Raw genomic sequence first — 56,172 nt, forward strand, 5'->3', positions numbered from 1 at the left:
GTGTCGACGCTCTGGCCGGTCTTGTCGGTGGCCACGATCACGTCGCCGCCGTAGACGGGCAGGCCGCGGTAGCTGCGCTGGTAGCTCAGGTACTGCAGGCCGCGGGTGCCGGCGATGCTCCGTACCAGCTTGAACTCGTCATCGGCCGACTTGTACAGCGCCGCCGTGTCCCCGGCGAGGGCCTTGTCGGCGCTGGCGATGGCACTCTTGCTCTGCTGGGCGTTCGGCGGAGCGAACGCCGGCGGTGCGGGCTCCTGGGCCCGGACGGCCGCTGTGTCGGCCGCCGTGTTGGGCGCCGCCGAGGCGGCGGTGACCGCCGTCAGCGAGGTCGTGGTCATGGTGACCGCCGCGAGCACCGCGACGACCCCTGACCTCTTCCTGGGATTCACTCTTGGTGACTCCTCTGCATGGGGGGTGAAAGTCCGAAAGAACGGACCGGACCCCAAGCTGGCACCAAGAGCGCCTACGGAATACCCTCCAATTTTCTATAACTTAGAGATATAGATCGATCTCGGAAAAAGCCCCATTGAATGCGAAACCAGGCGTCAAGTATTGACGCCTGGTATGTATCAGCCGCTATGCCCGGCGATCACGGCAGAAAGCCGGGACCTCACCCGGGTCAGAGCGCGCCTCAGAAGGCGCGCGGGAGATGCCCGAGGCCGGGCCGGCGCAGCGGGAGCGAGTAGGTCTCACCGCGCATCAGGTAGTGCACGAGGTGGGACAGCCCCAGACGCCGGACGTTCCGCTGGAGATCCGTGAGCGAGGAGGTGAACGCCTCATAGTCGTCATAGTGAACGGTCAGCGCGGTGAACGGTTTGATCAGCCGGAGCCACTCGGCTCCCTGAACACCGTCCATCGTAACCAGCATGCCGAGGACGCGGGTGCCGCCGAGATGCACGATGCCCACGTCGATGTCCGGGAAGCGCCGTGGGATCTCCGACAGGCACGGGTGCATGATCGTGTCGCCGCTTATGTGGAGGCGCAGGTCCGTCCGTCCCCCGCCATCGGGCCCTCCGCTCCGACCCCTTCCGTCACCGCCGAGGTCACCACCCAAGTCACCGCTGACGTCACCGCTGAAGTCGAGGACACTGCCCATGACCGGCGGCAGGAGTCGCCGCGCGGGGCCCGGGGCGTGCCTGGCCGGTGTGGCGGTGATCTTCAGCTGCCGGTCTCCCCGGTGCACGCGGTGCTCCTGCCAGGTGTCCAGGCCGACGGCTCGGTGGAATCCCTGGCGCCGCAACCGCCGGGCCGCGTGGTGGGTGGTGACGATCGGCAGGTCCTTGTCCAGGCCGTCCCGGGCCACATCGTCCCAGTGATCACCGTGCATGTGAGACAGGACGACCAGGTCGATCGGGGGCAGTTCGTCGATGTCGATGGCCGGGTCGGTACGGCGACGCGTGCCGAGTCCCCAACCGAGGTGTGCCCGCTGACCGCGGTGGAGGAAGTTGGGGTCGGTCAGCAGGGTGAACCCGTGACAACGGATGATCATCGTGGCGTTTCCGATGAAGAACACGCTCGCGTCTGCTGAATCGGGCATCTCGTCCCCCCCTGCCTTCCGACAGAGCTACCCATATCGCTACAAATAACCTCGCTGCTCGTCGAATCACACGAGATCGCCGGCGAGCTCGAGCGAGAGACCGAGCTGTACGTAGAGCTCAAGCTGATCGAAGTAGTCGCGATACGTGATGACCAGTCCATCCTCCACCGCGCAGGCTCCGCACCCCCGGACGGCGATCCGGCGCCCGGTCCCGTCGAGAACCTCCCCCCGCGGCAGCAGGAAGGGACCGGTGTGCGTGCCGGTCATCGTCCATTCCGTGAACATGGGATCTTCGCACGTGACCTTGTGCCACACCGTGATGCCGAGGTCCGGGAATCCCTTGATCAGGTGCTCGAAGTACCAGGCGATCTCCCCGTGGCCCTCGGCCACCCCGATCGGGCTCACGAGGACGGCGTCCGAACTGAAGTGCCGTAAAGCCCGCTCCACATCGTGGTCGTTCAGCGCGCCCAACACCAGGTCCACGAGATCTCGAACATCGGGCATGTGATCCCCCCTCATGCCTCTATCCAAGCTATCGTGACCCGGCTCCGCCCCCCGTCGGCCGGTGACGGTCTCGAGTCCGCGGACTCGCCTTCGCGGACTCAGCCGAGCAGACGCCGCACCAGGAACCCGTCGACGGCGGACAGTGCGCGGACGATGTGCGGCATGAGGAAGGCCAGCGCCAGGCCGCTCACGGTGACGGCCACGCTCACCACGGGGTTCTCACCTCGCAGGTTGGCGGACCCGAGACCGATGGCATCGGGCGGGAGCAGCCAGACCCACAGCTGCGAGGTCGCCGCGGCGACCGCCGAGGTCCACCCCAGCAGGGCCACCACCGCGTTGACGATGCCGACCGGGAACATGACGAGGGTGTAGAGGCAGCTCTTCCACGCACGGCCACTCGCCGCGACACGGAGCATCTGCCGTACGGACTGCGGGCACACGGCGAGGTCGGCCCGGACCGTGGCGTCGAGGAGAGCACGCGCCCTGGCATGCTCGAACCGGCCGACGAGGGCGGCGCCGTTGAGCGTCAGGACGAGGAGTGCCAGACCTGCCCCGGCGAGGGGCGTCAGAGCCGCCGACAGCGTCAGCAACACGGTGAACCCGGAGAACAGGGCGATGGCGATGGGCAGATCGGCGAGAAGGTGCAGCGTCGCCTTCCACGTTCTGCCGCTCATCACCGTCCATTCGTCCCACTCATCGTCGACGACGTAATCGGCGGCTGCGGTGCTCAATTTCTCTCCTACTGGAGGATGTCTTCACTGGTCCCTCGGTTGGTCGCGGGCCTTGTTCAACGCCCGCAGGATGTCCTCCGGACTGCCGTTCTTCTCGACGTAGTCGGCCGCACCGGCGGCGAGCGCCGGTTCCCGGCTCGATCCGTCGATGCTCAACGCGACAACGTGATGGCCCGGCGACAGGCTCCTGATCAGGGCGATGCCGTCCTCACGTCTGGGCAGGAGCACGTCGACGATGACGACATCGACCCGATGAGCCGCCAGCACGGCGTGGGCCTCGCGCGTCGAGGCCACCGCGGCGACGACCTCGACGTCGGGGATCCCCGCGAGCAGCGTGGTCAGGGCCGCCCGCACCCGTGAATCGTCATCGACGAGCAGTATCGAAATCATCTGAGTGTCTCCCGTGTGCCGGCCCGGACGCGTGTGGCCCGCACCGACGGCTCCCCCGATCGGTCGACATGACGGTCGCCTTCCCCCCTTGGATGCTGGTTCGAGTGCTGAGGTTGTTTGGAGTTCTGGGCACGGCCGCGACGAGCGCGGTGTCCCCGGTAGCCGGCTGATGTCATGAACCACTCTCGTGCATCGGCGGCCCGTACGGATCGGCCCGACTGCCGTCAGCCCCTCGGCACTCCGGCCGCTCGGCTCCCGGCCGAATGACGTACGGCCGGAACGCGTACGCGAACCGTCGTGCCCGCCCCCGGACTGCTGACGATCTCCAGTCTTCCACCCACGGCCGCGGCCCGGTCACCCATGGTCCGCCGTCCCATCCGGCCTGGCGGCACCGCCTCCGGATCGAAGCCGCACCCGTTGTCAGTGATGCACACGACCAGGTCCGGGCCGTCTTCCCCGACCTGGATCCCGGCCTCGGCGGCGTTCGCGTGCTTCACCACGTTGTTCAGCGCCTCGATGGCGAGCCGGTAAAGGTGTTCCTCCGTCTCCGGCTCCAGTCGCGGCCGCCGGGGTGGGCCCGTCACCTCGATCGCGAGACCGGATCGGCCCTCGATCGCCGCCGCCTGCTTCCTCAGCGCGGCGACCAGTCCCTCCTCGGCCAGCGCACCGGGCCGCAGTTCGAAGATGAGCGCCCGCATCTCGGCGAGCGCGCCCTGGGTCAGCTCGCGCAGCCGCTCGACCTCACGCACCGCCGCGCCGTCCGGGTCGAGCCCGGCCGCGGTCAGGTGCCGCTGCGCCGCACGGGCGTGCAGTGTCATCGAGAACAGCGCCTGGCTCACCGAGTCGTGCAGTTCGCGGGCGAGACGCTGACGTTCGAGCAGCGTGGCGTTCTGCCGCGCCGTCCCGAACAGATCGGCGTTCTGTACGGCGACGGCCGCCTGATCGGCGAGCGCGGTGAGGAACACCTCGTCATCGTCGGCCGGCTCGGCTCCGGCGTGGAAACAGACGTGCAGCTCACCGAAGCAGCGCCCCTGGAACGTCAGCGGCACGACCGCGAGGTCGTCCCAGGGCGCGTCCGCCCAGAAAGGCCACATCGCGGCGAACCTCGGATCGGTCAGGTTCCGCCGCCGGAAATCACGCATCATCAACGTCGTACCGGGAGGTCGGCCGGGACCGGTGACGAGAGGGTGATCGCCGAAGGTCCGCCGCAGCGCGTCGGCGTAACCGGCCGGGAACGAGTCGTCCGCGTACGCCTCCGGGCCGAGGCCGTCGGCGCTTCCGGCGCCGGATCCGCGTAGGACGACGGAGGAACCCGCCGCACCCGGAAGCCCGCCGGCCGCCGTGTTCACCCCACGCAGAATGACCTCCAGCGGCTGGTCCACCGTCATCGCCGAGGCGAGCCGGGTGAACGCGCGAACACGCTGCTCAAGCCGTTCATGGGCGAAAACCCGCTCTGTGGCGTCGGTCGCGATGTCCACGAAGCCGACGACCTCGCCGTCACGGAACGTCGGAGCGAACACGAAATCCCAGTACGTCACGACGGACCGGTGGGTGAGCCTGAGCGCGGCCTGCCGTACCGTCTGCCCGGCGAAGACCGCGTCGAGCAGCGGCGCGAGTGACTCCTCCCCTTCGGGAATCAGCTCGTAGAGGTGCCGTCCCGGAGACGCGTAACCGTCGGGAACGCCCATGTAATGGGTGAGGAATCCGGTCCATGTCCGGTTGCAGCGGAGCAGCCGGGCCTCCGCGTCGAAGACGGCGATGCCCATCGGGACCCGGTCGAAGAAGATGTCGACGAGTTGCTCGTCCATCGAGCCCTCGATCGGGCGGGCCGGTTCGCTGTGCGGTGTCGCGGGAAGGCGGGCGCTGCGGACCGGGCGCGGCGCGGCGCTCACCTACGCGCTCCCCCAGCCCCGATCCCCCCGGCTTTCCCGGCGCCCGCTCCCCTGGCCGCGGTTTCCGTTCCCCCCGCCGTCACAAGGCCCTCCCTGACGGCCCACATGGCCGCCTGGGTTCGGCTGGCGAGACCGAGCTTGCCCAGGATGTTCGACACGTGGGTACGGGCGGTCCGCTCGGTCACGCCGAGGTGCGCGGCGATCTGCCGGTTGGTGCCGCCCCCGGCGACCAGGATGAGGACTTCCCGCTCCCGGGGCGTGAGCGACGCCACGGCCGAGGGCCGGGGTGAGCGCAGCGAGGCCGTGAGCGCCTTGGCCGCCGCGGGGTCGAGATGCACCTCACCGCGATGGGCGGCCCGGATGGCGTCGGCGACGTCCTCTGCGTCCGCGTCCTTGAGGAGATAACCTGCCGCGCCCGCCTCGAGCGCGGCCCGGATCTTGCTCTCCTCGAGGAAACTGGTCACGGCGACGACTTCCACATCCGGCCAGCGACGCTTGATCTCCGCGGTGGCCGTGATGCCGTCCATGTCGGGCATGAGCACATCCATGAGCACCACGTCCGGCAGCCCGTCCTGGTTCTCCATGACGGCCAGCTCATCGAGGGCGCGCCTGCCGTTGGAGGCCTGCCCGACCACCCGTATGCCCGGCTCGGTCTCCAGGTAGGCGGCGAGTCCCACTCGCACGATGGCGTGGTCGTCCACCAGGAAGACCGTTATCTCCGCCTCAGCCTGTTCCGGCATACACCGCTCCTCGAGGGTCTTACCGGATAAAGCGTGCCACACAGCCAGGATCCACGTCATCCACCCCGGTGTCCCCAATATGGAGCATCCGTACCAGTGCTCGTCGATGCTCAGCGGGGCACGACCTGCGCCCGCACACCCGGTAGATCGTCGAAAGCAGCGGACGCGTCCATCGTGATCACGATTCGTGCCGTGGCAGCGGCGGTCGCGGCGATCAGTAGATCGTACGCTCCCCGTGTCTTACCCAGGCGCCGGACGTGCGCCATCAGACGAGCGTGGACTCTGGCGACATCTGTCGTGTACTCCTCAACGGGAATGAGTGCGAGGACCTCGTCCACGAACGCCTGGCGCTGTGGACGACGAACCTCGTCCGCCATTTCTACGCCGACAAGCAGTTCCGCCACCGTTATGGCCGCGATCGCCACGTCATCGTCGTCTCCGATCACCTCGTCCAACGAGCCCCTGCCGCGTTCCGCGGCGATGAGCACCCCGGTGTCCAGGATCAGGCGTCGGGCCACGCATCCCTCATCTCATCGTCGGTCGCATCCCGCGCTGCCGCGACATCGGACTCGAAGTCGGCGTCCAACGACCCCGCGCTCCTGGCCAGGAAGGCCTTCACCATGCGGCCCGGTGCCGTGGGGGCGGGACCGATCACCGCGATCCGCCGTCCGCCACGGGTGACCACGATCGTCTCTCCTCGCTCGGCCTCATCGAGAACGACCGCGAAACTACGAGAGGCCTCGGTTGCAGTCATCACCTTCACAGCAATCAGATTATCTGATAAACCGAGCGTAGCGCGATACCGCGCTCCGCCATTGGTTGCGGCATCCAGGCCCTCCACGCGGTCGGGCTCCGCCTGGCCGCCCTCATCGCCGTCCGTCCCCTGCCGTTTCAATAGGCGGTGCTCATCGCGGCGCGGACCTCGTCGAGGGTGGTCTCGGCGATGGCGTTGGCCCGCTCGTTGCCGTCGCGCAGGACCTGGCGGACATAGCCGCGGTCTTCGGCGAGTTGCGTACGGCGGAGCCGTACCGGCGCCAGGTATTCGTTGACGGCCTCGGTGACCAGGCTTTTCAGGGCGGCGGCTCCCCGGCCGCCGATGTCCTGGGCGACCAGATGAGGATCACGGCCGAGACACAGTGCGGCCAGCAGGACCAGGCTGGAGACCTCGGGGCGGGTGGCGGGCTCGTAGGTGATGTGCCGGCCCGGGTCGGTCTTTGCGCCGCGGATCAGCCTGGCCGTCTCGTCCGCGCTCGCCGCCAAGGTGATGGCGTTGCCTCGGCTCTTGCTCATCTTGGCGCCGTCGGTGCCCAGCAGCAGCGGAGCGGCCGACAACAGGGCCTCGGGCACGGGGAACAGTGTGGCCCCGCCGTCGCCGTACCGCCTGTTGAAGCGGCGGGCGATGGTGCGGGTGACCTCCAGGTGCGGCAACTGATCCTGGCCGACCGGAACCAGGTTCGCCTTGCAGAAGAGGATGTCGGCCGCCTGGTGCACCGGGTAGGTGAACATCAGCCCGCTGACGGAGGACTGGCGGGATTGGGAGATCTCTTCCTTGACCGTGGGATTGCGGTTCAACTCCGCGACCGAGATCAGGCTGAGGAACGGCACGAGCAACTGGTTCAGCGCCGGGATCGCGCTGTGGGCGAAAATCGTCGATCGGTCCGGGTCGATGCCGATCGCCAGGTAGTCCAGCACCAGGTCCGCCACGTGCTCGGTGAGCCGGTCGGCGACGTCGCGATCGGTGAGGACCTGGTAGTCCGCGATGACCACCATGGTCTCCACCCCCAGTTCCTGCAGGCGCACCCGGTTGTGGAGAGTGCCGAAGTAGTGCCCGAGATGCAGCCGCCCGGTCGGACGGTCCCCGGTCAGCACCCGGAAGCGCCCGGGGTCCTTGCGGATCGATTCCTCCAGTACGGCACTGCGGCGCCGGGCGGCGGGCACTCCGAGTTCTTCCGCGGAAACCGAAACATCGGCTGCGGTGGTGGCATCGAGATGAGTGGTCATCCGGCTCTCCTGTTCGTCAAGTGGTCTGCCGTCTCAGATGGCGACCCCCTTGACCGGGGAGAACACGAAGGGCCGTCCATCCGAACGGCCCGATCATGTACGCGTGTGAGATGGCCGCTCCTAGAAGGAGCGCCACCAGTTCAGACACAGCGCACGATTCATGCGATCAGCATAACGTCATCGCGGCGAACTTGTCCCTCACGGGCGCCGCTGGCGGGGTAGGTGTACGCGGTCGTCGCTGCGAATGACCTGATAGCCCTCTTCCTCCAGGTAGCCGATGGCGGTCGTCATGTCCCGACGAATCGCCGCTTTCAGTTGCATCTCATGAAACCTGCTGCGCCCCGGTTCGATGGCCCGTTGCCAGCCGGGCTTGCCGGGCACGATGCCCTCAATGACGAGAAACTCGACGACGTCTTCCAGACACCAGCGGAACCGGCGGTGACCTGCGGGAAAGTGAAGCCGCTGAAGGCCGCGTTCGAGGAGATCGCCACCCCGCATCCGCAGCACCGGCGAATCGCCGTACACCTGGATGTGCGCCTCCGGATAGCCGTCGGCCTTGTCGCGCTCATAGTCGAAGTGGCACAGGCAAAATTTCCCGTCCGGGTCCCCATAGATCGCAATGAAGGAGGACAGGACGGTGAGATATTCGCCTTCAGGGTCGTAGCAGAACCGGAAGGACAGCTCCATCCACGCGCGTACCGGACTCCCCACGCCGACGCAGAGCGGGAAGGGCTCACCGGCGAGGCCGGTCCTGCTCAGACCTCTCCCGACGATGACTTCGTTGCGCCGCCTGGGTGAGGCCATCGCGGAAATCTTGACGTTGTCGCAGACGCTGGTGTTGAGGGTGCGCTGAACGTGCTCGCAGAACTTGCGGGCTTCCTGGTGGATCTTCCGAGCGTCAGTATTCGCGGACGAGGAGCCAGACCTTGCGGTGCCTGAGGGAGTCGAACCGGCGTTCTTTAGCCTGTCGTGCCAACTCGTCATAGGTGACCCCGAGTTCCTCGAGCATCCGCCGCGTCGCGGCTTCGTACTCCTCGGCCGTCAACTCGATGACCTCCACATCGGGCTGCTCGTGTGCCACCCGCTGGAGCAGTGCCATGACGACTTCCCTTCCGGTGCTCGACAAGCCGCCCGAATCCGTGTTTTACCGCCAAACTGACCTCGACCTACCAAGAACCAGTCTCACCCACGGTCCCCTAGAGATCACTCTAAGTGTTTCCCGCGGCAGGCCAACCCTATGCCAAAGTGTTGCGGATCGTTGGGTAACAACTCAATGAAGCTGGAGCCCCGCCCACGGGAGTCCTGCCGACCACGCATCGGCGAACTCAGCGGGGCACGGCCCGCTCCGTCGTCGCGTCGTACCGTCTGAACGCGGTGACCGCGAACCCCGTCACCAGCACGAGGACGGCGCAGACCAGGCCGCCGCCCGCCCAGGCGGGAACCAGCCCGAACGCGCTCGCGCTCGCCCCCGCCCGCAGATCGCCGAGGCGGGGTCCCCCCGCCACCACCACCATGAACGCTCCCTGCATGCGGCCGCGTAACTCGTCGGGGGCGTACGTCTGCAGGATCGTCTGACGCCACACGGCCGAGGCCAGGTCGGCAGCACCGCCCATCGCGAGCAGGACCACCATCAGCCACAGCGACTCGGCGAACGCCGCCGCCGACACCGTGACTCCCCAGAACGCGATCACGAGCGTCAGCGCCACGCCCTGTCTGCGGACCCGGCCGACCCAGCCGGAGAACAGGCCCGCCACGACCGACCCGATCGGGATGGCCGCGGAAAGCCAGCCGAAGGCGACCGCCGACCCGGCGAATCCCCCCGCCGCCATCTCCGATCCGGCGAATCTCTCCACAGCCATCTCGGGGAACAACGCCCGCGGCATCGCGAACGCCATGGCGATGATGTCCACCACGAACGACATCAGCACGATCGGCTTGGTGGCGATGTAACTGAGGCCCTCGAAGACCGACCGCAGGCCCGGCCGGGAGATCTCACCCAGCGGATCCAACCGCGGCAGCCGTACGGCGGCGTAGAACCCGGCGCTGAACAGGATCGCGTCGATCAGATACGCCGTGGCGTACCCGCCTTTCGCGAGCACGACCCCCGCCAGCAGCGGCCCGAGGACCGAGCCGATGCTGCTCACCAGGAAGTTCAGCGTGTTGGCCGCGGCCACCCGCTCGGGCGGGACGAGACGGGGAATGATCGCGCCACGGGTCGCCGAGGAGATCGCGAACCCGATCGACTGCACGGCTACGGCGAGGAGGATGAGGTAGCCGTTCCCCAGCCCGGACCAGGCATGGAACAGCAGGGCGAACGTGGCGATCCAGGCCACCGACGACCCGATGAGCAACAGTCGGCGGCGGTCGACCGCGTCGGCGACGGCACCGCCCCACAGCCCGAAGACGACCAGGGGGACGAGGCTGACCGGGCCGATGAAGCCCACCCAGAGCGACGAACCGGTGATCTCGAACATCTGGCCGCTGACCGCCACGGCGGTCAGCTGAAAGCCGATGAACGACACACCCTGCCCCAACAGCAGCCGTCGGTACGCCGGAACGCGCAGCGGCCGGGTGTCGAGAGCGAGTCGTTTCAGGCCTGATCGGACCCCGGCCATCCCACCTCCCCGTTTTCGGGCGGCAACATTACCCGCCCGAATCAGATGCCTTCGCCGGAGGTGTCCCCCGGGAGGATCATAAACGCTCTTGATCAGCTGACCGCCTGGGACGGCGCCGGAACCGTGGCCTCGACCGGGGCCCGCAGCCTGCGGACACCAGGGGAGAGCAGCGCGGCGAGCGAGGCGAGCACGACGATCAACGCGCAGCCGATCAGCGCGGGCCTCGGGCCGAACGCGATCGCGACCGGCCCGGCCACCAGCAGCCCGATCGGGCCGAACATCAGGGATCCGAGCGCGTCGTAGGAACTCACCCGCGACAGGGACTCGGCCGGGATCTCCCGCTGCATCGTGGTGCTCCACAGCACACCGAAGATGTCGAAGCAGACTCCCATCACGACCGCTCCGAGGACCACGGTCCACAGCGGCGCGGCCACACCGAGCAGCAGGTACGGCAGAGCGGTGGGCAGGGTGAGGAGCGTCGCGACCAGGATGGGGCGCCGGGGCCGCAGCCGGAGCGTGAAAACGACACCGACGATCATGCCGACGGCCTCCCCCGTCAGGACGGCCGCCCAGGCCGGCGCCCCGCCCAGGTGCTGCTTGGCGACCAGCGGGCCCAGCACGCCGTGCGCCGCCTCAACCGCCATCAGCAGGATCGAGAACTGCGCGACCACCACCCACAGCCACTGCCGGGAGACGAACTCGCGCCAGCCGTCGCGCAGGTCGGCCAGCACCGACCGCCCGGCGTCGCCGGAGCGTTCCGACGGAGTGAGACGCAGCATCGTGATCAGCAGGCCGGCCACGGCGAACATCACGCCACTGGCCGCCAGCGCCCAGCCTCCGCCGAGCAGTACGACAGCGATCCCGCTGAGGACGAGGCCGGCGACCCGGGAGATGTTGGCGCCGAGGCCCAACAGGGCGTTGGCGGTCTGCAACCGGCCGGCTGGGATGACGTCGGGGATGATGCCGGTGAGCGCGGGATACATGACGGCGCTGGCCACGCCGCTGACCGCGCTGGCCGACACCAGGGCCGGGAGCGGCGTCCACCCGGTGAGCATCATCCCGGCCAGGCAGAAGTACGCGATCGCGTTGAATGTCTCACCGGCCATCATCACGCGGTGACGCGGCATCCGGTCCGCGATCACACCACCGATGAGCATGAAGCCCACCATCGGCAGGGCCTGCGCCGCGAGGACCACCGACAGCGTCGTCGCCGATGCCCCCGGCAGTGCGAGGACGCCGAATGCGAGCGCCACCGGGGCGAAGGCGCTGCCCAGCACCGACACGGTCCGGGCCGAGAGCAGCAACGCGAAGCGCCGCTCCCGGAGTATGCCGAGATCACGACGGAGACTGGGCACGGCCGATCCTCGCTGAAGGCGGAAGGGAACGGTCCATGCTCTCCTCCGCCGGGGCACCCTGTCACCTGGTTAAGGCGCGGGCGTCCGCCGCCTGGTTTCGGACCGGCCTTCGCTGGGCAGCGGAAGATCGGCCGCCAGGTGTCTGTCCGTAGATGAGACGCTTGGCGGCAGGCCATGTGTTCGGTGTGCCGGGGTCCGGTATCGGGTGGTGGCGTGGACGCTTATAGTTCTCAACTGGAGTGCCTGACTTTCATCAGCGTGAGTGACACTCCGGGGTAGGTGAGGAGGGATGTCCTCTTTCTGCTCTGGGTCTGCTCTGGACCGGCTCCGCACCGGCTCGACGGCGGCACCGCGCCCTGGGGTCGCGTCCCGCGGAGGGTGGCAGGCGGTTCAAGTGGGTGGAGGTGACGACATTTCGCACTCGACTCCCATCGCCGTGTCATCCGATGGCGTCGACCCGTCTCGGGATTCCGATCTCGCCAAGCGCCTCGAGACCCGGCTGGCCCACACCGAGCGCCTGGGCAATCTCGGCTGGGCCCGCTGGGGCATCGGCGACGGCGACGCCGACTGGTCCGACCAGCTCTACGTGATCCACCGGATGGACCCGGCCGGCGGACCGCTCGACCTTGAGGGATACCGGGCGATCGTTCATCGTGACGACCTGCCGGTCTTCGACGACGCCATGACGGTCCTGGAGGAGGAGGACGGGCCGCACGAGTTCGAGTTCCGGATCCGTGTCGGCGACGCCTCACGCCTGATAGTCGCCAGGGCGGAGACGGTTCGGGACGCCGCCGGTGGCCTGGTCGAGGTCCACGCGGTCCTCCAGGACATCACGGACTGGCGGCGGACCGCCGACCAACTCGCCGTGGTCAGCCAACGGCTGGAGGAGGAGTCGCAGCTCACAGCCCGTCTCCAGGACATCATCCTGCCCGTGCAGGATGAGCCGTTCACCGTGCCCGGCCTGCGGGTCGCCACGCGCTACGATCCGGCCGAGACGGCTCCGCTCGGCGGCGACTGGTTCCAGGCGATCCGCATGGACGACGACGAGGCGCTGCTCGCCGTGGGCGACGTCGCCGGACACGGTCTCGCCGCCGCCTCAGCCATGGCCAAACTCCGTCACGCGATAACCGGACTGGCCTTCGCGCACCACGAACCGGACCAGATCCTGGTGGCGCTGAACCGGTTGCTGCGCCGGATGCGTCCCGACGTGCTGGCCACGGCCGTCGTCGCCCATTACCGGAGCACGGATCGGGTGCTGACCTGGTGCCACGCCGGGCACCCCCCGATGCTGCTGGTCCGGGGGGACGAGGTGGAGCGACTCCATCATCCCGGCGTGCTGCTCGGCGTCTTCGAGGACGTCGAGTACACCTGCGCGAGCATCCGGCTCGAGCCGGACGACCTCCTGTTGATGTTCACCGACGGCCTCATCGAACGTCCCGGCCGCGACCTCTTCGAGGGGCTGGACGCCCTGAGCGCCACCATCACCCAGATAGTGCGGGCGGCACCGCGTGACCGGTTGTCCACGATCATGGGCGGCCTGGTGCCCAGCAACACCAGCGACGACACCTGCATTCTGGTCGCCCGCGTAACACCGAACACCCTGGAAGTGTCTTGATGCCAGATCCTCACATCTCGACCGCCAAGACGAAGTTCGCCGCAGAACGCGACGGCGACATCGGAGTGCTGACGATCCAGGGCACTCTCGACTACACCACGCACAACCTGGTCGCCGAATTCTTCGACCGAGCGTTCGCCGAGTACGGCCCGAGCCTCGTCGTCGATCTGCTGGACATCGACTTCCTCGACTCCAGGGCGACCGGGCTGCTCATCGCCTGCTGGAAACGCGCGGTGGACGAGGGCGGCAGGTTGTCAGTGGTGGCGCTGGAGCGGGGAGCGACCCGAGTCCTGTGGATAGCGGGGCTGACGGCGCACATCCCGGTCTTCTCCACGAGGGGAGAGGCGCTGGCGAGCGCCCGGCCCCCCGACGACGTCTGAGGGACGGCACACGCGTACGGCACAGGCCGCGCATATGAGACCGCCAAGGTAGTGCCGAGTCCCTGCGGGTAACCCTCCCAGAAAGCTGTCCGGGTTGGGGGGAAGTCATGAAACGTGTCCTTTTCGGCGCGGCGACCCTGCTGGGCACCGGAGCGGCGGTGGCACGGTGGCTCGCTGCACGAGGCCGCGCGCCGGTCGCGACCAAGGACCCGAAGGAGTCACTGCGCTGGCTGGGGGTCACGATCAACCTCCCGCGTGAGGAGGTCATGCCGGACGGCGTGCCGCCGCGGCCGCTGTCCCGGCTCGACGTCGAGGTGCGGGCGGAGCAGGCCCCCGGGGATCGGGGCACCGAGCTCTACGCCCGGCCCCGCCGTGCCGTACCGACCGGCCCCATGGCCATCCTGGGCCGTCTGCGCGGGACGGATCCCCGGCAGGAGGTGCGCAAGGCGCTTCGCGACGCGAAGTCCATCCTCGAAACCGGAGAGGTGCTCCGCCCCGAGCCGGAACTCGCCGGCATCCAGAAGACGAAGACCGCGCTGACCGCGCCGAAGTCACGGGCGGAGAGCATCGCCCAGCCCGTACGGGCCGACCGGTCCGGAGAGCGTCGTCAGCCCGGCCTGCGCGACAGGGTCCTCACGCTGGCGGCCCGACGAGCACCGGGGGAGGGACGACTGTGAAGGCACTGTGCTGGCAGGGCGTCGACGAACTCACGGTCGAGCAGGTGCCCGACCCGCGGATCCTGAACGCCCAGGACGCGATCATCAAGGTCGTCGCGAGCACCACGTGCGGCTCCGACCTGCATCTGCTCGGTGGCTACGTCCCGATGATGAAGTCGGGAGACGTCATCGGACACGAGTTCCTCGGCGAGGTGGTCGAGGTCGGCTCGGAGGTGCGCCGGCGCAGGCCCGGGGAGCGCGTCGTGGTGTGCTCGATCATCGGATGCGGACGGTGCTGGCCATGCCGGCACGACATGTGGTCGCTGTGCGAGAACAGCAATCCCACGTCCGGCATCACCGATCTTCTCTGGGGCGGCTCGACCGCCGGGATTTACGGCTACTCCCATGCGATGGGCGGCTTCCGGGGCAGTCACGCCGAGTACATCCGGGTTCCCTTCGCGGACCACAACGCCTTCCCGGTGCCCGACGACGTCGAGGACATGGACGCGCTGTTCGCCTCCGACGCCGTGCCGACCGGCTGGATGGGCGCCGATCTCGGCGGTGTACGTCCCGGCGACGTGGTGGCGGTCTGGGGCTGCGGCGCGGTCGGTCAGATGGCCGCGCGTGCCGCCGTACTGCTCGGCGCCGAGCGGGTCATAGCGATCGACCGATACCCGGAGCGGCTGCGCATGGTGGAACGGCAGGCCGACTGCGAAGTGATCGACTACACGTCGACCGACGTCGACGCGGAGCTGCGTGAACGCACGGGCGGCCGGGGACCGGACGTCTGCATCGAGGCCGTCGGCCTGGAGGCGGACAGCGCCGGGCCGATGCGGGTCTACGACGAGGTCAAACAGCAGCTCCACCTGGAGCAGGACCGGCCCATCGCGGTACGGGAGGCCATCCACGCCTGCCGCAAGGGCGGGTCCGTCTTCGTGCTGGGGGTCTTCACCGGCTTCGTCGACAAGTTTCCGCTCGGCGCGCTGATGAACAAGGGGCTGACGCTGCGCGGGGCGCAGCAGCACGGGCAGCGGTACATCCCCATGCTGCTCGACCGGATCTCCAAGGGAGAGCTCAAACCCGCCCAGATGGCGACGCACACGATGACGCTGGACGACGGGCCCAGGGGCTACGACATGTTCAAGCACAAGAAGGACGGGTGCGTGCGGGTGGTGTTCCGGCCCTCCTGATCGCAGGAAGCCGGCTCTCAGCAGGCCGACTCTCAGAAGGGCCGGCCACCCCGCTCAGTCAGCGGGATGGCCGGTCCGGCCAACCACTCGACGGGACGGCTGGGGCGGCCAGCCGTTCCGCCTCTTCATGCAGTGCCTCGATCAGGAGGAACTCCAGCCGGAACTCCTCGTCCACGAGGCTCTCCAGGACGTCCATCCGGGCCTCCCTGTTCCAAGACGTCCGGTGCCGCGCAGCGGTTCACTCCCCAAAAGGGGGAAATTCGGGTAATTCGCCAACAAGTCACCGAGCACGGTGAGTGCGGTCACCAGAGCCGAACACTCACCGTTACATGCTGTGTCAGGAAAGATATCAAAGAGCAATAAGAGACAGCCAGGGCCGACGCCCTGGCTGAACCGGCTACGGACGCCCGGGCCACCCGGCGGCTGACCGTCTCACCTCGCTCCGAGATGCTCGATCGGCCGGCGACACCGGATGGGTCCGAGCGATCACCACCTGGAAGGGTGCTGTCCGCAGCGCCACACCCCGCGCTGACTAGGACATCTTTCCCTTGATGTCGTCGGTGGCCCTGCCGGCCTTGTCGCGGGTCTCCTGGGCCTTGTCCCCAACCCATTTGCCGGCGTCCGAGGCGGTGTCCCGCACACTCTCGCGCATGGTGTCGGTCCAGCGCTGGGCGTTGTTGCGATACATCATCACGCCGATCGCACCGATCGCCGCACCCGTGCACAGCGCGGCGACCGGCCAGCGCCGCCGGGTCTTCCTCGCCGCCGACACATCGATGCGCCTGGCCATCTCGGCGAGGAACGCGCTCACGATGGGGGCGATCTGTTCCTCCACCGACTGGGCGGCCTGGTCGAGTTTCGGCGCCGCCCACAGCCGGGCGTCCTCGATGCGGTTCACCGCCACGTCACGCGCGCTGCCCGCCATCGGGGGCATCCGGACGCCGGCCCTCCTGGCCTGGGTCTTCATCCGGCCCAGCCACGTCTGCGGAACCAACACCTCGACGCCGCGCCCTTTCTTCATTGTCAGGGACACGATCCACCTCCCCTATAGATGGGCCCCGAGTCGACCCCTTCCCGCATGGTCGTCGCTCAATCACGACCGGTGTTCGAAGGCATGCTGGATACCCTGTTAACCAGACAACTAACGCCAAGACATAAGGGGGCGGCCCTCGTGGCTGACAACCTCATCGCGAATCTCCGTACCAATCACGGCACGATCCGGGTCCAACTGTTCCCGAACAAAGCACCGAAAACCGTACGCAACTTCGTCGAGCTCGCCGAGGGCACCCGGGAGTGGACGCATCCGGAGACCGGGGCCAAGACCACGGACAAGCTGTACGACGGCACGATCTTCCACCGGGTCATCAACGGCTTCATGATCCAGGGCGGTGACCCGCTGGGGCAGGGCGTCGGCGGCCCGGGCTACGACTTCGACGACGAGATCCACCCCGAGAACCAGTTCAACCGGCCCTACCTGCTCGCCATGGCCAACGCCGGCAAGCGGTTCGGCAAGGGCACGAACGGATCGCAGTTCTTCATCACCGTGTCGCCGACGCCGCACCTCAACCAGGGGCACACGATCTTCGGCGAGGTGGTCGAGGGCACCGAGGTCGTCGACGCGATCGCCAAGGCCCCGACCGGCAGGAACGACCGCCCGGTCAACGACGTGGTGCTCGAAGCGGTCACGATCGAGCGCTCCTGATCACGCCTGACCAGCCCTGACCCCGGCCGCCCCGGCCACACTGCCCACACCGTCCACAGGTGGAAACGGCCGGGGTGGCCGGGGCACCGGCTGCTCGGGGAGCTTCAAAGTGCTGTCCGGACTTCTGAAACACGACCTATAGTCTGGCGGGCAGTGGACCCGCATCTTCTTCCGGAAGGACGCGATGACCGCCCCGCCGCCGAACCCGCCGCCGACACCACCGGGCATGCCCCCTCCCGGGGCGGATGCCGTGCCGACCTGTTATCGGCACCCCGACCGCGAGACCTACGTCCGCTGCCAGCGCTGCGAGCGCCCGATCTGCCCGGACTGCATGCGCGAGGCGGCGGTCGGTCACCAGTGCGTCGAGTGCGTCCGGGAGGGTAACCGCGACGTACGGCGGACGCGGGCGGTCTTCGGCGGCGCCGCCGTCGTCACGCCCCGGGTGACGTGGGCGCTACTGGCCGCCAACGTGCTGGCCTACGGCGCCGAGGTCCTGGCCCGGGATGAGATCCTCAGGAACTTCCAGATGTGGTCGCCCGGCGTCTACTTCTACGACGAGTGGTGGCGCCTGATCACGAGCGCGTTCCTGCACGCGCCGCCGCCGTCGTTCTGGCACATCCTGTTCAACATGTGGGCACTCTTCGTGATCGGCCCGGAGTTGGAGCGGCGGCTGGGCTCGGTGCGCTTCGGCGCGCTCTACCTACTGTCCGCCCTGGGCGGATCGGTCGCCGTCTACCTGTTCGGTATAGCGGCCGTCGGGGCCTCCGGCGCGATCTACGGCCTGTTCGGCGCGCTGTTCGTGGTGGCACGCAGGCTCGGCTACGACGCGCGCGGCGTGCTGTGGTTGATCGGCATCAACGTCGTGATCACCTTCATCGTGCCCGGCATCAGCTGGCAGGGCCACCTCGGCGGCCTGGTGGTCGGCACCCTGGTCGCCGCGACCTTCGCCTACGCGCCCACGCGGAATCGGACCGCTGTCCAGGTCGGATCGGCGACCGCCGTACTACTCGTCCTGATCCTGATCGTCGCCGCCCTGCCACCGTACGCGACCCTGGCCGTCACCGGCTGAAATCACTGCTGCCCACAGGCTGTGGATAAAGGCTGTGGAAAGATTTCCTCCGGTGACGGGCGGTGTCAGCGCCACTTGGTGGACAGCACCACGCCGACGATGATGAGGCCGAACCCGACGAGCAGGTTCCCGTTGCCCAGCGTCGCGATGCCCGGCAGATCGGGCACGATGTAGTAGACCGCGATCCACACGATGCCCACGATCCAGCAAGCGACCATGAGGGGGGCGAGCCAGCGGGGGCTCACCTTGACCGTCTGCGCCTTCTGCGGCGGGGTGTAGACGGCCTTCTTCCGAGTCTTCGACTTGGGCACGGGACTATCTCCTGCTCGGCACCCGCGCGGTTGTGCGGGCTCTGGTTGGGTCGGGCCCCTCGGGTCTTTTGCCTGCCGCGCTCCTCGCTTCGGCAAGATCCCCGGGGGTCACTCCTTAGCGTAGTCGCTCTTAGTGTGAAGTCCCGAGCAAGGATAGTCGGCGGGGTCGCGCGACGGCGATCCCTGATGCCCGGTTCGCGTAGGCTGATAGCCGTAATTCCTCCTGATCGTGGTGAGGCATGGCGGCGGTTCGGGTGCTCGTGGTGGACAATCACGACAGCTTCGTCCACACCATCGTGCAATATCTGCGCGAACTCGGCGCCGACTGTGACGTCCGGCCCCGCGATCACGTCACGCTCGACGACGCGGCGGGATTCGACGGCGTCCTCGTCTCCCCCGGCCCCGGCACCCCCGAGGCGTCAGGGGTGAGCCTCTCGCTCGTACGGCACTGCGCCGAGCGCGGCCTGCCCCTGCTCGGCGTCTGCCTGGGCCACCAGGCCATCGCGGTCGCCTACGGCGCCACGGTCGCCCGCGCGCCCGAACTCATGCACGGCCGGACCAGCCTGATCTCCCATGACGGCCGAGGCGTCTTCCGGTCGATCCCGTCACCGGTCACCATGACCCGATATCACTCGCTCGCGGTCGTCCCCGACACCGTGCCGGACCTGTTGGAGGTCAGCGCCGCCACACCGGACGGCGTCATCATGGGCCTACGGCATCGTTCGGCGCCCATAGAGGGGGTCCAGTTCCATCCCGAGTCGATCGTGTCCGAGCACGGCCATCGCCTCCTCGGCAACTGGCTCACCCAGATCGTGTAACGCCTCGCCCCTGTGCGACGACATCCGAATGAGGGTTTCCGCCATTGCCCCCGAGTGGCGGAAACCCTCTTCTCATGCGCCGTACGGCGAGAGCCGTGACCGGCGGTGAATCTCACCGCCGATCACGGCTCTCGGGAGACCGGTTCCGCCGCCGGTCCGCGGTCAGTTGCCGAACGGGTTCTCGTCGAGGTCGATGCCGCCGTCTCCGCCGTCACCCATGTCACCGGAGTCGTCGTTGCCGGGGTCGTCCGTCGGGAACTCGTCGCTCGGCTGCTGGGTCGGCTGCTGCTGCGGAGGCGGCCCGCTGGAGACGGTCAGGGTGATCGTGATACCCGGCTGGGTCTTGGTCCCCGGCGCCGGGCTCTGGTCGATCACGTTGCCCTTCGCCACCTGGTCGCTCGGCCGCTCCACGATCTTGGTCTTGAATCCGGCGCCTTCGAGCTGGCTCTTCGCGTCGTCGACGGTCAGACCGAGCACGCTCGGGACGTCCTGCATCGCCTTGGGCACATAGAGGCGGACCGCGGAGCCCTTCGGGACCTCCTTGCCGGCCTTGGGGCTGATGTCGTAGACCACACCCTCCGGCTTGCCGGGGGCGACCTTCGCCACGACGCTGAACTTCAGGCCCAGGGCTTCCAGCTCCGCCTGGGCCTCCTCCTTCGTCTTGCCGATGAGATCCGGCGGAACGGTCACGGTCTCCTCGCCCTTGGACAGGACGATGGTGACCGTCACCCCCTTCTCGACCTCTTCGTCGGCGGCCGGATTGGTGCTGACGACCGAGTCCTTGGGCACGTCGCCGCTGAACTCGGGCTCGCCGTACGTGAACTTCAACTCCGCGGCCTTGATCGCCTTCTCGGCCGCCTCCTTGGTCAGGTTGGTGACCTCCGGCACTTTGGTCTTGTCGGCCGCCGCCGAGCCGCCCGAGCTGAGCAGGGCATAGCCCGCGCCGATGAAGCCGGCGATGACGAGCAGTGGGACCAGGATCCACGCGGCGGTCTTCAGCGCCGTGTTGCTCTTCCTCGCGCCGCTGCGCCGCCGCCCGTCATAGCGGCCGCCGCCCCGCTCCTCCTCGCCGTACTCGTAGGCGGGGATCGCCCGGGTGCCCTGCGCGGGCGGGCCGCCGGCGCTGGTCATCGTCCGCGTGCGGTCGGGCGCCCCGCCGTAGGAGTTGAAGTTGTTGGCCATGGCCATGGTCTGCGGGTCCACCGGCATGCCGGACATCGCCCGCTGGATGTCGGCCCGCATCTCGGCCGCGCTCTGGTAACGATGGATCGGGTCCTTGGCCATGGCCTTGAGCACGATCGCGTCGGCCCACCTGGGGATCTCGGGGTCGATCCGCGACGGCGGGATCGGGTCCTCCCGGACGTGCTGGTAGGCGATCGCCACGGGCGAGTCCCCGGTGAACGGCGGCTGGCCGGTCAGCAGTTCGTACAGCACACAGCCGGTCGAGTAGATGTCACTGCGGGCGTCGACGCGCTCGCCGCGCGCCTGCTCCGGCGACAGGTACTGCGCGGTGCCGATCACCTGGGCAGTCTGCGTCATGGTGGCGGCGGAGTCGGCCATCGCCCGGGCGATGCCGAAGTCCATGACTTTGACCTCGCCGCTCACGGTGAGCATGATGTTGGCCGGTTTGATGTCCCGGTGCACGATGCCGCCGCGGTGGCTGTAGTCGAGCGCCCGCAGGATGCCGTCGGTCAGTTCCATCGCCCGTTCCGGCAGCAGCCGCCGGTCCGCCCGCAGCAGGTCGCGCAGCGTCCGCCCGTCGACGAACTCCATCACGATGTACGGCACGGGCGTGCTGTCCATCGTGTCCTCGCCGGTGTCGTAGACCGCGATGATCGAGGGATGGTTCAGCGAGGCCGCCGACTGCGCCTCCCGGCGGAACCGCGCCTGGAACGTGTGGTCCCGCGCGAGATCCGAGCGGAGCGTCTTGATCGCGACAATACGGTCCAGCCGGATGTCCCGGGCGCGATAGACCTCGGCCATGCCACCACGTCCGACGACGCCGTCGAGTTCGTAGCGTCCGCCGAGAAGTCGTGGCTGAGTCATTTCCTGCACTGTCCCTTGCCGTTCATCTTGGGGTGCTGCCGGTGTCCATCATCCGCCCCTTTCCTCACGTGCCCACCTCATCCGGGGGTCCCGTGTCGGTCGGGCTGACCGATGGGGTCGGAACCTCACTGGGCGTGGAGGCCGGGGTGGGCGTCGGAGTGGGGGTAGGAGACGGGGACGGAGCCGACGAGGGCTGCTGGGTGGGTGGTGCCGATGTGCTTACGGTAGCCGACGGAACGGCGCTCGGCTTGGCCGACGCCGCCGGAGGAACCGGATTGGATGCCTTCGGCGTGGTCGGCCACGTGATCGCGGTGGTCGGCCGTGGCGAAGGCGAGAGCGGGGGTGAGACCGGGGGCGGACTCGTCGTCGCGAACGTCGGAGTCTCGGGCCGGCCCGCGGGAAACATCAGAACTCCGCCGACGGCCACGGCCGCCGCGCAGCCCGCGGCGGCCCCGATCACCGCAACCCGGCGGCGGCGCCGTACTCCATGCCCGACCGTTCGCCCTGCCGCGCCGTGCGGCCGGGAGTAGGGCGCCGTGCGCGGGCGGCCGGCCCTGGTCATGGCGTCTGTGGTCGCCGGTGCGATCCGGGACGCGGCCGGCGTGCTCGGCACGGCCGGACGGTTTCGGGTCGCCGGTGGCGTACGGCTACCCCATACCGGGAAGCCGCCCGGATCGGTCAGCGTGTGGAGGGCCGTGCCCGTGACCGCTTCACCCAGGCCCGTGAGCGCTTCACGCAGGGCGGCGACGCGGTTCACCAGGTCCGGTCCGCTGGCGGGCCGCGCGGCGGGCTGCTTGGCCAGCATGTCGGAGACGAGGGCGCGTACCGGGGGCGGCACGGCGGCCGGAAGCGGCGGCGGCTGCTCGTTGATGTGCTTGATCGCGAGTGCGACCTGGGTCTCGGCGGCGAACGGGGGACGGCCCGCCAGGCACTCGTAGGCGACCACGCCGAGCGAGTAGATGTCGGAGGCGGAGGTGAGCGCGCTGCCCGAGGCCTGCTCGGGGCTGACGTACCGCGCGGTGCCGAGCACGATCCCGGTCCGGGTCAGCGGCGCAGCCTCCAGCGCGCGGGCGATGCCGAAATCGGTGATCTTTACCTGCCCGTCCTCGGTGACGAGCAGGTTCCCCGGCTTGATGTCGCGGTGGATGACCCCGGCCCGGTGCGCGGCGTACAGCCCCCTGGCGGTCTGCTGGACCACGTCGAGTGCGACCTGAGGATCGAGCGCCCCATGCCGGGCCAGAATCGCCGCCAGCGGCTCGCCGATCACCAGTTCCATGATGAGGTAGGCGGCGCCGTCGGACTCGCCGTAGTCGAAGACCTGGGCGATGCCGGGGTCGGCCAGACCCGCGGTGATCCGGGCCTCCGCGCGGAACCTGTCGCGGAACGACGGGTCCGCCGCCACATGACTGCGCAGCAACTTCACCGCGACCTCGCGACCCAGCAACTCGTCGACGGCCCGCCAGACCTCCCCCATCCCGCCGGCCGCGATGGGGGAGGTCAGGCGGTAACGTCCGCCGAGTGTCGAGCCCGCTGACGTCACCGGCCGAGCACCGCCCGCATGACGTCGTGCGCGATGGGCGCCGCGATCACGCCGCCGGTCGCGTCGTTCCCCGCGCTGCCGGCCTCGATGAACACCGCCACGGCGACCTTCGGGTCCTCGGCCGGGGCGAACGCGATGAACCACGCGTGGGAGGGCTTGCCCGGCTCGGTCTCCGCCGTGCCCGTCTTGCCGGCGACGGTGATGCCGGGAAGCTGCGCCCTGCTGCCGGTGCCCCGCTGGACCACGTTGATCATCATCTTGGTCAGCTCGTCGGCGACCTCGGGACTGACGGCCTCGTCCAGTTCCTTGGGCCGGGTGGAGTCGATCTCGCTGCCGTCCGGTCCGACGATCTTGCTGACCAGGTACGGCTTCATGACCGTGCCCCGGTTGGCGATGCCGGCCGCGACCATCGCCATCTGCAGCGGCGTCATCTGGTTGCTGCGCTGACCGATCGAGGTCATGGCCAGCGCGGCCTTGTCCTCCTCAGGGCCGATGTCGCTCGGGTTCACCGACAGGGGGATCTCCAGAGACGACCCGATGCCGAACTTCGCGGCCTGCTTCTTCATCTTGTCGTAGCCGAGATCCATGCCCATCTGGGCGAAGGGCGTGTTGCACGAGATGGTCAGGGCCTCGAGCAGCGTCGCGCGGCCGCCGCAGGACTCGCCGTGGTAGTTCTTCAGCGACAGATTCGTGTTCGGCAGCGGCAGCGAGTCCGGCGCGTCGAGCACGGTGTTCTCGTCCCGCGAGGTGTCGTCCTGCAGGTAGGCGGCCGCCGTGATGACCTTGAAGGTGGAGCCCGGCGCGTAGGTCAGGTTGATCGCCCGGTTGAGCAGGGGCTTGTCCTTGTTCTTGTCCAGCTTCCGGTAGGCGTCGTTGACCTTCGCCTTGTCGGCCACGGCGAGCGGATTCGGGTCGTACGACGGCACGGAGACCATGGTGAGGATCGCCCCGGTCTTCGGGTCCATCGCCACGACGGCGCCCCGCTTGCCGGTCCCCGCCAGACCCTTGTAGGCGATCTTCTGCGCCTCGGCGTTCAGGGTCAGGTCGACGCTGGCGCCCTTGGCCGGCTTTCCGCTGATCAGGTCGACGGCGCGGCGTACGACCATGTCGGGATGGCTGCCGTCGAGATAGCGGCCCTCGGCCGCCTCGATGCCCGAGGAACTCTCCGGCGCGAAGAACCCGACGACGTGCGCGAACGGCTTGCCTTCGGGATATTCACGGGCGAACCGGTAATCCTTGCTCCCGGTGTCAACGGTCTTGGCCAGCGTGACCTTCCCGTCGTCCGCGGTGATCCACCCGCGGTCGACGTTGTAGCGGGCCAAGAATGCCCGCACATTGCGGGGATCCTTGCGCAGCCCCTCGGCCTTCACCGCGCCCAGGTAGGTCACGTTGGCCATGAGCAGGCCGAACATGAGCAGGCAGGCCACCGCGATCCGCTTGAGCGTGCCGTTCATCGCTGCATCACCTGGGTGAGTCCCTCGTCCTGGATCGCCTGCGGCGGAGGGCGCCGGGCCGCGTCGGACATCCGTACCAGCAACGCGATCAGCATCCAGTTGGCCAGCAGCGCCGACCCGCCGGCCGACATGAACGGCGTCACCAGGCCGGTCAGCGGGATCAGCCGCGTCACGCCGCCGACGATGATGAACAGCTGCCAGGCCATGATGAACGACAGCCCGCCCGCCAGCAGCTTGGAGAACGGGTCACGGGAGGCCAGTGCCGTACGGAGCCCGCGTTCAACGATCAGCGCGTAGATCATGAGCAGGGCCATCAGGCCGGTGAGGCCCAGCTCCTCCCCTGTAGCGGAGAAGATGAAGTCCGAGAAGGAGAACGGGATCCGGCGGGGGTGGCCCTCTCCGAGCCCGGTGCCGAGGATGCCACCGGAGCCGATGGCGAACAGGCCCTCCATGAGTTGGTAGCTGGTCCCGTTGAAGTAGAGGTCGTTCGACTCGGCGTCCAGCCAGCCGTTGAAACGGACCTGCACGTGGCTGAAGATCTGCCCAGCCAGGATGGCGCCGCCGACGAAGAGCAGCATCCCGATGAGCACCCAAGAGGTGCGCTGGGTCGCGATGTAGAGCATCGCGATGAACGCGCCGAACAGCAGCAGCGAGGTCCCGAGGTCCTTCTCCAGGACCAGGACGGCGATGCTCACCCCCCAGGTGATGAGCACGGGACCGAGGTCACGGGCGCGGGGAAGATCGATGAAGAGCAGCCGGCGCCCGGCCAGGGCCAGTGCGTCACGCTTGACGACGAGGTAACCGGCGAAGAAGACCACGAGGGCGAGCTTGGCGAACTCACCGGGCTGGATGGAGAACCCGCCGATGTGGATCCAGATCCGGGAGCCGTTGATCTCCGTGCCGATGAGCGGCAGCACGGGCAGGATGAGCAGCACGAGGCCGGCGAACCCGGCGGTGTACGTGAAGCGCCGCAGGATGCGGTGGTCCTTCAGCACGATCACGGTCACGGCGAACATCACGACGCCGAGCGCCGTCCACATCAGTTGGTTGGTGGCGTTCGCGCCATCCTGACCGGTCTGCTCGATCCGGTAGATCATCACCAGCCCGAGCCCGTTGACCAGGGTCACGAGGGGAAGCAGCAGGGGGTCGGCCCACGGCGCGAACCGGGCGAGCACCAGGTAGGCGGCGAGCATCAGTCCACCGAGGCCGAGGCCGTACGTGAGCATGCCCGACGGAATCTCGCCGTCGATCCCGAGGCCGACGCTCGCGTAGGCGCCCATCACGATCAGCACGGCGAAGGCGAGCATCCCGAGTTGGGCGCCGCGCCGCTTCGCGGTCATCGGCACGGGCATGGCTTCGGCGGCACTCACTGGCCGGACCTCGCCGAGGTCGAGGTCGGGATCGGGGCGTCCGGGCTGGCGTCCGGGTTCGAGGCGTTCTGTCCGGAAGTGCCCGCCTTGGTGGTGTCCTGCTTGGGGGTGTCCTGCTTGGGGGTGTCGGACGCCTTGAAGCTCTTTATCATCGCGATTCCCGCCCGGAGGTCGTCGACGGGGATCCCACTGCGTACCTGGTCCTGCTGCACGTCGGCGAGCGCCGAGACGCGGGCGTGCTCCTCGGTGTAGGCGACATCCTTGAGGGACACCGGCCCGAGTTGGACGTCGACGCCGCGGAAGACCACCAGCTTGTCCCCGCTGGCGCCGACGTAATACTGGCTCTGAACCCACTGGGAGCCGAAGTAGCCGCCGCCACCCAGCACGGCGCCGATGATCACGACCGCCGTGACCGGCCGCAGCCAGGAACGGCGTTTGTCCGAGCCCGAACCTCTCGACCGCCGTGCGGAGGACCTGGTCCCCCGCACGGGCTCGTCGTCGAGATCCTCATCCATGATCACCGGCTGTGGCGCGGTGGCCGCCATCGCCCCGGGGGCGGGACCACCGCTCGGTGAGACCGGACCGAACGCCCGGCCCGAGCCCGCCGCGCCCACGATCGCCGCGGCCGTGACGGGCGGCGGCGCGTCGCCCACATCGATCACATCGGCGACCACGCAGGTGATGTTGTCCGGCCCGCCGCCCCGGTTGGCCAGGTCGATGAGCTGCCGTACGACGTCTTCGGGGTCTTCGACCGTCGTGAGCGTGTGATGCAGGGTCTCGGCGCTGACGACGGTGGACAGACCGTCGGAGCAGAGCAGGTAGCGGTCGCCCACCTGGGCCTCCCGGCCCTGCAGGTCGGGGTCGACCTCGCCGCTGCCGTCGAGCGCCCGGAGCAGGATCGAGCGTTGCGGGTGGTTGGCCGCCTCCTCCTGAGTGATGCGGCCGTCGTCCACCAGCGACTGGACGAGCGTGTGGTCGTGCGTGATCTGGAACAGCTCGTCGCCCCGCAGCATGTACGCGCGGGAGTCACCCACGTGAACCAGCGCGAAGCGGGAACCGTGCCAGAGCATCGCGGTGAGGGTGGTGCCCATGCCCTTGAGGCTCGGGTCCCGGGCCACCATCGCGTGTAGCTGACGGTTGGCGTCCCGGACCGCCGCCTCGATGTCGCCGAGCAGGTCACCGCCGAAGGCGTCCCCGTGATCCACATCGCGGTCCAGGGACGACATTGCGGCGATGGCGACCGAGCTGGCCACCTCGCCGTGAGCATGCCCGCCCATGCCGTCGGCGACGGCGAGCAGGCGGCCGCTGGCATACGCCGAGTCCTCGTTCCCCTCGCGGAGGAGGCCGACGTCCGAGCGAGCGGCGTAGCGGAGTGCGATTGTCATTTGCGCAATTCGATGACGGTTTTGCCGATGCGGATCGGAACTCCGAGAGGCACCGGGGTCGGGCGGGTCACTTTAGAACGTTCAAGGTACGTACCGTTGGTCGATCCGAGATCTTCCAGGATCCACTGGCCGTCCTGAGGAAACAATCGGGCGTGCCGACTGGAAGCGTAGTCGTCGCTGAGGACCAGCGTGGCGTCGTTCGCCCGGCCTATGGTGATGGGCATCTCCGTAAGGTTGATGATGGTCCCTTGCAGGGGACCACCAGTGACGATCAGTTGACGGGGCTCGCCCTTCTTCTGCTTGGGCTTCGCCATGGGTTTGGCCTGCTTGGCCGGCTTCCGTGCGGACGCGGGAGCCGTACGCGGGCCGAACAGGTCTGTCCGGATGACGCCGACCGCGGCAATCACGAAGAACCACAGCAACGCCAGGAAGGCGAGCCGGATCAGCAGCAGCGTTAGCTCGGACATGGACCGCTTGTCTACCTCTAATCTCGCCGGAACACCAGGGTCGTACGACCCAGTGTGACCCTCGTCCCGTCCTGCATTTCGATCCTACGGACCGGCTGGCCGTTGACGAAGGTACCGTTCGTGGACCCCAGGTCGACGAGCACAACCTGCTGCCCCTCCACCCTTAACTCCGCATGATGCCGTGACACGCCCGGATCCACGAGTCGAAGATCGCAGTCGGTACCGCGGCCAAGCAAGGTCACCGGCGTGGTCAGCTCGTACGACCGCTGCCCCTGCGGATCGTCCTGGGTGGAGACCAGCAGCCGGGGACGGCCGCCGAACGCGCTCGGACGGCCGGCGGGCAGGTCGCTCACCGGCTGGCGGATCTCGTCCTGCTCGACCGTCGCCCCGCGGATCACGCCCGACCGGATCCGGAACAGCCCGACCCCGAGATCGTCCGCGGTCTCGAACCGCACGCGGACCGGCCCCACGAACGAGTACCCCTGCTCCTTCGCGTACTCCCTGGCGAGGTTCGCCAGTTCGTGACTGAGGCTGTCGGCGTACACCTCCAGCCGCTCACTGTCGGTGCTCGACAACTCCACCACGAAGTCGTTGGGCACGAGCGTGCGACCCTGAGCGACGATCGCGGCCCGCTCGTCCATCTCCCTCTGTACGGCGCTGGCCACCTCGACCGGCTGGAGATCGGACTTGAACGCGCGCGCGAAGGCCCCTTCAACCAACCCCTCGAGCCTTCGCTCGAAGCGCTGAAGGACTCCCACCGGATACCTCCCTCCACTCACTGTTGGTCGCGACCGCTCCGGTGCTTGCACAGCCCCATCGCCGACGTCCCTTAGGAGGGATCGTATCCGGGTTCGGTACCACGGGCGGTTACGTGCTAACCTTTCCACGCAACCCCGGAGTGGGGAGCAGCCGCGACGGGCAAGTGGCGGAATGGCAGACGCGCACGGTTCAGGTCCGTGTGTCCGAAAGGACGTGGGGGTTCAACTCCCCCCTTGCCCACCAGACACCAGCCTCGTAGGGCCGGAAGCCAAGCTTCCTCCCACGAGGCTTTTCCATTGCCCCCTCCCCCCGTGCGTGATCTTGCAGTTTCTCGCATGAACAGCCTTCCACCTGCCCTTATAGCTTTCGTGATCTTGCAGAATTTCGGCACAGAAGCAGCCGGGCCACGGAAACGCCGATAGCGATCTCTCAGTCCAGGCTCGGAAGTGCAAGATCACGAAAGGGATCCGGCCAGGTCAGCGCGGATACATGCGAGTTTCTGCAAGATCACGGATGGTGTTCTGCCTGGTGGATGCCCTTTCCTGCGAGAAACTACAAGATCACGCCCAAGGGGTGGTGCCTCGGCCGTCACCCGCACGCCCTGGATGCCCACGCAGCCAGGGGCGGAGCGACTCAAACGGCCAGGAGTTCGCCGAGCAGGGTCGTGAGATCGATCACCCCGATGACCCGGCCGGACACGTCTGTGACCAGGCCCAGCTGCGCATGAGCCTCCTGGAGCACGGTCACCGCGTCGAGAACGGTGGTGGCCGTCGCCACCCGGGGCGCGGAGGTCGCCACCTCCTCCGGGCGGCGTTCCGGGTGGATCAGGGCGTCCCGGACGTGCAGCACGCCGAGCACGTCCTCGCCGGACACCACCAGCATGCGACGCCTGCCGCTGCGGACCGCGGTCTCGCGCACCACCCGGTCGTCGGCGCCCGCCGGCACGGAGGGCACCTCGCCCAGCGGCAGCATTAGCCGTTCCACCGGCTGTGACTGGACCCGCAGCGCCCGGGTGAGCAGGTTGTGTTCGTCTCGGTCGAGCATGCCCATCCGACCGGATTCGGCCACCAGGATGGCGAGTTGGTGCGGGGTGCGCGTGGTGGCGAGTTCGTCGCGCGGCCGCACGCCGAAAACTCCGAGTGTCGCGTTGGTCAGGCCGTTCAGCACCGCGATGACCGGCCGGACGATCCACGTGAAACCGCGGAACGGCAGGGCCAGCCCCATCGCCGCCCGCTCGGGATGGGTCAGCGCCAGCGACTTGGGCGCCATCTCGCCGACGACCATGTGCAGGAACGTCACGAGCGCGAGCGCCACGACGAACGCGGAGGGGGTACGCAGCGACTCGGGCAGGAGGACGAGCACCGGCTCGAGCAGGTGCTCGATGGCGGGCTCCGCGACCATGCCGAGGCCCAGCGAGCACAGCGTGATGCCGAGCTGAGCACCGGCCAGCATGAGCGAAAGCTCGCGTCCACCACGCGCGGCCGTGCGGGCCGCTACCCGGGCCAACCGCCCACCTGAGAGCGCGAGCTCCTCCAGCCGGTGTCGTTTGGCCGACACGAGGGCGAACTCGGCGGCCACGAACAGCCCGTTGGCGATCAGCAGGACCACCCCGAGCAGGATCGCCCCCAGATTTCCGCTCATGCCGTTATCTCCCACAGCAGGCCTTTACGCGAAGCATGTCGCCTTCGGGAGAAATCATGCTTACCGAGCTCCCCGCGCGCCTGCGACTCCCCTGTCTTCCCGGCTGCCTTCCCGGCTGCCTTCCCGGCCTCCCCCGGTCCGTCCGGCTCGTCTGGCCCCTCCTGCTCGCCGGACGCCCGTGACTCGCCGGACCCTCCCGGATCGTCGAGTCCACGGTCGCGGACCGCGAGCCGTACCCACTCGGGGACTCGACGGCGCACGCTCAGGACCGTGAGCAGGGCCCGCCGCGCGCCGGGCTCGTCATCGGCGAACGGGTCGGTCTCCGGCAGCAGCTCGGCGCCGATCTCGTCGCCGGTCTCGGCCATCCGGCCCAGGGCGGCGAGCACCAGCCCGGCGATCGTCTCGTAGTCGTCGCTTTCTGGAAGCCGTACGCCGGTGGCCCGCTCGACCTCGTCGAGGCGGAGCGTGCCCGGCACCTCCCAGCTCCCATCGTCGCGTACGACGACGCCGAGGGGCTCGGGGTCGTTCTCGTCCACGAGCTCACCGACGAGTTCCTCCGCGAGGTCCTCGATCGTGACCACGCCGGCGAGACCGCCGTACTCGTCGATGACGCAGGCGAACGTCTCGCCCGACTCGGCCATCCGGTTCAGCAGCGCGGGCAGTGGCAGCGTGGCCGGCACGAGCACGGGGGCCCGGGTGATGCCGCCGATCAGCCTGGGCGAATCCGCGTGCAGATATTCCGGGATCCCGGTGATGCCGACGACCTCGCCGGTGGCGGCGCCGAGCACCGGATAACGGGAGTGCCCGTGGGTGCGCAGGGCGGTGAGGAGCGCCCCGACCGGCTGCCCGGCACGCAGCGAAACCACGCGGGGGCGCGGGACCATCACGTCCTCGGCGGTACGGTCGCCGAACTCCAGGGCGCGCTCGAGCAGATCGGCGAGCCGGGGTGGCAGCTCGCCGGCCGCGGCGGACTCCGCCACGATGCGGGACAGCTCCTCCGGCGTGGCGCCCTGCGCGAGCTCCTCGACGGGTTCGATGCCCACCAGCCGGACCAGCCGGGACGCGGCGGAGTCGAACAGGCGGATCACCGGCCCGGCGACCTTGAGGTAGACGAGCGTCGGGCCGGCCAGGAAGCGGGCGACGGATTCGGGACGGGCGATGCCCAGGTTCTTCGGCGCCAGCTCGCCGAGGATCATCTGGACGACCGTCGCGATCGCGATGCCCAGCGCCACGGCGATGCCGGGCACCGCGCCGGCGGGTACGCCCAGGCGCTCCAGCGGGTCGCGCAGCAGGCCGGCGATGGCCGGCTCGGCGATGAAGCCCACCAGCAGCGTGGTGACGGTGATGCCGAGCTGTGCGCCGGAGAGCATGAACGAGAGGCGGCCGGTGATGTCGAGGGCACGCCGGGCCGCGGCGTCACCGGCGGCGGCCTGCTCACGCAGTGCCGTACGGTCCGTCGCGACGAAGGCGAACTCCTGGGCGACGAAGAATCCGGTGGCGATGGTCAGGAGGAGTACGGCCAGTAGGCCGGCGGCGGCGCTCATCGAGCGCTCGCCGTATGAATGTGGGGTCCCGTGCCGAGGCACGGGCCGGTACTCCAGGAGTCCGGAGCGGACACGTCATTCCCTTCGTGTGGTGGTACACCACGGTAACGGCTCGGCACCCCCGGTTGGTTTCCCACCTCCGGCCACCGGCTACCCGATCATCGGTCGCTCCGCAGCTCCGGGAACTGGTCGTCCCGCCATTCGCCGCCCGGCGAAGCCCCGTCGGCGGCGGCGTTCTCCCTGGCGCGCAACTCGACACGGCGGATCTTGCCGGAGATGGTCTTGGGCAGCTCGTAGAACTCGAGCCGCCGTACGCGCTGGTAGGGGGCGAGGTTCTCCCTCGCGTGGCGCAGAATCGCCAGCGCCGTCTCGCGGTCGGGCTCCCAACCGGGAGCCAGCGCCACGTACGCCTTGGGCACCGCGAGGCGGATCGGGTCGGGGGCCGGCACGACAGCGGCCTCGGCCACCGCCGGGTGCTCAATGAGCACGCTTTCGAGCTCGAACGGCGAGATCCGGTAGTCGGACGCCTTGAAAACGTCGTCGGTCCGCCCGACGAAGGTGATGTAACCGTCGGCGTCACGGGTGGCGACGTCGCCGGTGCGGTAGTAGCCGCCGGCCATCACCTCGGCGTCGCGCTCCGGGTCGCCGAGATAACCGGTCGTCACGTTGAGAGGACGCCGGGACAGGTCCAGGCAGATCTCACCCTCGTCGGCGGGCCGCCCGGTGACCGGATCGACCAGCACGACGGGCACGCCCGGCAGCGGACGACCCATCGAACCCGGCTTGATCGGGGAGCCCGGCGTGTTGCCGACCAGGGCGGTCGTCTCGGTCTGGCCGTACCCGTCGCGAATGGTCAGCCCCCAGGCCTGCTCCACCTGCGAGATCACCTCGGGGTTCAGCGGCTCCCCGGCGCCGAGCGCCTCCCGCAGTTTGCCCGGCCCGCCCGACAGATCGGCCTGGATCAGCATCCGCCACACCGTCGGCGGGGCGCAGATGGAGGTGACCCCGGCCCGGCGGATCTGGTCGAGCAGCGTGGCTGCGTCGAACCGCGAGTAGTTGTAGATGAAGATCGTCGCCTCGGCGTTCCATGGCGCGAAGAAGGAACTCCAGGCATGCTTGGCCCAGCCGGGTGAGCTGATGTTGAGGTGGACGTCTCCCGGTCGCAGCCCGAGGAAGTACATCGTCGTCAGGTGCCCGACCGGATAGGACACCTGTGTGTGCCGTACCAGTTTGGGTCTGCTGGTCGTGCCGGAGGTGAAGTAGAGCAGCAGGGTGTCACCCGGTGCCGTACGCGCCTGGAACACGTGCGGCGTGGCCACCGCGTAGGCGTCCCGGTAGCGGTGCCAGCCGGTCGGCTCCCGGCTGTCGCCGCCGACACAGATCCGGGTGTAATCGCCGGCGACGGACTCGAACTTCCCGGTGTCCGCCGCGTTCGCGATGACGTACCGCGCCTCGCCGCGGTCGACCCGGTCGGCGAGGTCGGCGCCTCCGCTGGCGGTGGTCGTCGGCATGATGACCGCGCCGAGCTTCATGATCGCCAGCATCGACTCCCACAGTTCGACCTGGTTGCCGAGCATCAGCAGCACTCGGTCGCCGTCGCCCACGCCGAGGCCGGACAGCCAGGTGGCCACCTGGTCGGAGCGGTGGGCCATCTCGTCGAACGAGTAGCGCCGCTCGGCGCCGTCCTCCTCGACTATCCACAGCGCCGTCCGATCGTTGCCCCTGGCGATCACGTCGAACCAGTCGGTCGCCCAGTTGAAGGTCTCTCCGTCGAAGACGGGCCACGTGAACTCCGCCACGGCCTTGCCGTGATCACTGGAAAGCCGCAGCAGCAGGTCACGGGCATCGCGGAAGGCTGCGGTGTTGGTCGTCTGCGGCACGCTGGAACTCCTTTGCCGATGGCCGCGCATGGACCGGCCACCGCCGGCGGTTCCGACCGGGGGCGGAATCCACGCGGCAGAGCCTGCTCGGATAAGCCGGTCTGTCCAATCTGCCCATATTCATTCGCGCGCCGGGGCCCGTCGTCAAGGCACCGGACGAGACGACCCCGCCGTTTCACATGCCGCCGTTTCATGGGCCGCTGCTTTATGGGTCGCTGCTTTATGGGCCGCCGACAACGGCGCGCGTACTTTGACGGTGACGGCGCTACCTTAAAGTCGAGGTCCTACCGTAATGGCCGGGCAAAGTCGGGGGCGGGCGGCACGACGCCGTCCGGGTGCGAGCGTGGGGAGTCACATTGGCCGAGGATGACGAGGCGACCCGGGCCATCCGGCGGCCGGGGGCACGCCCGCCGGCACCGTCCGACCGGCCTCCCACCGGGCCACCGCCCTCCGTGCCGACAGGCCGCGAAGGGATCGGCGCAGGGGGCCGCGACAACACGATCCCGCGAATCAGGTCCGACGTGTACGGCAAGCCCCGGTCCGGCCAGGCTCCGGTACGCCCGCTCAGAGGCGGCAGCGGCGGTGACGGCGGCGGCGGCGACCGGCATGAGCGTGACGGTGACGCGCGGCGGCGGCCGACAGGGAAGATCATCTTTAGAGTCGTCGCCGCCCTGCTCGTCATTCTGATCATCGCCGCCGTCGTCCTGTACTTCTGGATCGGCGGCAGGCTCAAGCACACCGAGGTGCTCGGCGACCACGCCGGACGGCCTGCCGAGACGCCCGGACAGGACTGGCTGCTGGTCGGGTCCGACAGCCGGGAGGGCCTGACGAAGGCGCAGCGCCGGAAGCTCGCCACCGGCAAGGCGGTCGGCAAGCGGACCGACACGATGATGCTGCTGCACATCCCGGAGAGCGGCCGGCCGACCCTCGTCAGCCTGCCCCGCGACTCGTACGTCCCGATCGAGGGCCACGGCAGCGACAAGCTCAACGCGGCGTACGCCTTCGGCGGCCCGGAGTTGCTGACGAAGACCGTCGAGCGGGTCACCGGCATCCGGATCGATCACTACATGGAGATCGGTTTCGGGGGGTTCGTCGGCATCGTCGACGCGATCGGCGGGGTCAACATCTGCGTGAAGCAGAACATCAAGGACCCCAAGGCCGGGATCAACCTGAAGAAGGGCTGTCAGGACATGGACGGCGGCACCGCACTCGGTTACGTACGGACCCGGGCGACGGGCGCCATCCCCGACTTCGAGCGCACCCAGCGCCAGCGCCAGTTCTTCTCCGCCATCGTGCAGAAGGCCGCGTCTCCCGGCACGTTGCTGAACCCGTTCGCGTCGGTGCCACTGGGGCTGAGCGCGGCCGACTCGGTCGAGGTCGACCCCGGCACCGGCCTGTTCGACCTGCTGTCGGTCGGCATGGCCATGCGGGAGGGCCCCGTCACCACGGCGGTCCCGATCGGGTCACTGCCGACGATCAACGGCGCCGCGGTGGTGAAGTGGGACAGAGAGAAAGCGCTTCGCCTGTTCAACGCCCTCGCCGAGGACAAGCCCGTCCCCAAGGACGTCATAGCTAAATGACATCCCCCCGCTGCCGATCGGCGTCACGCTCGTCGGCCTCGCGAGCGTAGTCTTCGGCCGTCATGGTCAGCCGTTCTCGCCAGTGACGGGATGCCTCGAGGTCATCGGCGATGGGACCGGATACCGGTGCAGTTACGCCTCTCATGGCTGCCCATCCTTCGGCCCTGTGCTCTGGGATCGGGTCGGTTAGACTTGACACATGAGCGTGATGCGCGAGGAGCTCCACCATCTGGTGGAGCGGTTGCCTGAAGAGAAGGTAGCTCCTCTACTGCGTCTTGTCCGCGGTCAGGTTGAAGAGCAACCAGTGGTTCGTGATCTGCCGTTCATTGGGATGTTGGAAGCGGAGCCGGATTTCGCAGAACGCTCTGAAGAAATCCTCCGTGTGGAGGACAATCACTCTTTGTGATCGTCATTGACTCCGGTCCGCTAGTCGCTGCGGTCAACAACCGGGACAACCACCACTATGCCTGCTCCCAGCTCCTCCGAACCCATCCGGGGCCGCTGCTCGTTCCAGCGACAGTAGTCACCGAAGTATGCCAACTTGTCGAGAAACGACAGGGAAGCAAAGCGGAAGCGGCGTTTCTGAAGTCCTTCGGATCGGGCCTGGATCTGATCGATCTGACGAATGAAGATCTCATCCGCATGAGCACTCTGGTGGAGACGTACGCGAGCCTCCCTCTCGGTGCGGTCGATGCCTCTGTGATCGCCGTCGCCGAGCGATTGGGCGCCACCGAGGTGGCGACCATCGATCGCCGTCACTTCACGGTCGTCCGTCCAAGGCACACGAGCGCGCTCATTCTGCTACCCGCACAACTCTGAGGTGAGCCTTTGCTTGTCGAGCACTGCCGCCTCGTAAAACGCGCGTTCTCCTCCTCCGCCTTGCGAGCACCACCCTGGGCACCGCTCCTTCCGGGCAAACCTTGGCGATCAGGGCACTAGTGTCCGGATCACGCCGCCGTGCGGCCAGAATGGGGCCTATGGGGATCTCTGCGGAACTGCATGCCATCGGGCGGCCGATGCTCGACGCCCAGCTCGCCCACCCGACCGTACGGGGCATCGCGGCGGGTGATCTGCCCGAACCGGTTTTCCGGTCCTGGCTGGAGCAGGACTACCTGTATCTGCTCGACTACGTCCGGGTGTTCTCCCGGTTGGCCTGGCAGGCTCCGGACGACCACCTCGGCGACCTCGTCGATCTCGCGTACTCGACCTGGCACGACGAGCTCGACCTGCACCGTTCGCTGTCCGCCGAGTTCGGCGCGGACCTCGAAGGCGCGAAGAAGGGCCCGGCCTGCGCCGCCTACACGTCGTTCCTGCTGGAGTCGGCGGCGAACTACGCGGAGGGGCTGGCCGCGCTCTACCCCTGCGCCTGGGGATATTCCACGCTCGGCCGGATCCTCGCCGAGAACCCGCCCGCCGAGCCGCGTTACCGGAGGTGGGTGGACACCTACGCCGATCCCGGCTTCGCCGCGCTGGCCGTACGCATCGCCGAGATGATCGACGAGATCGACCCCGAGCCCGAGCGGACCAAGGAACTGTTCATCGAGGCCATGAACCACGAACTCGCCTTCTGGGACGTGCCCGTGTAGGCGGGGCTCTCCGGGATACCGTTCAGGCATGCCTGAACTGCCCGAGGTCGAGGCCCTTGCCGAGTTCCTGCGCGAGCATGCCGTCGGGCGCGCGATCGCGGGGGTGGACGTGGTCGCCTTCCAGGCGCTGAAGACCGTCGACCCGCCCGTCACGGCGCTGGGCGGCCTGACCCTCACCGGGGCGGGCCGCCACGGCAAGTTCCTCGACCTCGACTGCGACGGGCTGCACCTCGTCACGCATCTCGCCCGGGGCGGATGGCTGCGCTGGCGCGACGACCTCACGGGCGCGAAGCCGGGCCGCTCGAAGACGCTCGCGGTGCGGGTACGGCTCTCGCCCGCCGAGGACGGCCGGGCCCCCGGGTTCGAGCTCACCGAGGCGGGCACCCAGAAGCGACTGGCCGTCTACGTGGCGAGAGATCCGGACGAGGTGCCGGGGATAGCGAACCTCGGCCCGGATCCCCTCGCCGACGACTTCACCGTGGAGACGCTCGCCTCGATCGTGAGCGGGAGCCGTACCCAGATCAAAGGGCTGCTGCGCGACCAGAAGGTGATCGCCGGCATCGGCAACGCGTACTCGGACGAGGTGCTGCACGTGGCGCGGATGTCCCCGTTCAAAGTCGCGGCGACGCTGACGGACGAGCAGGTGGCGGCCCTGCACACCGCCATCGTGACGACCCTGCGCGACGCGGTCGGCCGGGCCAGGGGCCTGGCCGCCGAGGACCTCAAGTCGGAGAAGAAGTCGGGCCTGCGCGTGCACGGCCGTACGGGCGAGGCGTGCGGAGTCTGCGGCGACACGATCCGCGAGGTGTCGTTCGCCGACTCGGCGTTGCAGTACTGCCCGACCTGCCAGACAGGCGGCAGGCCCCTCGCGGACCGCCGCCTGTCGCGCCTGCTCAAATGATCAGACAGACCACGGCGGGGTGATCCGTCGACCAGCTCTTCCACAGCCTCGGAGAGTAATCCACAGGCTGTGGAGAACCTCTGATTCTTGTGCATCGGACCAGCAGACAGGGCTCGTGACGGGATCGGCGGAAACAAGCTGGTGCCACCTCCGCCGGGACGCCGCCCGGGCATCTCCGCGGACCGGCGAGAATGGGCGCATGATGGTGCCGGAAATCGCGGCGAACGCCGTACCCGAGGACGCATATCTGCTGGACGTCCGCGAGATCGACGAGTGGCAGGCGGGACACGCGCCGCATGCCGTCCACATCCCCCTGGGCCACCTGCAGGCCCGGGTCGACGAGCTTCCCCAAGGCGACACGGTCTACGTGATCTGCCGCGTGGGAGGCAGGTCCGCCCAGGCCGCCATGTGGCTCAACCACATCGGCAGGAAGGCGATCAACGTGGACGGCGGCATGCAGTCATGGGCCGCCGCCGGCCGCCCCATGCTCAGCGAAACCGGCGCCACGCCCTACGTCGCATAGCGGGTCGTGCCGATTCCGGCTTCCCGCATTGTAGGGCCGCTCGACGGCACCGGTCGGCATCCCACCGGCGCCGTCAGGCGACGCATGTCTGAACTGCAGCGAGTCAGTCCGCGGCCGGACGCCATCGATCGGCAGCTCGGACCGCCCCGATGCCACCCGCCAATCCGAGCCCGACAGCGAGGACGACCGCCGCCGCCGTACCGGCTGCGGTGATGTCCCAGGAGAACGTCCCCGATCCGGATATGGCAATGAAGAAATTGCCCTGCCATGCCGCCACGGCAACTCCGATCACGACAGCGAGCAAGGCGGGGAGAGTGAGATTCCACAGCGCGATTCGCATCAGGAAACGCCGCTGTTCCGTGAGTACCGCAAGCGGTGCGACCGAGGCCGTAAAAACAAGGAACTCAGCTGCGGAACTGAACACGACAGTGATTAGGAGAATTGCCAGTATCAAAACGGTCAGAAGCCGAATCCAGTCCGCCATGCTCACCAAACGGTCCGCGCCCAGCAGCCAGGCATCGAACGGCCTCTCGACATGTGCTCTCCCGAAAGCCTGATGTGCTGCGATCTTCACCTGCCACAAGGGCGCGGCCTCGGTTCTCAGCGGGGAGATTATGGCGAGGCCATCGGTAGATGCCGTTCCCCTGTATATATCGCCCTGCCGCAGTGTCGTCGCACTGGATCCCAGTCCAATGCTGCCATCCAGGACACGGGCTCGAAGGTCCCCGTTACTCAGCTGCATCGGCGGTTCATCACAGGACAACCCGATTTCGCGGATCGCAGCACAGTCCGTGCGCACCACTGTCGGCTTCGTGGGATCTTCCGGCCGATAGAACGCGAAAAGCTCACTCTCCGAGGGGAGCTTATCTCGGAAGGAACGGATTTTCTCGGGTGTCAGAGAGGGAGCGGTTACGAGTAGCACCGAATCTCCCAATCGTTGTTGTAAGAACTCGGCGTTCTGCCCAGCGTCGCCCAGCCGGCTGGTCCACACCTGCGCTTGGGTGATGACACCGAGACCGATGACGATCACGGCAACGAGTCGGACCACCACGCCTGGGCGAGCGTGCGCCCACCGGCCCGCCACCAGTGCGACACCACGACCGCCTCGAAGTCCGAAACGCGCGACCCGCTCCCCCATCCACCGGACGGCCACGCCGGCGGCCGACGGAAGCATGCCCCAGAGCAGAGCCGTTCCACCGATATAACTGAGGAAGCCGGCCACCTTCGGCAGATACGGCGTGACAATGACCAGGAAGAGGCCGGCCAAGCCAGCCACCAACCGCCAGCGGGGAACTTCGACGGCGAAAGTGCGCGGGCGGGTGGTACGACCGTCCAGCCTGATTCGATGCAGGGAGGCGACAACAAGCAGGGCGATAAGGCATGCGGCCGACATCATCAGCGGTACGGCCCAGGACCATGTGCGAAGGTCGGACGGGCTGACCACGAAACCCGAGATCGGGAGCCTCGTTGTCACGGTCATCATCGCCAGGTAGGGAAGCGCGCCCAGGACGGTGCCGAGGATAACGGCCGGAAGAGCCTCACCGACTGTGACCAGCGTCCGGTGCCAACCGGTCCCGCCCAGCGCGGCGAGGAGTTGAGTGCGCCGGTCCCTGGTCGCCGAACCTACTCGGGCCGCGACGACCAGCAGCACCAGGGCGGCGCCACCCAATGTGATCGCGAGCGTGCTGAGAAACTGACCGATGGGGACCCGATTGAGCGAGTCGCCGATCGGCATGGCCTTGGAGGATCCGATCCGAGCGATGCGCAGCCACTCACGATGGTGATCTACGATCGGGCGCACGTAAGCGAGGCGCTCCCCGGGGGATGCAAGACCCTCAGAGCCGATGGTTCCGCCGAAGGTCCCGTAGCGACCGGTGATCTTTTCGGCCTGGCCCGCACGTATCAACTCGGGGGACAGGAACGCTTCACCAGGCCTGGGCCACCTTGGTAGCCCAGGAGGTGGCGGAGCGGACGGCGAAAGTGGCTCTACGTAGATGACGCTGTGCGGAACCGTCCCTACCGCGTCTCCGCCTTCCGAGTAGAGCACGATGGCCGGATCTTTCTTGTTCTTGACCGGCTCCGCACCGCGTGCTGCCTCTCGTTGGTCCCAACCGCTGTAAACGGCCACCACCATGAGACAGAACAGGAGAGACGCCGTCATGATCGCCGCTCCGGTCATCAGGGCTACCTGCCGCAGTCTGCCTCCGGTTGATCGCCGCGCAGCCGCTGTGCCGACCCTGAGTAACTGCAGCCAGAGGGCTCTCCGCTTCATGCCCTCGCCCCGGTAAGCCGCCCGGCACGTAGGTCAAGGCGGCGATCGGCGCGCTTGGCGACGTTCTCGTCATGAGTGGCCAACAACAACGCGCGCCCATCGCGTTTCGGGAGATCGAAAAGAATGTCCGCGACGACGTCGCGGCTGTGCTGGTCCAGAGCTCCGGTCGGCTCATCCGCCAAGATCAGCGGTGGATCGGTGATCAGCGCACGGGCCACCGCCACCCGCTGGCGTTCCCCTCCAGACAGGTACGCGGTCGGTGTTTTCTCGTGGGAAATACCCAGTTCCGACAGGAGCGTCCGCGCCGAGCCGTACGCCTCCTCACGTTTGACGCCCGCCAGCAGCGCGGCCAGCGCGACATTCTCCATCGGCGACAACTCCGGCAACAGTTCACCGAACTGGAACACCATGCCGATGTGGTTTCGCCTATGAGCGGCGAGCTGGCGCCGGGACATGCGGGTCACCTCCTCCCCAGCCACAAGAATCCGGCCTTCATCACGTCGGATCAGGCCCGCGATGCACGAGAGAAGGGTGGTCTTACCAGTGCCGCTCGGCCCGCACAACGCGACGGATTCACCGGCGAACACATCGAGGTCGAGCCGGTCAAAGATCTGCGCGTTCGGTGTCGAGTAGCACAACTGTTGAACGCGCAGGACTGGAGAGAACGTTTCATCCGTCATGAATCACCTTGGGCTGGAGGCAGCCCAGGGCGAGCAGTCCGACCGCCCGCCCTGGCTCTTGTTTGTGATCGAGGTTCTATTCGCCTGACTCGGCTAACTGACCCACCCGCTGCACGAATCCGGCCACGCCGTGATGGTCTCACATGCTCTGAGCTTGATTACCTTTGATCCCGTGTTGCTGTCCACATAGTCACCGTCCGAACCGTAGAGGCCGTAGGAGCGTTGGGTGCTGGGGGCAGCCGACCGGAAGTACTGATTGTAGACGTGCCCGGGGTTCGTGGCCCAGTGGTTGTTCACCAAGCGCACCACGTTGTTCCCATGGGTGTACGAAACGGCGACACTATTGTTGTTAGCCGCATAGAGGGCCTGAGCGCTCGCGATGGGGGCGAGCGCTCCGATCGCGACGGCGCCTCCGACCGCGGCGGTGAGGAACCGGACAGCCCGGCGGGGATGGTCGGACATGCGTATCCTTTCCCTTGCATCGACAGATGTGCTGTGGGCGGGAGACGTTTGGCAACCATCCCGCCCACAGCGTGATCCTGTGTGATCCTGACATTTATAGAAAACTTCGTCAACAAGAAAAATCGGACTCAGGTTGCCCGCTGCACGGATGCACGGATGTATGGCCAGGGACGCACGGTGACGCACAGTGATGCAACGGACACGGCAGGGATGCCGGCTGGACGGCGGAGACAATTCAGGGATCTGGGAGGTTCATCTTGAGGCAAACAGGTGCCATATAATCCGGTCTGATAGCTGAATACCGCGGGAGCTCGGGCGTGACCGGGCTGAGAGGGCGGCTCCTCGTGACGTGAGGCGTGCCGCCGACCGCCTGAACCTGTCCGGATAATGCCGGCGTAGGGAGCGTGCGATGGCGTCCGCCCATGTCGACCCCGTTGAAGTCGTCGACCCCAAGGGGTCCGAGGTCCCCCTGACCCTCGACGAAGAGGCCCCGAAGACGCTGGGACTGCTCGACCAGGGGGCGTTCTGGGCGAACCTCGGCGTCAGCCTTCTCGGTTTCTCCGGGGCGCTGCTCCTGCTCGACCCGCTCGGCGGCAGGCCGCTGACGTTCACGGGGGCGGTGCTCGCCGCCGTCGTCGGCAGCCTGATCGGCACCGTCATGGTCGGACTGGCCGCGATCCCCGGCACGCGGACGGGCAGACCGGCGATGATGCTGCTCCGTGGCCTCTTCGGGGCCCGCCTGTCGTACGTCCCGACCGTCCTGAACATCGTGCAGATGCTCGGCTGGGGGGCCTTCGAGCTGTGGGTCATCGCGCGCGGCGCTGAGGCGATCTTCGGTACGGCTGTGCCGTACGAAGCATGGGTGATCGTGGCGGGAGTGGTCACGATCACGCTCACGATCCGGCCGCTGGGCGCGCTGCGGCTGCTGCGGCGGTACGTCACAGCCGGCGTGGTGCTCTCCATGGTCTGGCTGTCCGTCGCGTTGGCGATGAAGGGGCCGGCGCTCGCCGGAGGGTCCTGGGAGGCATTCGCCCCGGCCGTCGACTACGTCATCGCGCTGTCGGTCTCCTGGGTGCCGATGGCCGCCGACATCGCCCGGCACTCCAGGTCGAGCCGGGCGGCGTTCACGGGGGTGGTCGGCGGCTACACGATCGCCCAGGTCGCCTGTCTCGTCCTGGGCATCGCCGCGCTCGCGCTGGTCGGAAACACCGAGGACAGGGTCTGGGACCCGTTCGTAGCGGCGCCGCTCGGTGGACTGTTCTTCGGCATCCTCGTGCTGCGCGAAGTAGATCAGTCGTTCGCGAACGTCTACTCCACCACCATGTCCATCCAGAACCTCGCACCCCGCTGGGACCGGCGGCTCGTCTCGACGGTGATCGGGGTGTTCACGATCGGGATCGCGCTGCTGGCCGACGTGAACTCGTACGGCGCGTTCCTCAGCGTGATCGGCGCGGTCTTCGTCCCGATGTTCGCGGTCCTCGTGGTCGACTACTTCCTCCTCGGGGGAGCCTCCCGCTGGAACACCGCCGGCGACGCACCCTCCCGCTGGTCGATGATCGTCCCGTGGATCCTCGGGTTCGTCGCCTTCTGGATCGTCACCGCGCCCCCGGAGGAGATGAGCTGGTGGGACCGCGCCTGGGTGTGGGTGCGCGAGACCATCGGGTTCGTCCACCAGCCGTGGATGAGCGCCACACTCGCCGCGTTCCTGGCCGCCGCGCTGGCGACGCTGCTCCTGCACCCCCTCACCCGCCGCCGCGCTCAGTAGGCGAGCGAGGCCGCGGGGGTGCTGGCGGCGACAGCCGCGATTTCGTGCCACTCAAGGTGCGGACTCCTACACTGGGGCATGAGCGTACGCGAGGAAGCACACCGGTTGCTCGACGCAGTGCCAGAGGAGCGGCTGCCCGACGCGGTGGAATTGCTACGTCAGTGGGCAGTAGTGGAGCGGGGAGAACGTCCCCGCCGCCGGTTCCGCACGACTGCCGTCTTCGACGGCGAACCGGACCTGGGTGAGCGCGCGAAGGAGATCGTGCGCGACGCCTGGGCCGACCAGGAGCGCCGAAGCGCGTGATCGTCATCGATACCGGCCCCGTGGTGGCCGCCGCCAACCGCAAAGACGACCACCACCGGCAATGTGTCGACCTGCTCCAGAACTTGCCCGAGCCGCTGCTGCTGCCTTCTCCGCTCCTCGCCTAGATCGGTTACATGCTCTTCAGCCGTGCCGGGGCAGACGCCGAAGCCGACTTCTTACGCGACGTGGCGGACGGCCTTTACGGGAGGAAGTCATGAGCATGCACGAGGAATCCTGGCCGCCGAAGGACATCGAACTCACCCTGGACCAGGACTCCGAGATCGACAGCGAGTCCGAGGAGATTTACGACACCAAGGGCAACCGGATCACGGACGAGTACGTGGCGCAGGCGATCGCCGATGTCCACCGTGCGATCGACGAGGGCCGGGTGCCCGTTCCCACTGGTCGTGGGGGGCGTCCATCATTGACCGGCGAAAGCAGGCACTCACCCAGGATCTCGTTCCGCATTCCTGAGGAACTCTGCGAGCACGCGAAGGCCCGTGCCCGGCAGGAGGGGAAAACGATCTCCGCACTGGCGCGGGAAGCCTTCGAGCAGTATCTCCGTGCGAGCTGATCCGCAAGGTCCTGTACCTCGGAATCGCGAGTTCAGCCGATGGCGCCTTCGAGGCGGAGCAGGTGTTCCTTGGCGGCCGGGCCGCCGGCGTAAGCGGAGCCCGGTGTGCCCGATGAGCCCGGTGTTCCCGATGAGCCAGGTGAGCCCGGCGACTCGACGGCGCGGTGGCAGGGAACGATGACGCACACCGGGTTGCCGTTCAGCGCGTTGGCCACCGCTCGCAGCGCCTGCGGCCGCCCGATCCGCTGCGCGATCTCCTGATATGTGGTGACTTGTCCGTATGGCACGGCGAGCATCATCTGGGTCACCGTCCGCGAGAAGCCGGTGGCGAGCCGGAGATCGACCGGGGTGGAGAACGCGCGCAGCCGACCGGCGAAATACGCCTCCAGCTCCCGGCGCACCGGGTCCAGCCGCCGCGGATCAGGCCCGATGAACGAGCCGATCAGGCGGGAGACGCGCTCGAAGACCGCGTGCTCGTCGTCATAGCTGCAGACCGCCACGCCTCGGCCGGTGACCGCGAGGGTCAGCCGCCCGACCGCGGTGTCCACATGCCCGAACGCCACCTCGGGGGGCATCTCGCCCACATATCCCGGTGCGGTCACACGTAACAGGGCCTCGAGGTCCTCTGTGGACATTGGCGCCCCGCTTTCTCTCACTCGCTGGCAGAAGGGTATCGGAGCCATCTCGACCTGCCGGAAAAGGCCAAGATCAAAAGGTGAAAGAGGGCACGATGGGGGCGTGGGTGACTTCGAGGCCAAGGACGAGTGGAACGAGGACGGCATCGCTCGCGCCGTCGTCGCCGACTCCCCCGACGCGATCGTCGCCCTCGACCGGGACCTGACCGTGCTGAGCTGGAACGCGGCAGCCGAGCGGCTGTTCGGCTGGCCCGCCGAGGAGACCATCGGTCGCCGCCCGCCGATCGTGCCGGACGAACTGATGGCCGAGCACAACGCCGTGTTCGAACGCGTACGCACGGCCTCGGACTCCCGGGGCCGGGTGTCCCTGCGCACCAAGCGCTTCCACCGGGATGGGGCACTCCTCGACCTGCGGGTGGACACGAGCGCGCTGCGCTCGGCGGGCGGCGCCTTGCTCGGATACGTCAGCGTCTATCACTCGGCCGAGGACGACGACGCCGCCCAGGACAGGGCGGCCAGGCGCGCACTGCTGGTCCGGCGGCTGACCGACGTGGTCGGGGACATCAACGCCGAACTCGACCTTCCCGTCGTGCTCGACCGCATCGCCGCCAGCCTCTCCGAGCTCACCGGGGCCGACGCGGGTGGATTCGTGTCGATCGAGGGGGACCGCCTGCGCCTGGTCGGCGTCCACCAGCTGCCCGAGGGGCTGCGCGGCACCACCGCCGAGCTGCACACGAGCCTGGTGGACAAGCTGCTGCGCACCGGCAAGACCGTGCTGCTGGAGACCGGCCCGGAGGGGTTCGGCGATCTGGTCTGGGCTCGGGTGCCCGGGCTGCACACGATCGCCGTGGGGCTGGCGGCCGTCGGAGGGCGTCCCTATGGGGCGCTCTACGCCCTGTTCGCCAAGCGCAAGGCCGGCCACCTCGAGCTGGAGCTCCTCGAACTGCTCGCCGGTCACGCCGGCATCGCGGTCGGCAACGCCATGGCCTACCAGGAGGCGGTACGGCAGCGCGCCCACGAGCGTGCGGTGTTCGATGCCAGCGCGGACGGCATAGCCGTACTGGACGGAGCCGGAAAGGTCATCCGGTGGAACCCGGCCGCGGCCGAGCTGACCGACGTCGCCGCCGAGGAGGCGATCGGCGGTCCACCGCCCTTTCCGCTTCCCGAGCCGGGAGCCAAGCTCACCTTCCAGCTTCCCTCCGGCCGATGGCTCGACGTGCTGTGCGCGGAGATCCCCGAGACCGGGGAGATCGTGGTGGACTTCCGCGACGTGACCCGGGCGAAGGAACTGGAGGAGGCCAAGGACCTGTTCCTCGCCACCACGAGCCACGAACTGCGCACACCGATCACGATCGTGCGCGGGTTCGCCAGCACGCTCGACTCCCGCTGGGACCATCTGTCGGGCGACGAGCGGCGTTCCGCCGTACGGACCATCGCGGAACGGTCGCGGGCACTTGGGCAGCTCATGGATCATCTGCTGCTCGGCGCACGGGCCGGCGCCGACGAGCTCAAGGTCAAGGTGGAGATCTTCGACCTGGCCGAGCGGGTACACGCGGCGACCCTGGGCCTGCCGGTGCTGTCCGACCGGCACCGGGTCGAGGTGGACATCCCGGCCGGGCTGCCGTCCGTGTACGGCGATCCGCTGGCGACCGACATCCTGCTCGGCCAACTGCTGGAGAACGCGTTCAAGTACTCCCCGGACGGTGGGCTGATCCGGGTGGGCGCCTGGCCGGAGGACGACCTCGTCGTCCTCGTCGTCGACGACGAAGGGATCGGCATCGCCCCAGCCGACCGGGAGCGGGTCTTCGAACGCTTCGTCCAGGCCGACAGCGGCAACCGGCGCAGGTTCGGGGGTGTCGGTCTGGGACTCTACATCGTGCGGAGCCTCGCCAGGGCTCAGGATGGGGACGTCACCGCGCTGCCCAGGCCCGGAGGAGGCACCCGAATGCGAGTCGTTCTCAACCGGGCCCGACTTGAGGTCTCAACCGATACCTCATCAGACACACCGAGGTGGTAACGCGCTTGCCTGGCAAGAGCTGATCTATTGTCCAATGTGCACAAGCTGTGATCGGAGGTCGGTTTCCCCGTCGATCCAACGGGGCATTTCGGTCGTACTGGGGCTGTTGTTTTCCTCAGGAGTGGAGTCCCTGCCAAGGGGCGGTCTCCTGAGGGACTGAATCGGGGAGGTGAGTGCGACGAGCGTCGTGCTGCTGCCGTACGCACCGTCGAGCGTCGCCGTCGCACGTCAGCGCCTCAGTTCGGAGTTGCTGGCCACGGGCATGAGCGCCGGAGTGGTCGATGATGTGGTCCTGGTGATGAGCGAGCTGCTCAGCAACGCCCTGCGGCATGCGCATCCCCTGCCGTGTGGCCAGCTCAGAGCCTCGTGGGATTGCTCGGAGAGCCAGGTGGAGGTGGCGGTCAGCGATGGCGGAGCCGCCACCGAGCCGCGAGCCGGCCGCCCCACGCTTTCGTCGCTGGGCGGCCGGGGCCTGGGCATCGTCGAGTACCTCGCGGACCACTGGGGAGTCCGGCACGAGGGGGAGACGACCACGGTCTGGGCCACCTTGACCGCCTCTTGGGCCGCCCGGAACGGCCATAACATGACGACCGGAACCCCCGCCCTCCGCGAAGTGGGCTAAGTCGCTGTGCCGAGACCGGCGGGCGTGACGAACTGACCGGGCAGGATGACCAGCCCGGCCAGCAGCCAGATGATCGGGCCGGGGAGGGCCCGGAGGGAGTTCACGTTACCGGGAGAACTTCCCGATCATGGTGATCGTCGCGACGACGAGGAATGCGACGATCGCGAAGATGAACAGGAACTTGAGCGTCGCGAACAACGCGGGGATGATGAATCCGAACACCAGCCAGATGGCGAGGATGATCCCCAGGACGGTCAGCGCGATACGGGCCATAGCCACAAGGTACGCGGTGACACCGACAAGTGCGAGCTTGATCGTACTTGTCGGTCGCCCACCGTACTGGAGGCCGGACAATGCCGCAGGTCAAGAGATCATCTCCCGGTTTCACGTGAATCATTCCCTCTCGGTATGGCAAGCAGGCACGGCGAGCCGGCCATGGCCGGGGCCGCCGGCAGACGGCGGAGACAGTCAGCCGGGCTTAACTTGGTCACGTGCCTTTCGGAAAATCGGCCCATGGGAATGACCTGATGGGAAACGACTGATGCGAAACCACGCCTCCCGTGTCCTGGTCGCCGAGAACGACCCTGCCGTCGCCGAGGTGGTGGCCCGCTACCTGGAACGCGAGGGCCACGAGGTGGAATGCGTGGATGACGGCGCCGAGGCGCTCAGACGGGCCATCGCCGACCCTCCCGATCTGCTGGTCCTCGACCTGATGCTGGCCGGGTTGGACGGCCTCCAGGTCTGCCGGGCCGTGCGCGAGCGGTTACCGGTTCCCGTCATCATGCTCACCACTCTCGGAGAGGAGATCGACCGCGTCGCCGACCTGGAGACGGGGGCCGACGACTATGTCACCAAGCCGTTCAGCCCGCGCGAGCTCGCGCTGCGCGTCCAGTCCGTCCTGCGCCGGGCCCGCGGCGCCCCGGCCACCCCCGGCGGCGGCCAACCGAGTCAGGGCGTTCAGATCGGCCGGAGCGCTCAGCCGACCGCCGCACGCGGGCTCACCCCCGTCGGAACGAGCGTGCTGCGCGACAGCGACCTGGTGGTGGACATGGGCACCCGCCAGGCATGGCTGGCCGACCGGGAGATCACGCTGACGGCTCGGGAGTACGACCTGCTCGTTCACCTGCTGCGCAACCCGCGTCAGGCGTTCAGCCGAGCCGAACTGCTCAAGAAGGTGTGGGGCTGGTCCTTCGGCGACTCCTCAACCGTGACCGTTCACGTACGCAGGCTCCGCGAGAAGATCGAGCCGGACCCGACCGACCCCAAGCGGATCGTCACGGTCTGGGGCGTCGGCTACCGCTACGAGCCGTCGGCCTAACATCCCCCTACGATCAACCGGGCAGGCCCGGCGGCAGGCCGTCGGGCAGGGCGATCACGCTGGGCGGGCCCGCCGTACCGATCACACCGGTTGAGCCGGGTGTTGCCAGCGCTCCGAGGAGGCCGGGTGCTCCCGCTGGGAGGGCATCCGACATGGCGCGAAATGTCGGGCAGGGCCAGCGCCACATGCAGCTGCGGCACCGCAGGATCGGGTTGGCGGTGTCGCTCGTGATCCCGCCGGCGTCCCTCGGTTGATGGAGATCGAGCAGCCGGATGCCGAGCTCGGCCAGGCACAGCAGGTCCTCGCGTGCCGTGGCGAGGAAGTCGAGGTCCTCGCCGGTCAGCTTCGCGCTGATCGGGACGTGTCCCTCCCGGTTGATCAGCGAACGCAGCGGTTCGGCGGAGTCGCGCCATGACGACGCCTTGGCACTCCGGACCTGGACGTCCTCCAGCCGCTCCCGCAACGACCGCCGCTCGGGATCTTCTGGCAGTTCAGCGTTCATGTTTCTTCGGGCCCACTGTGCTCGGCGCCCGCCCTCCTTCACGAAGTGACGACCAAGACCAGGAGGTTCCGGGCCCCCCATCCGGCTACGCCGGCGTCGCGTAACGTCAAGCTTCGCGCACTCCGCGTTTGCTTGCCCCGGAAATCGGGGACAAAGCGCGGGCGACTCTTCGGGGTTTCCGGCGGAGCGTGACCCGGGGCCTGGACGACGCTAGTGTGCGCCTCGTGGAGCTCAAAGTCGCGACCCGATCCCAGGCAGGCCAGGCCGTCATGGCCATCTACGGCGAAATCGACCTATACACCGCTCCTCGGCTGCAGGCCGAGTTCACCCGCGTGCTGGAGACCGGGCCGGACCGAGTGGTAATCGACATGTCCGGGGTGGAGTTCTGTGACTCCACCGGCATGAACGTCCTCCTGTCCGCGCTCAAACGCCTGCGCGAGCGCGGCGGTACGCTGGAGGTCGCCGCGCCCCGGCCTGCCGTACGGAAGATTCTGCAGGTCACAGGCCTCGACTCGGTCTTCACCGTCTATGACGCCGTGCCGGCCGACGTGCTCGCGGCCGACCAGCAGGGCTAGCCACATGGGTGATGTAGTGGTACCTGAGCAGGACACCGCCGTCGTGATCCCGGCCAAGGACGAGGCCGACCGGATCGGCGGCACGGTGACCGCCGCCCTGAAGCTGCCCGGCGTCGATCTCGTGGTGGTCGTCGACGACGGCTCGTCCGACGAGACCGGCCGGGTGGCCAGGGCGGCGGGCGCCCGGGTCGTACGGCACAGCCGCAACCGCGGCAAGGCCGCGGCGATGGAGACGGGCGCGGAAGCCGTACGGCTCCTCGATGAGGGCGGCGAGGTCTCCAGGCACCTGCTGTTCCTCGACGCGGATCTGGGCGAGACCGCCGGGGCCGCGTCCGCGCTGATCGCGCCCGTGCGCGCCGGCGAGGCGGACATGACCATCGCGGCGTTCGCGAAACGGGTGAAGCTGGGCGGCCACGGCATGGTCGTACGGCTGGCCCGCGAGGGGATCAAGCGACTTACCGGCTGGGAGCCGACCCAGCCGCTCAACGGGCAGCGCTGCCTGACCCGGCCCGCGTTCGAGGCGGCCCGCCCACTCGCCCACGGCTTCGGCGTCGAGACCGGCATGACGATCGACCTGCTGCGGAAGGGCTTCCGGGTGATCGAGGTCGAGGTCGAGATGGCGCACCGGGCGACCGGCAACGACCTGCGCGGGCAGCTCCACCGGGCCAGGCAGCTCCGCGATGTCGGCCGCGCCCTCGCCGCCCGCGAGATCCCCTCGCTCCTCCCATAAACCTCCACCCCGCCCCAATGCCCCCAATGCCCCTAACCCCCCGCCACCCCCCAACCCCCGTCGTGATCTTGCAGTTTCTCGCACCCATGCCCTCTCACCAGCCAATCCTCACTTCATGATCTTGCAGAAACTCGCACGAACACTGTTCGACCTGCACGGATATCATTGGTGATCTTGCGCGGGTCGACCTACTGCAAGATCACGAACCGCAAACCCCCAGATCAGAGGGCCAGGTGGGTTATTTCTGCAAGATCATGAAAGGTGAACGCCCAGGCCAGGGCCGTACCGTGCGAGAATTCGCAAGATCACGGTGGGGGGGTTGGGGTGTCGCGGCGATCGGGCTGTCCATCCTCGCCACGATCGTCATCGGCGTCCTCGGCCCGTCGGCCATGGTGCCGGAGCTCGCCGACGGCCCGGGAAAGCCGGTGCCGGAGCTCGCCGACGGCCTGAGCGGATCGGGTTGGCAGCCGCCGTACTCACTCGGCCTGTCCCCCGACGGTCATCTCGTCATCGGGATCGCCGCCGCCGCCATCGTCCTCGGTGTGATCGGTCTCGCCACCGGGCTGCTCTCCGTACGGCGGATGCCCCCCGCCCGCCATCTCCTGATCGCCGGGTGTCTGGCCGCCGGGGTGCTGGCCTTCCTGCCGCCCTCCGGCTCGTCCGATCACCTCAACTACGCGGCGTACGGCAGGATCGCCGCACTCGGCCACGACCCGTACGTGACCGTGCCCGCCGACCTGCCGGCCGACCCGGTCGCCGGCGCGGTCGAAGAGTGGCGCAGCACTCCCAGCGTCTACGGTCCGGTCGCGACGGCGGTACAGGCCCTGGCGAGCCACATCGGCGGCGACTCGGTCCGGCTGACGGTGTTCGTGCTGGCGCTCGTCAACGCGGCCGCCTTCATCGTGACCGGGGTGCTGCTGCACCGCCTCACCCGGGACGATCCGGTACGGCAGCGCCGCGCGGCCCTTCTCTGGACGGCCAACCCGCTGCTCGTCTATCACCTGGTGGCCGGCATGCATGTCGACACGCTGGCGATCGCACCCGTGGTGGCCGCGATGCTCGCCCTCGTGGCGATGAGAAACCGCCGAACCCTCGCCGTACCACTGGCGGTGCCGCTGGGGGTGGCGCTCGGCGCGGGGATCGCGGTGAAGGTCACGACGGGGCTGGTCGCCCTCGGGCCGGCCTGGGAGCTGAGGCGACGCCCTGCCCGGCTGGCCCTCGTCGCCGGGTCGGCGCTGGCGACCGTGGTAGCGGCCTACTGGGCGGCCGGGCCGCACGCGCTCGACCGGGTGCGCGACGCGAGTAAGACCGTGTCGCTCGCCACACCGTGGAAGCTCGTCAAGCAGGCGCTGCAGGCCGTCTTCGGGTCCGGGGCGTACCACATCTGGATCCAGGCCGGCTCGCTGCTTCTGCTGGCCGTGCTCGCCGTCCTCCTGCTCCGGAGCCTCGGCCGCGGTGTCCCCGGAGCGGGTCCGGTGGTGGCGCTCGCCTTCGTCGTGGCGTGGCTGTTCGCCACGCCGTACGCCCTGCCCTGGTACGACGGGCTCGCCTTCGCGCTGCTCGCGCTGGTCCGCGCCTCGTGGCTGGACGTGTTCCTGGTGGCGCGGCTGGCTGTGCTGTCGCTCGGCTACCTTCCGGCACGTCAGCGGAACCAGCCGCCCGACCTGGGCTGGCTGGTCGACGTCGTCAGGTCGCTGGTGGTGCCGGCGATCCTGCTCGCGTTGACGATCGGTCTGCTGTCGTGGGCGGCGGTGACGGCGCGGCGGCGGCGAGCTGGAGTGCCCGGACGGACGCGGCCAGCGTGAGTGGCACGGCGACGGTCAGGGCCATCGCCGGGATCGCGATCCCCGAGTCGTTGATCAGGAACCCCACCAGGGCCGCGGTCAACGCGCCGAACAGCCCGGCCCGCAGCTCCGGCGCCATGCCGTACGCCTGACTGAGCGCGGAGGCGCCCCACCGGGACGGCCGCGACAGCACGAGGAACAGGAACGCGAGCGCGGCCAGCGAGAGGAGCGTCAGCGGCAGATTGCCCAGCGTGTGCAGCATCGCGGCGAGCTTTCGCCCGATGACCGAGCCGCCCTCGCCATCGATCGCCTGCTGCACGAACGCGCCCAGGTGGGTCCGCCGGTCGGCCGGCCGCAGCCAGTCCGCGACCGCGATCAGCCCGATGAGCCCGGCTCCGGCCAGCGCGATGATCGCGAGCCTCGCGACGGACACCCGCCGTCCGGTGAGCAGCATCAGGAACACCGCCACCCCGACGACGAACGCCGGCACTCCGCCGAAGTCCGCGCCCCAGCCGGGCAGACCGTCGGCGAGGGTCGCCAGCAAGCCGTACGCCAGGCACACGGTGACGGCGACCCGCCTGTGCCGGTGCAGCACGTGCGCGACTCCGGCGAGCAGCAGGATCGTCCCGGTCGAGTAGACGGCGTACGCCATGTTGCCGAAACCGTAGAACCGCCCGCCCGTCACGGGCTCGTAGCCGCTCACCGCGTTCACCTGGAGGGTCGACCCGGTCATGACGTCGACGAGCAGGGCCAGCGAGCTCACCGCGGCGACGACGGTGAGCGGCCCGAGGACGTGCCCTCGCCACGGCCCGGCGAACGCGAGCCCGGCGATCAGGCCCGCGAAGGCCAGGATCGTACCGATCAGCGCGGGCATCGGGTGGGCGAAACTCCACCACGGCACCAGTTGGGCGAGGAACGCCGAGATCGGCAGCGCGCCGCTGATCACCGCCACCGCCTGGACGGAGGCGAGCCTCCGCCGGCGCCCGCGGACCATGACGGCGGCCAGGCCGTAGAAGAGCAGCTGTACGGCGACGAGCGCGATGAAGAACGGCTCCCGCACCTGCCTCAGCACCTGACCGGCCAGATCGGCGTCGGCGAGTCGGGCCACCGCCTCCCCCGTGCCATCGGGCGCGTCGCCGCCGCCACGCCACGGCTTGCCGACCGCCTCCTTCGGCGTTTCGAGGCCGAGCACGCGCAGCACGGTCGCGGTCAGGTCGGTGATCGTGACCAACGCGTCCTGACGGGTGGAGCTCGCGGTCAGCCACTCCCGCCCGTACGGCTCCGGCCCGTACGACCCCGGCCCGCTGCCACCGACGGCGATGGCGACGTGGAGGTGCGCGGTCGCGTCGGCGTCCGACAGTCCGGCGACGAGCACGGTGGTTCCAGCGGCCGTGGTTTCAGGGGCCGTGGGGGCCCCGGGGGAGACGCGGGAGAGCACGTCTCGGACGGTCCGGTCGGCGGCGGCGACCGCGTTTCTCCGGACGTCGGGTGGGAGATCGGCTCCTTGGCGGGCCAGCCACTCCCTGGTGATCTGGTCCGCCTCGGCGAAGATCATCGCATATGGCGTCAGGTCCGGCAGCTCGGCGACAGTCTCCGCATATTTCTGGACTTTTCCGCTTTCGTCGGCGGCGGCGAGTGCCGCTCCTGGGCCGATCGCCGCGATCTTCCCGCCCGCCGCGTTGATCGCCTGCCCGAGAAGTCCGATGCGCGCCCGGTATGAGCTCGATTTCTGGAAGGCGACGAGCTCCGGCCAGTTCGGGATCGTGGCCGAACCCGACCCATCCCCGGCCATGACAGGTGTCGGGGCGGCGCCGCAGGCCCTGTGTCGGTCAGCGGGCCTCGCGGCCCCCGCACGCTGCCCCGCCGAGACGGTCAGCCATCCGGCGACCGGGCAGTTGATCGAATATCCCTCGGGCGGGATGGCCCTCGTGGACAGCGAGGCCGTACCACCCCGCGCCGCGAGGTCCCACAGGGTGGGCGTGTTCACCGGATCGAGGTCGCCCCAGCGGAGGCCTGGCACCCCGATCACCACCACCTGCCCCTTCATCTGGGCCTTCACGTGGGCCTTCACGTGGGCCTTCATCTGGGCCTCGGCTGCGGCCGGCATCGCCGCGGCCGCCGACGGGAAGCCCAACGCGACGAGGCAGGCCAGCAGCGCCGTCACCAGCACCGCCGCGGATCGCCTCGTCCGCCATGGCGTGGACCGGTTGGCAGGCACTGTCCGGACTCCTCGGCTCTGGTGTGCAACGACAGGAACGGGAAGCCCCACGGTAGCCTCCCTTTCCATGACGACCGGTTCCATGACGACCGGCCGGACGACCGTGCGGCCAGTTTGGGCCTGGGCCCTCGCCCTCGCGGCCATCGCCCTGGCCGCGGCCCCCCTGGTCGCGTACTGGCTGACCAACCCCGAAGACCAGCGGCTGGTGGACCTGGACGTCTACCGTACGGGCGGAACGGCGATCCTGCGCGGGCTCCCCGTCTACGGGGTGATCACCCCGGCGCCGCAGCTTCTGCCGTTCACCTACCCGCCGATCGGGGCGATGCTGGCGGTGCCGCTCGCCCTGATCTCATGGCCGGCGGCCCAGTGGGTGTGGACGACGGCCATCTTCGCCGTTCTCGTCGTCACGGTCCGGCTCGCCTTCCGTCCCCTCTTCGAGGGGCTCAGGACGCCGCTCGGCTCACGACAGGGCCGTCCGCGCGGTCTCCTCGGCGGCTTCCCCGGCGGCTTTCTGGGCGGGGCAGCCGCCGTACCGCTGCTTGTCGCCGTACTCACCTCCGCGTGCGTCTATCTGATGCCGATCAGGGACCAGGTGCGGTTCGGCCAGGTGGATCTCTTCCTCCTGGCGCTGTGCCTGGTCGACTGCCTGGCACGCGGGCCGCGCTGGCCGCGCGGGATGCTGATCGGCCTGGCGACGGCCGTGAAGCTCACCCCGGGAGTCTTCCTGATCTATCTCGCCGTCACCGGGTTCCCGCGCCGGAACGGCGATCCCGAGCAGCGGCGTGCGTTCTTCATGGCGACGTTCACGGCGGCCCTGCTCACGCTGCTGCCGTTCCTGGTGATGCCGCAGGACGCGCGGGACTTCTGGTTCGGTGCGCTGCTCGACTCCGAGCGCCTGGGGGCGAACGCCGCCACGACCAACCAGTCGCTGCGCGGCATGCTGCTCAGGCTCTACCTGCCCGGCCCGCTGACCCAGGTCATCTGGCTCGCCGCCGTGGCCATCATCGGCTGGTACGGCTTCCGCCACGCCCGCCGGGCCTTCCGGGACGGCGACGGGCTGACCGGGGTGGCGCTGACCGGGCTGATGGCCGTACTGCTGTCGCCGGTGGCGTGGATCCACCACCTGGCCTGGGTGGTGGTCGTGCTCGCCGCGCTGGCCGGCGCGGGCCGTGATCGGATGCGACTGGTGGTTGCCGGGGGTGTGTGGCTCTACTACGTGCTGCCCATCCCGTGGTGGGGCGTGTCGATCAAGGCACTGGAGATCCCGGTGTTCAGCCCGGTCGTCGGGAAGATCGTGCAGAACGCCTTCGGCCTGGGCGCCGTCGTCCTCGTATGGCTGCTCGCCCTCCGGCTCCCCCGTCGTGATCTTGCGAATTCTGGCAGCAACCCTCACTGACCTGCGCATCCCCATTTCGTGATCTTGCAGAAACTCGCACACATCACGCTCGACCAGGGCGGACACCATTCGTGATCTTACACTGCAAGATCACGAAGAGAATATGGCCAGTTCAGAAGGTGTTTGTGCGAGCATTC

The 56,172-nt window shown here is 68.5% G+C and carries 56 protein-coding genes, 1 tRNA gene and 1 pseudogene; 25 read left to right on the forward strand and 33 right to left on the reverse strand.

Annotated features, from left to right (window positions below):
- From ACFHYQ_RS22170 to ACFHYQ_RS22235, 14 genes and pseudogenes are all read right to left on the reverse strand, one after another.
- A pseudogene (locus ACFHYQ_RS22170) lies at positions 1-389 on the reverse strand (peptidase M28); the annotation flags it as partial.
- Between the two features lie 242 nt (positions 390-631).
- Complete coding sequence (locus tag ACFHYQ_RS22175; protein ID WP_394303054.1) at positions 632-1,537, reverse strand: MBL fold metallo-hydrolase; 906 nt, start codon at positions 1,535-1,537, stop codon at positions 632-634.
- 66 nt (positions 1,538-1,603) lie between these two features.
- Positions 1,604-2,041: an ester cyclase gene (locus ACFHYQ_RS22180; RefSeq protein WP_394303055.1), complete on the reverse strand. Its 438-nt coding sequence runs from the start codon at positions 2,039-2,041 to the stop codon at positions 1,604-1,606.
- 98 nt (positions 2,042-2,139) lie between these two features.
- Positions 2,140-2,772, reverse strand: coding sequence for a sensor domain-containing protein (locus ACFHYQ_RS22185; RefSeq protein ID WP_394303056.1), 633 nt, complete (start codon positions 2,770-2,772; stop codon positions 2,140-2,142).
- A gap of 24 nt (positions 2,773-2,796) precedes the next feature.
- Positions 2,797-3,162, reverse strand: coding sequence for a response regulator (locus tag ACFHYQ_RS22190; protein ID WP_394303057.1), 366 nt, complete (start codon positions 3,160-3,162; stop codon positions 2,797-2,799).
- A 224-nt stretch (positions 3,163-3,386) separates the two neighbouring features.
- On the reverse strand, positions 3,387-5,054 hold the full coding sequence (locus ACFHYQ_RS22195) for a PAS domain-containing sensor histidine kinase (RefSeq protein WP_394303058.1): 1,668 nt from the start codon (positions 5,052-5,054) through the stop codon (positions 3,387-3,389).
- Positions 5,051-5,794: a response regulator gene (locus tag ACFHYQ_RS22200; RefSeq protein ID WP_394303059.1), complete on the reverse strand. Its 744-nt coding sequence runs from the start codon at positions 5,792-5,794 to the stop codon at positions 5,051-5,053. The genes ACFHYQ_RS22195 and ACFHYQ_RS22200 overlap by 4 nt, the downstream gene beginning before the upstream one ends.
- A 110-nt stretch (positions 5,795-5,904) precedes the next feature.
- Positions 5,905-6,312: a PIN domain-containing protein gene (locus ACFHYQ_RS22205; protein ID WP_394303060.1), complete on the reverse strand. Its 408-nt coding sequence runs from the start codon at positions 6,310-6,312 to the stop codon at positions 5,905-5,907.
- Positions 6,297-6,548: a type II toxin-antitoxin system Phd/YefM family antitoxin gene (locus ACFHYQ_RS22210; protein ID WP_394303061.1), complete on the reverse strand. Its 252-nt coding sequence runs from the start codon at positions 6,546-6,548 to the stop codon at positions 6,297-6,299. The genes ACFHYQ_RS22205 and ACFHYQ_RS22210 overlap by 16 nt, the downstream gene beginning before the upstream one ends.
- Before the next feature lie 137 nt (positions 6,549-6,685).
- Positions 6,686-7,795, reverse strand: a complete 1,110-nt coding sequence (gene trpS / locus ACFHYQ_RS22215; RefSeq protein WP_394303062.1) for a tryptophan--tRNA ligase — start codon at positions 7,793-7,795, stop codon at positions 6,686-6,688.
- Between the two features lie 198 nt (positions 7,796-7,993).
- Positions 7,994-8,599 (reverse strand): hypothetical protein, encoded by a 606-nt coding sequence (locus ACFHYQ_RS22220; protein WP_394303063.1) that lies wholly within the window; start codon positions 8,597-8,599, stop codon positions 7,994-7,996.
- Between the two features lie 94 nt (positions 8,600-8,693).
- Complete coding sequence (locus ACFHYQ_RS22225) at positions 8,694-8,894, reverse strand: hypothetical protein (RefSeq protein ID WP_204018625.1); 201 nt, start codon at positions 8,892-8,894, stop codon at positions 8,694-8,696.
- 226 nt (positions 8,895-9,120) lie between these two features.
- Entirely contained in the window at positions 9,121-10,410 is a 1,290-nt protein-coding gene (locus tag ACFHYQ_RS22230) for an MFS transporter (RefSeq protein WP_394303064.1), read from the reverse strand.
- Between the two features lie 92 nt (positions 10,411-10,502).
- Positions 10,503-11,765, reverse strand: coding sequence for an MFS transporter (locus tag ACFHYQ_RS22235; protein ID WP_394303065.1), 1,263 nt, complete (start codon positions 11,763-11,765; stop codon positions 10,503-10,505).
- A gap of 436 nt (positions 11,766-12,201) precedes the next feature.
- Between ACFHYQ_RS22235 and ACFHYQ_RS22240 the strand changes: the two genes are divergently transcribed.
- From ACFHYQ_RS22240 to ACFHYQ_RS22255, 4 genes are all read left to right on the forward strand, one after another.
- Complete coding sequence (locus tag ACFHYQ_RS22240; protein WP_394303066.1) at positions 12,202-13,380, forward strand: PP2C family protein-serine/threonine phosphatase; 1,179 nt, start codon at positions 12,202-12,204, stop codon at positions 13,378-13,380.
- A complete protein-coding gene (locus ACFHYQ_RS22245) occupies positions 13,380-13,760 on the forward strand; it encodes an STAS domain-containing protein (protein WP_394303067.1) in 381 nt (126 codons plus the stop codon). The genes ACFHYQ_RS22240 and ACFHYQ_RS22245 overlap by 1 nt, the downstream gene beginning before the upstream one ends.
- Before the next feature lie 107 nt (positions 13,761-13,867).
- Positions 13,868-14,437 (forward strand): hypothetical protein, encoded by a 570-nt coding sequence (locus ACFHYQ_RS22250; RefSeq protein WP_394303068.1) that lies wholly within the window; start codon positions 13,868-13,870, stop codon positions 14,435-14,437.
- Positions 14,434-15,606: a zinc-dependent alcohol dehydrogenase gene (locus tag ACFHYQ_RS22255; protein ID WP_394303069.1), complete on the forward strand. Its 1,173-nt coding sequence runs from the start codon at positions 14,434-14,436 to the stop codon at positions 15,604-15,606. Before ACFHYQ_RS22250 ends, ACFHYQ_RS22255 begins: the two co-directional genes overlap by 4 nt.
- A gap of 58 nt (positions 15,607-15,664) precedes the next feature.
- Here the strand turns inward: ACFHYQ_RS22255 and ACFHYQ_RS22260 are convergent, their stop codons facing one another.
- The gene (locus ACFHYQ_RS22260) at positions 15,665-15,802 is read right to left on the reverse strand and encodes a hypothetical protein (protein WP_394303070.1); all 138 of its coding nucleotides are present in this window, start codon (positions 15,800-15,802) and stop codon (positions 15,665-15,667) included.
- 336 nt (positions 15,803-16,138) lie between these two features.
- The gene (locus tag ACFHYQ_RS22265) at positions 16,139-16,639 is read right to left on the reverse strand and encodes a hypothetical protein (RefSeq protein WP_394303071.1); all 501 of its coding nucleotides are present in this window, start codon (positions 16,637-16,639) and stop codon (positions 16,139-16,141) included.
- A gap of 138 nt (positions 16,640-16,777) precedes the next feature.
- On the opposite strand from ACFHYQ_RS22265, the gene ACFHYQ_RS22270 reads away from it, so the two are divergent.
- Together ACFHYQ_RS22270 and ACFHYQ_RS22275 are read left to right on the forward strand one after the other, a co-directional pair.
- Positions 16,778-17,308 carry a peptidylprolyl isomerase gene (locus ACFHYQ_RS22270; RefSeq protein ID WP_394303072.1) on the forward strand — a complete coding sequence of 177 codons (531 nt, stop codon included), beginning with the start codon at positions 16,778-16,780 and terminating at the stop codon, positions 17,306-17,308.
- Positions 17,309-17,492: 184 nt separating this feature from the next.
- Positions 17,493-18,377 carry a rhomboid family intramembrane serine protease gene (locus ACFHYQ_RS22275; RefSeq protein ID WP_394303073.1) on the forward strand — a complete coding sequence of 295 codons (885 nt, stop codon included), beginning with the start codon at positions 17,493-17,495 and terminating at the stop codon, positions 18,375-18,377.
- A gap of 65 nt (positions 18,378-18,442) precedes the next feature.
- Here the strand turns inward: ACFHYQ_RS22275 and ACFHYQ_RS22280 are convergent, their stop codons facing one another.
- Positions 18,443-18,688: a cell division protein CrgA gene (locus ACFHYQ_RS22280; protein ID WP_394303074.1), complete on the reverse strand. Its 246-nt coding sequence runs from the start codon at positions 18,686-18,688 to the stop codon at positions 18,443-18,445.
- 239 nt (positions 18,689-18,927) lie between these two features.
- Here ACFHYQ_RS22280 and ACFHYQ_RS22285 point away from each other — a divergent pair, with 239 nt between their 5' ends.
- Positions 18,928-19,506 carry an anthranilate synthase component II gene (locus ACFHYQ_RS22285; RefSeq protein ID WP_394303075.1) on the forward strand — a complete coding sequence of 193 codons (579 nt, stop codon included), beginning with the start codon at positions 18,928-18,930 and terminating at the stop codon, positions 19,504-19,506.
- Between the two features lie 162 nt (positions 19,507-19,668).
- Here ACFHYQ_RS22285 and pknB read toward each other — a convergent pair whose 3' ends face one another.
- The 7 genes from pknB to ACFHYQ_RS22320 all read right to left on the reverse strand — a co-directional run bounded on the left by pknB (position 19,669) and on the right by ACFHYQ_RS22320 (position 28,526).
- On the reverse strand, positions 19,669-21,552 hold the full coding sequence (pknB, locus tag ACFHYQ_RS22290; RefSeq protein WP_394303076.1) for a Stk1 family PASTA domain-containing Ser/Thr kinase: 1,884 nt from the start codon (positions 21,550-21,552) through the stop codon (positions 19,669-19,671).
- A gap of 64 nt (positions 21,553-21,616) precedes the next feature.
- Positions 21,617-23,092, reverse strand: a complete 1,476-nt coding sequence (locus ACFHYQ_RS22295) for a serine/threonine-protein kinase (RefSeq protein ID WP_394303077.1) — start codon at positions 23,090-23,092, stop codon at positions 21,617-21,619.
- Positions 23,089-24,546, reverse strand: a complete 1,458-nt coding sequence (locus ACFHYQ_RS22300; protein WP_394303078.1) for a peptidoglycan D,D-transpeptidase FtsI family protein — start codon at positions 24,544-24,546, stop codon at positions 23,089-23,091. The genes ACFHYQ_RS22295 and ACFHYQ_RS22300 overlap by 4 nt, the downstream gene beginning before the upstream one ends.
- Positions 24,543-25,886: an FtsW/RodA/SpoVE family cell cycle protein gene (locus tag ACFHYQ_RS22305; protein ID WP_394303113.1), complete on the reverse strand. Its 1,344-nt coding sequence runs from the start codon at positions 25,884-25,886 to the stop codon at positions 24,543-24,545. The genes ACFHYQ_RS22300 and ACFHYQ_RS22305 overlap by 4 nt, the downstream gene beginning before the upstream one ends.
- Positions 25,887-25,912: 26 nt before the next feature.
- On the reverse strand, positions 25,913-27,301 hold the full coding sequence (locus ACFHYQ_RS22310) for a PP2C family protein-serine/threonine phosphatase (protein ID WP_394303079.1): 1,389 nt from the start codon (positions 27,299-27,301) through the stop codon (positions 25,913-25,915).
- Positions 27,298-27,768, reverse strand: a complete 471-nt coding sequence (locus ACFHYQ_RS22315) for an FHA domain-containing protein FhaB/FipA (protein WP_204018641.1) — start codon at positions 27,766-27,768, stop codon at positions 27,298-27,300. Before ACFHYQ_RS22315 ends, ACFHYQ_RS22310 begins: the two co-directional genes overlap by 4 nt.
- 17 nt (positions 27,769-27,785) lie before the next feature.
- A complete protein-coding gene (locus ACFHYQ_RS22320) occupies positions 27,786-28,526 on the reverse strand; it encodes an FHA domain-containing protein (RefSeq protein ID WP_394303080.1) in 741 nt (246 codons plus the stop codon).
- A gap of 158 nt (positions 28,527-28,684) precedes the next feature.
- Between ACFHYQ_RS22320 and ACFHYQ_RS22325 the strand changes: the two genes are divergently transcribed.
- Positions 28,685-28,770, forward strand: a tRNA-Leu gene (locus ACFHYQ_RS22325).
- Positions 28,771-29,160: 390 nt separating this feature from the next.
- Here the strand turns inward: ACFHYQ_RS22325 and ACFHYQ_RS22330 are convergent.
- The 3 genes from ACFHYQ_RS22330 to ACFHYQ_RS22340 all read right to left on the reverse strand — a co-directional run bounded on the left by ACFHYQ_RS22330 (position 29,161) and on the right by ACFHYQ_RS22340 (position 33,592).
- Positions 29,161-30,168 (reverse strand): CNNM domain-containing protein, encoded by a 1,008-nt coding sequence (locus ACFHYQ_RS22330; RefSeq protein WP_394303081.1) that lies wholly within the window; start codon positions 30,166-30,168, stop codon positions 29,161-29,163.
- The gene (locus ACFHYQ_RS22335) at positions 30,165-31,712 is read right to left on the reverse strand and encodes a hemolysin family protein (RefSeq protein ID WP_394303082.1); all 1,548 of its coding nucleotides are present in this window, start codon (positions 31,710-31,712) and stop codon (positions 30,165-30,167) included. The genes ACFHYQ_RS22330 and ACFHYQ_RS22335 overlap by 4 nt, the downstream gene beginning before the upstream one ends.
- 158 nt (positions 31,713-31,870) lie before the next feature.
- A complete protein-coding gene (locus tag ACFHYQ_RS22340; RefSeq protein WP_394303083.1) occupies positions 31,871-33,592 on the reverse strand; it encodes an AMP-binding protein in 1,722 nt (573 codons plus the stop codon).
- A 356-nt stretch (positions 33,593-33,948) separates the two neighbouring features.
- Here ACFHYQ_RS22340 and ACFHYQ_RS22345 point away from each other — a divergent pair, with 356 nt between their 5' ends.
- The 6 genes from ACFHYQ_RS22345 (at position 33,949) to ACFHYQ_RS22370 (ending at position 38,182) form a co-directional block, all read left to right on the forward strand.
- Complete coding sequence (locus tag ACFHYQ_RS22345) at positions 33,949-35,172, forward strand: LCP family protein (RefSeq protein WP_394303084.1); 1,224 nt, start codon at positions 33,949-33,951, stop codon at positions 35,170-35,172.
- Positions 35,173-35,371: 199 nt separating this feature from the next.
- Complete coding sequence (locus ACFHYQ_RS22350; RefSeq protein ID WP_204018646.1) at positions 35,372-35,578, forward strand: hypothetical protein; 207 nt, start codon at positions 35,372-35,374, stop codon at positions 35,576-35,578.
- Entirely contained in the window at positions 35,575-35,991 is a 417-nt protein-coding gene (locus tag ACFHYQ_RS22355; RefSeq protein ID WP_394303085.1) for a type II toxin-antitoxin system VapC family toxin, read from the forward strand. Before ACFHYQ_RS22350 ends, ACFHYQ_RS22355 begins: the two co-directional genes overlap by 4 nt.
- A gap of 158 nt (positions 35,992-36,149) precedes the next feature.
- Positions 36,150-36,758: a TenA family protein gene (locus ACFHYQ_RS22360; RefSeq protein WP_394303086.1), complete on the forward strand. Its 609-nt coding sequence runs from the start codon at positions 36,150-36,152 to the stop codon at positions 36,756-36,758.
- 28 nt (positions 36,759-36,786) lie between these two features.
- Positions 36,787-37,659 (forward strand): Fpg/Nei family DNA glycosylase, encoded by an 873-nt coding sequence (locus ACFHYQ_RS22365; RefSeq protein WP_394303087.1) that lies wholly within the window; start codon positions 36,787-36,789, stop codon positions 37,657-37,659.
- A gap of 199 nt (positions 37,660-37,858) precedes the next feature.
- Positions 37,859-38,182, forward strand: coding sequence for a rhodanese-like domain-containing protein (locus ACFHYQ_RS22370; RefSeq protein ID WP_204018968.1), 324 nt, complete (start codon positions 37,859-37,861; stop codon positions 38,180-38,182).
- A gap of 103 nt (positions 38,183-38,285) precedes the next feature.
- Here the strand turns inward: ACFHYQ_RS22370 and ACFHYQ_RS22375 are convergent, their stop codons facing one another.
- Positions 38,286-40,361: a hypothetical protein gene (locus ACFHYQ_RS22375; RefSeq protein WP_394303088.1), complete on the reverse strand. Its 2,076-nt coding sequence runs from the start codon at positions 40,359-40,361 to the stop codon at positions 38,286-38,288.
- Positions 40,362-40,450: 89 nt separating this feature from the next.
- On the reverse strand, positions 40,451-41,134 hold the full coding sequence (locus ACFHYQ_RS22380; protein WP_394303089.1) for an ABC transporter ATP-binding protein: 684 nt from the start codon (positions 41,132-41,134) through the stop codon (positions 40,451-40,453).
- 871 nt (positions 41,135-42,005) lie between these two features.
- Here ACFHYQ_RS22380 and ACFHYQ_RS22385 point away from each other — a divergent pair.
- From ACFHYQ_RS22385 to ACFHYQ_RS22400, 4 genes are all read left to right on the forward strand, one after another.
- A complete protein-coding gene (locus ACFHYQ_RS22385; RefSeq protein ID WP_394303090.1) occupies positions 42,006-43,361 on the forward strand; it encodes a purine-cytosine permease family protein in 1,356 nt (451 codons plus the stop codon).
- Positions 43,362-43,439: 78 nt separating this feature from the next.
- Entirely contained in the window at positions 43,440-43,664 is a 225-nt protein-coding gene (locus ACFHYQ_RS22390; RefSeq protein WP_394303091.1) for a hypothetical protein, read from the forward strand.
- Entirely contained in the window at positions 43,661-43,789 is a 129-nt protein-coding gene (locus ACFHYQ_RS22395) for a hypothetical protein (protein WP_394303092.1), read from the forward strand. The genes ACFHYQ_RS22390 and ACFHYQ_RS22395 overlap by 4 nt, the downstream gene beginning before the upstream one ends.
- Before the next feature lie 89 nt (positions 43,790-43,878).
- Entirely contained in the window at positions 43,879-44,238 is a 360-nt protein-coding gene (locus tag ACFHYQ_RS22400) for a YlcI/YnfO family protein (protein ID WP_394303093.1), read from the forward strand.
- Positions 44,239-44,270: 32 nt separating this feature from the next.
- Here ACFHYQ_RS22400 and ACFHYQ_RS22405 read toward each other — a convergent pair whose 3' ends face one another.
- The gene (locus ACFHYQ_RS22405) at positions 44,271-44,873 is read right to left on the reverse strand and encodes a methylated-DNA--[protein]-cysteine S-methyltransferase (RefSeq protein ID WP_394303094.1); all 603 of its coding nucleotides are present in this window, start codon (positions 44,871-44,873) and stop codon (positions 44,271-44,273) included.
- Between the two features lie 103 nt (positions 44,874-44,976).
- On the opposite strand from ACFHYQ_RS22405, the gene ACFHYQ_RS22410 reads away from it, so the two are divergent.
- Together ACFHYQ_RS22410 and ACFHYQ_RS22415 are read left to right on the forward strand one after the other, a co-directional pair.
- Entirely contained in the window at positions 44,977-46,890 is a 1,914-nt protein-coding gene (locus ACFHYQ_RS22410; RefSeq protein ID WP_394303095.1) for a PAS domain S-box protein, read from the forward strand.
- Between the two features lie 169 nt (positions 46,891-47,059).
- Positions 47,060-47,512: an ATP-binding protein gene (locus ACFHYQ_RS22415; RefSeq protein WP_394303096.1), complete on the forward strand. Its 453-nt coding sequence runs from the start codon at positions 47,060-47,062 to the stop codon at positions 47,510-47,512.
- 105 nt (positions 47,513-47,617) lie between these two features.
- On the opposite strand, the gene ACFHYQ_RS22420 is transcribed toward ACFHYQ_RS22415, so the two are convergent.
- On the reverse strand, positions 47,618-47,785 hold the full coding sequence (locus tag ACFHYQ_RS22420) for a hypothetical protein (RefSeq protein ID WP_204018981.1): 168 nt from the start codon (positions 47,783-47,785) through the stop codon (positions 47,618-47,620).
- A gap of 268 nt (positions 47,786-48,053) precedes the next feature.
- Here ACFHYQ_RS22420 and ACFHYQ_RS22425 point away from each other — a divergent pair, with 268 nt between their 5' ends.
- Positions 48,054-48,830, forward strand: a complete 777-nt coding sequence (locus tag ACFHYQ_RS22425; protein WP_394303097.1) for a response regulator transcription factor — start codon at positions 48,054-48,056, stop codon at positions 48,828-48,830.
- Positions 48,831-48,843: 13 nt separating this feature from the next.
- Here ACFHYQ_RS22425 and ACFHYQ_RS22430 read toward each other — a convergent pair whose 3' ends face one another.
- The gene (locus ACFHYQ_RS22430; protein ID WP_394303098.1) at positions 48,844-49,332 is read right to left on the reverse strand and encodes a hypothetical protein; all 489 of its coding nucleotides are present in this window, start codon (positions 49,330-49,332) and stop codon (positions 48,844-48,846) included.
- Positions 49,333-49,556: 224 nt separating this feature from the next.
- Here ACFHYQ_RS22430 and ACFHYQ_RS22435 point away from each other — a divergent pair, with 224 nt between their 5' ends.
- The 3 genes from ACFHYQ_RS22435 (at position 49,557) to mptB (ending at position 52,442) form a co-directional block, all read left to right on the forward strand.
- Positions 49,557-49,907, forward strand: a complete 351-nt coding sequence (locus ACFHYQ_RS22435; RefSeq protein ID WP_204018979.1) for an STAS domain-containing protein — start codon at positions 49,557-49,559, stop codon at positions 49,905-49,907.
- Between the two features lie 4 nt (positions 49,908-49,911).
- Entirely contained in the window at positions 49,912-50,637 is a 726-nt protein-coding gene (locus tag ACFHYQ_RS22440) for a glycosyltransferase family 2 protein (protein WP_204018980.1), read from the forward strand.
- 287 nt (positions 50,638-50,924) lie between these two features.
- Positions 50,925-52,442, forward strand: coding sequence for a polyprenol phosphomannose-dependent alpha 1,6 mannosyltransferase MptB (gene mptB / locus ACFHYQ_RS22445; RefSeq protein ID WP_394303099.1), 1,518 nt, complete (start codon positions 50,925-50,927; stop codon positions 52,440-52,442).
- On the opposite strand, the gene ACFHYQ_RS22450 is transcribed toward mptB, so the two are convergent.
- On the reverse strand, positions 52,324-54,639 hold the full coding sequence (locus ACFHYQ_RS22450) for a hypothetical protein (protein ID WP_394303100.1): 2,316 nt from the start codon (positions 54,637-54,639) through the stop codon (positions 52,324-52,326). The two genes, mptB and ACFHYQ_RS22450, sit on opposite strands and share 119 nt — an antisense overlap.
- Positions 54,640-54,706: 67 nt before the next feature.
- On the opposite strand from ACFHYQ_RS22450, the gene ACFHYQ_RS22455 reads away from it, so the two are divergent.
- Complete coding sequence (locus ACFHYQ_RS22455; protein WP_394303101.1) at positions 54,707-56,035, forward strand: glycosyltransferase 87 family protein; 1,329 nt, start codon at positions 54,707-54,709, stop codon at positions 56,033-56,035.
- Positions 56,036-56,172: the final 137 nt, after the last annotated feature.

It is taken from the genome of Sphaerimonospora cavernae, assembly GCF_042435035.1.
GTDB classification, from domain to species: Bacteria; Actinomycetota; Actinomycetes; order Streptosporangiales; family Streptosporangiaceae; genus Sphaerimonospora; species Sphaerimonospora cavernae.

Coding starts and splice junctions, on each gene's coding strand:
- ACFHYQ_RS22175 (WP_394303054.1), bottom strand. CDS start 1,537: ATGCCCGATTCAGCAGACGCGAGCGTGTTCTTCATCGGAAACGCCACG.
- ACFHYQ_RS22180 (WP_394303055.1), bottom strand. CDS start 2,041: ATGCCCGATGTTCGAGATCTCGTGGACCTGGTGTTGGGCGCGCTGAAC.
- ACFHYQ_RS22190 (WP_394303057.1), bottom strand. CDS start 3,162: ATGATTTCGATACTGCTCGTCGATGACGATTCACGGGTGCGGGCGGCC.
- ACFHYQ_RS22200 (WP_394303059.1), bottom strand. CDS start 5,794: ATGCCGGAACAGGCTGAGGCGGAGATAACGGTCTTCCTGGTGGACGAC.
- ACFHYQ_RS22210 (WP_394303061.1), bottom strand. CDS start 6,548: ATGACTGCAACCGAGGCCTCTCGTAGTTTCGCGGTCGTTCTCGATGAG.
- trpS (WP_394303062.1), bottom strand. CDS start 7,795: ATGACCACTCATCTCGATGCCACCACCGCAGCCGATGTTTCGGTTTCC.
- ACFHYQ_RS22220 (WP_394303063.1), bottom strand. CDS start 8,599: ATGGCCTCACCCAGGCGGCGCAACGAAGTCATCGTCGGGAGAGGTCTG.
- ACFHYQ_RS22225 (WP_204018625.1), bottom strand. CDS start 8,894: ATGGCACTGCTCCAGCGGGTGGCACACGAGCAGCCCGATGTGGAGGTC.
- ACFHYQ_RS22230 (WP_394303064.1), bottom strand. CDS start 10,410: ATGGCCGGGGTCCGATCAGGCCTGAAACGACTCGCTCTCGACACCCGG.
- ACFHYQ_RS22245 (WP_394303067.1), top strand. CDS start 13,380: ATGCCAGATCCTCACATCTCGACCGCCAAGACGAAGTTCGCCGCAGAA.
- ACFHYQ_RS22250 (WP_394303068.1), top strand. CDS start 13,868: ATGAAACGTGTCCTTTTCGGCGCGGCGACCCTGCTGGGCACCGGAGCG.
- ACFHYQ_RS22260 (WP_394303070.1), bottom strand. CDS start 15,802: ATGGACGTCCTGGAGAGCCTCGTGGACGAGGAGTTCCGGCTGGAGTTC.
- ACFHYQ_RS22275 (WP_394303073.1), top strand. CDS start 17,493: ATGACCGCCCCGCCGCCGAACCCGCCGCCGACACCACCGGGCATGCCC.
- ACFHYQ_RS22285 (WP_394303075.1), top strand. CDS start 18,928: ATGGCGGCGGTTCGGGTGCTCGTGGTGGACAATCACGACAGCTTCGTC.
- pknB (WP_394303076.1), bottom strand. CDS start 21,552: ATGACTCAGCCACGACTTCTCGGCGGACGCTACGAACTCGACGGCGTC.
- ACFHYQ_RS22300 (WP_394303078.1), bottom strand. CDS start 24,546: ATGAACGGCACGCTCAAGCGGATCGCGGTGGCCTGCCTGCTCATGTTC.
- ACFHYQ_RS22305 (WP_394303113.1), bottom strand. CDS start 25,886: ATGACCGCGAAGCGGCGCGGCGCCCAACTCGGGATGCTCGCCTTCGCC.
- ACFHYQ_RS22310 (WP_394303079.1), bottom strand. CDS start 27,301: ATGACAATCGCACTCCGCTACGCCGCTCGCTCGGACGTCGGCCTCCTC.
- ACFHYQ_RS22315 (WP_204018641.1), bottom strand. CDS start 27,768: ATGTCCGAGCTAACGCTGCTGCTGATCCGGCTCGCCTTCCTGGCGTTG.
- ACFHYQ_RS22330 (WP_394303081.1), bottom strand. CDS start 30,168: ATGAGCGGAAATCTGGGGGCGATCCTGCTCGGGGTGGTCCTGCTGATC.
- ACFHYQ_RS22335 (WP_394303082.1), bottom strand. CDS start 31,712: ATGAGCGCCGCCGCCGGCCTACTGGCCGTACTCCTCCTGACCATCGCC.
- ACFHYQ_RS22350 (WP_204018646.1), top strand. CDS start 35,372: ATGAGCGTGATGCGCGAGGAGCTCCACCATCTGGTGGAGCGGTTGCCT.
- ACFHYQ_RS22360 (WP_394303086.1), top strand. CDS start 36,150: ATGGGGATCTCTGCGGAACTGCATGCCATCGGGCGGCCGATGCTCGAC.
- ACFHYQ_RS22365 (WP_394303087.1), top strand. CDS start 36,787: ATGCCTGAACTGCCCGAGGTCGAGGCCCTTGCCGAGTTCCTGCGCGAG.
- ACFHYQ_RS22370 (WP_204018968.1), top strand. CDS start 37,859: ATGATGGTGCCGGAAATCGCGGCGAACGCCGTACCCGAGGACGCATAT.
- ACFHYQ_RS22375 (WP_394303088.1), bottom strand. CDS start 40,361: ATGACCGGAGCGGCGATCATGACGGCGTCTCTCCTGTTCTGTCTCATG.
- ACFHYQ_RS22380 (WP_394303089.1), bottom strand. CDS start 41,134: ATGACGGATGAAACGTTCTCTCCAGTCCTGCGCGTTCAACAGTTGTGC.
- ACFHYQ_RS22385 (WP_394303090.1), top strand. CDS start 42,006: ATGGCGTCCGCCCATGTCGACCCCGTTGAAGTCGTCGACCCCAAGGGG.
- ACFHYQ_RS22390 (WP_394303091.1), top strand. CDS start 43,440: ATGAGCGTACGCGAGGAAGCACACCGGTTGCTCGACGCAGTGCCAGAG.
- ACFHYQ_RS22400 (WP_394303093.1), top strand. CDS start 43,879: ATGAGCATGCACGAGGAATCCTGGCCGCCGAAGGACATCGAACTCACC.
- ACFHYQ_RS22405 (WP_394303094.1), bottom strand. CDS start 44,873: ATGTCCACAGAGGACCTCGAGGCCCTGTTACGTGTGACCGCACCGGGA.
- ACFHYQ_RS22420 (WP_204018981.1), bottom strand. CDS start 47,785: ATGGCCCGTATCGCGCTGACCGTCCTGGGGATCATCCTCGCCATCTGG.
- ACFHYQ_RS22425 (WP_394303097.1), top strand. CDS start 48,054: ATGCGAAACCACGCCTCCCGTGTCCTGGTCGCCGAGAACGACCCTGCC.
- ACFHYQ_RS22430 (WP_394303098.1), bottom strand. CDS start 49,332: ATGAACGCTGAACTGCCAGAAGATCCCGAGCGGCGGTCGTTGCGGGAG.
- ACFHYQ_RS22440 (WP_204018980.1), top strand. CDS start 49,912: ATGGGTGATGTAGTGGTACCTGAGCAGGACACCGCCGTCGTGATCCCG.
- ACFHYQ_RS22455 (WP_394303101.1), top strand. CDS start 54,707: ATGACGACCGGTTCCATGACGACCGGCCGGACGACCGTGCGGCCAGTT.